The organism is Stenotrophomonas sp. SORGH_AS_0282 (genome assembly GCF_030818125.1).
Lineage (GTDB): Bacteria > Pseudomonadota > Gammaproteobacteria > Xanthomonadales > Xanthomonadaceae > Stenotrophomonas > Stenotrophomonas rhizophila_A.
On sequence record NZ_JAUTAB010000001.1, the window covers coordinates 3,999,408 to 4,055,699 of the forward strand.

A 56,292-nucleotide genomic window follows, 5' to 3' on the forward strand; every position below is an offset into this window, starting at 1 on the left:
ACCGTGCCCGCCGGTGCAAATATGATCGCGCTGCCCGAGGCAACGCCCAATGCAGGCGCCGTACGTGCCCCCGATCTGGCCACCGCGTTGCGCCAGCATCCGGGCAGCACCTCGCTGCTGCTGGTCGGCGATGGACTGTCCGCGCGCGATCGCGATACCGCGTTGCCGCTGCGGGTAACGGTGCAATCCCCTGCCGCGCCCCGCGGTTGGCTGGATCTCCAGCCGCCGTCGGTCACCGCACCCGGCGCGCTGTTCGAGGTTGCCGCACGTGCCGGCGGTGTCGACGGGGCGCGGGCCGAACTGCTCGACCCGGCTGGCATGGTGGTCGACCGCGCACCGCTGGACGCGCAGGGCAATGTGCGCCTGCACGGCAGCGCGCGCGCCGCAGGGCGCAGTGAATTCACCCTGCGCCTGCTCGACGCCAAGCAGCACGCGGTGGACAGCCTTCCGGTGCCGCAGCAGACCGTGGCCGCAGCCCCACCGCGCGTGCTGATCCTCGCCGGCGCACCCGGCCCGGAACTGAAGTACCTGCGTCGCTGGGCCAGCGATACCCGCCTGGCCGTGCAGGCCCAGGCCAACGCCGGTGGCGGGGTGATGCTGGGCGATGCGCCGGTTGCCCTGAGCACGGCACGTCTGGCCGCAACCGACGTGCTGGTGCTCGACGAACGCAGTCTGGCGGCACTGAGTGCGGCGCAACGCACGCTGGTGCAGCAGGCACTGCGCGATGGGCTGGGCGTGGTGGTGCGCAGCAGCGGCCCGCTCAACGACGCTACCCGCCAGGCGCTGCGCAATTGGGGCCTGCCGGTGAGCGCCGGCACCCGCGCAGCACCGCTGCAGCTGCCGGCCGATCCGGAAGCGGCGCTGCTACGGGCACGGCGCGGCCCGCAGCGCCCGTCCACCGACAGCACCGCGTGGATGGACGAAGCCGACGCCGCATCAGATAGCGCCACGCCGCCCGCGCTGGAGCGGTTCGACGCGGGGGTGACCGATTCAGAGGCGTTGCTGCTCGACGCCAAGGGCAACGCCGTGGGCGGCTGGCGCAGCGTCGGTCGCGGCCGCATCGCCCTGCTCCCGGTTACCGACAGCTACCGGCTGGTCCTGTCCGGCCGCGACGACCGCTACGCCGAGCTGTGGTCGGGCGTGTTGTCCAAGGTCGCGCGCGCGCTGCCGGGTGCGCCTGCCATCCGCCTGCAGACAGCAACGCCCTGGTCGGGCGAGCGCGTGACCCTGTGCGAGGTACCCAACGGCACCCGCGTCCGCGACGCCGAAGGCCATACGGTCGCCCTGCAGGTCGATCCGGCCAGCGGCAGCCAGCAGTGCGCCGGCTACTGGCCGCAGCAGCCCGGGTGGCACCAGCTCCAGCACGGCGACACCGTGCAGGCGTTCTACGTATTCGACCCGGCCACCGCGCAACCGCTGTACCGCCAGCAGCTGCGCGCCGCCACTGCGAATCGCCTGGCTGAAACGAATGCCACCTCGAGCGGAACGCCCGACAGCGTCCCCGGCCCGCGCTGGCCGTGGCTCCTCGCCTTCATCGCCGTCGCCGGCATGATGTGGTGGCTCGAGCGGCGTCGACGGCCCGCCTCAGGTTGAACGCTTCCAGTCAGAAGCAGCGGGCGCCAACGAGATGATCCGCACATCGTTACCTTCGCGCGTGTATACAAGAAGATGGCGCGTGCTTCTGCATACGTAGAGGCGTGTGCCCTTTAGAGGTCCCTGTCGCCAAGTGGCCACGCCGTCCAGGGCATCAGCCTCCTGCTCCATGTTCGCGTCCGCTTCCAACGAGGCGCGGTAGATCGCAGGATCTTCGTAGTCCATCGCGCGGGCGAATGCCGCATCAAGAAGTCGCTGGCGATCCTCCAGTGCCGAAGGTGTCCACAGGACGCTCACCTCTTCCGGTCCTTCCGCCTCATCATTTCATCCAGCTGGGCCAGGTGCCTGGCTTTGATGTCGTCCATGTGCGCCTTTGCGTCCGCGCTCGAAAGCGGCGGCCGGGTGTCAGCCAGCGCCTTTGCTGCACCTTCGCGCAGAAACTCGGCATACGCCGCGTCCTCATGGCTTTGCTTCAGCGCTGCAGTCCGATCCGGTCGCCGACGCCGTTCCTCGGGTTCGGAATAGCCACTTGCATCAACGTGGTACCGGTTGATGCCGAGCTCTCTGCGAAGCACGCGTACGGCGGCATCGAGTCCAGCGAACAGCCGGGTGGCCCCAGCCTTGGTGGCCAGTGCACGTTCTCCGATCCCAAGTTTGAACGTGACGGCATATCCGCCAGCCTGACCCACCAAGAGGGTGTCGTGAACACTGCCGGCAGCGGCAAGTTCCCTCGCGGTGGCGAGTTGTACTGTCTGCATCATGCCAGCCTCCCAATTAATCATTACTTGGGAATAATACAACCATTGCTCATGAACTGGCTGAAGCCGCTCATTTTGCCGACGCGGGGTCACACTCCGCCTCCACCTCACAGAATTTCATCGCGCGGCGCTGCTGGGCCGCGTCCAGCTGCGGCGGCGGGCGCGCGATGGCGGACTGGATCGGGTCCGGGGCGCGAGTCAGGGTATGCAGCCCCTGGGCGGTTTTTGCGATGCCGTAGTTGATGCCCATCATCAAATAGCCGCCGCGCATGCCCACCTCCTGCAGCGAAGGGGGTTCGTGCCAGGCGCGGTTGAACGCGTTGGGTGCGGGCTGCACCGGGGATTTGAAGCGGTACAGGTCGACTGGCACGTCGTCTTCGGGCTTGAGCGCACGCACCTCGCCCAGCGTGGTGACGCGGGCGTCCGCGCTGTCGGCGGGTTCGCCGCGATCCTCCTGGGCCTGGGCCGCGTTCGCCAGCAGCAGTCCGGCGATCATTGTCGTTGTTGCCATCCCTGTGCGTAGTGCCACGTGTCGTCCTGTCAGCAGCGTCCAGCGCGCAGCATACGAAGACCGCCTTCAGATTTCGTTGCCCGTGCCCGACCGCAGCGCAGGCGCTGAATCATTCACCCGGCCTGCCGGCGATGTCTCAACCGCTGAGACGCGATTGTGCTTCCATGGCGTCCTTTGCAGACCGTTGTACCCATGGCCTACGAACTCGCCAAGCGCACCGAAGATGCCGAGCGCCGCCTCGCGACCACCGACGGGCTGCCCTCGCGCAACGGCGCGCTGCTCACCGCGCGCCTGCAGCAGCGCTACGCCGACCGCATCACCGGCAGTTTCACGATCCCGGGCCGCGAAGGCCGCTATGCGCCGATCCCGGCGGATGTGCCGGCCGCGCTGACCGCCGCGCTGAAGGCGCGGGGCATCGAGCAGCTGTACAGCCACCAGGCCGAAGCATGGGAGGCCACCCAGCGGGGTGAGCACGTGGCCATCGTCACCCCCACCGCCAGCGGCAAGTCGCTGTGCTACACCCTGCCGGTGGTCAGCGCCGCCATGCAGGGCAAGGCCAAGGCGCTGTACCTGTTCCCAACCAAGGCGTTGGCCCAGGACCAGGTGGCCGAGCTGCTGGAGCTCAACCGCGCCGGCGACCTGGGGGTCAAGGCGTTCACGTTCGACGGGGACACCCCCGGTGACGCGCGCCAGGCGATCCGCCTGCACGGCGACATCGTGGTCTCCAACCCGGACATGCTGCACCAGGCCATCCTGCCGCATCACACCAAGTGGGCGCAGTTTTTCGAGAACCTGCGCTATGTGGTGATCGATGAGGTGCACACCTACCGCGGCGTATTCGGCAGCCATGTCACCAACGTGCTGCGCCGGCTCAAGCGGATCTGCGCCTTCTACGGCGTGTCGCCGCAGTTCATCCTGTGCTCGGCCACCATCGGCAACCCGCAGGCGCATGCCGAAGCGCTGATCGAGGCACCGGTCACCGCCATCACCGAATCCGGCGCGCCGACCGGGCCCAAGCACGTGCTGCTGTGGAACCCGCCGGTGGTCAATGCCGACCTGGGCCTGCGTGCCTCGGCGCGGTCGCAGAGCAACCGCATCGCCCGCATCGCGATCAAATCCGGGCTGAAGACCCTGATCTTCGCGCAGAGCCGGTTGATGGTCGAAGTGCTCACCAAGTACCTCAAGGACATCTTCGACCACGACCCGCGCAAGCCCCCACGCATCCGCGCCTATCGCGGCGGCTACCTGCCCACCGAGCGCCGCGAGACCGAACGCGCCATGCGCGCCGGCAGCATCGACGGCATCGTCAGCACCTCGGCGCTGGAGCTGGGCGTGGATATCGGCAGCCTGGACGTGGTGGTGCTCAACGGCTATCCCGGCAGCGTGGCCGCCACCTGGCAGCGCTTTGGCCGCGCCGGCCGACGCCAGCAGCCCGCCCTTGGCGTGCTGGTGGCCAGCTCCCAGCCGCTGGACCAGTACGTGGTGCGGCACCCGGACTTCTTCGCCGAGGCCTCGCCCGAACACGCGCGCACCGCCCCGGACCAGCCGCTGATCCTGTTCGACCACATCCGCTGCGCCGCCTTCGAGCTGCCGTTCCTGGCCGGCGACCCGTTCGGGCCGATCGATCCGCTGGTGTTCCTCGAAGCGCTGGCCGAAACCGAGGTGGTGCACCGCGAAGGCGACCGCTGGGAGTGGATCGCCGACAGCTACCCGGCCAACGCGGTGAGCCTGCGTTCGGTGGCCGACGGCAACTTCGTGGTGGTGGACCGCAGCGACGGCAAGCAGCAGATCATTGCCGAGGTGGATTACTCCGCCGCCGCGCTGACCCTGTACGAAGGCGCCATCCACATGGTGCAGTCCACCCCGTACCAGGTGGAACGTCTCGACTGGGAAGGCCGCAAGGCCTACGTCACCCGCACCCACGTGGACTACTACACCGACAGCATCGACTTCACCAAGCTCAAGGTGCTGGACCGCTTCGACGGCTGCATGGCCGGCCAGGGCGATTCGCACCACGGCGAAGTGCACGTGGTGCGGCGCGTGGCCGGCTACAAGAAGATCCGCTACTACACCCACGAAAACATCGGCTATGGGCCGGTCAACCTGCCCGACCAGGAACTGCACACCACCGCGGTGTGGTGGCAGCTGCCGCAGGGGCTGCTGCTGACCGCGTTCGATTCGAAACAGGAAGCACTGGATGGCTTCCTGGGTGCGGCCTACGCGCTGCACATCGTCGCCACGGTGGCGGTGATGGCCGATGCGCGCGACCTGCAGAAGGCGGTGGGCAATGGCGACGGCGCGTGGTTTGCAGTTGCCGACCAGAGCGGTCGCGGCCAGCTGCGTGGCGCCGAGTTCGATGCCAGCGCCATCGAACTGCAGCAGCAGTTCGTGCCCACCGTGTACCTGTACGACAACTTCCCCGGCGGCGTGGGCTTGAGCGAGCCGCTGTGGCTGCGCCAGGCCGAGCTGCTGCAACGCGCGCAGGAACTGGTGCAGCGCTGCGACTGCAAGGCCGGTTGCCCGGCCTGCGTGGGCCCGGTGCTGGCCGGCCAGGAAGACGATGCCACCACGCCCAAGGCGCTGGCGTTGAAGGTACTGGCGCTGTTTGACGAACAGGCGCTGCCCGACGCCGCCACACGCGAGCGCAGCGATGCCGAGGTAGTACCGTTTTGAGCCTGAGCCTGGACAAGCTGCGCCTGCTGCGGCGCCAGGCCGGCGATGCCACGCCGCGCCCGGCGGCGGCCGAGCCCGCTGCCGCGCCTGTACCCGCAGCGCCGGTGGCGGCCAACGATGCGCAGGCGCGCCGGCCCGCGCCGGATTCGGTGTTCGCCTGGGTGGAGCAGGAAATCCGCCACAAGCCGACCGGTGCCAGCGCCCCCGTGCCGGCACCGCCACCGCTGCGCAAGCCCGATGTGGGTGGCCTGCACCGGCTGCTGGGGCTGCGTGATCGCGGTGCGGCGGCGGCAAGACCGCGCGCGAATGCGCAGGACCGCCATGTGCCCGGCGAGGAAATCGCACCCGGGTTGTTCCTGATCGAATCGTTCCTGGCCCAGCCCATTCCCACCCAGCCGCTGTCGCTGGCCTTCGCCAAACGCGACGGCGAACAGGTGCAGCCGCAGGACCTGATGTTCTTCGATACCGAAACCACCGGCCTGGCCGGCGGCACCGGCACCCGTGCCTTCATGATCGGCGCGGCCGACTGGCACCGCGATGCCGCGCGCGGCGACGGCCTGCGCATCCGCCAGCTGCTGATGACCACCATGGCCGCCGAGACCGCGATGCTGGCCGAGTTCGCGCGCTGGCTGCAGCCCACCACGGTGTTTTCCAGCTACAACGGCCGCTGCTACGACGCACCGCTGCTGAAGACCCGCTACCGGCTGGCCCGCCAGCGCTGTCCGATCACCCCGCTGGACCACGTGGACCTGCTGTTCCCCACCCGCCGCCGTTACCGTGGCACCTGGGAGAACTGCCGGCTGGCCACCATCGAGCGCCAGCTGCTGCAGATCGTGCGCGAAGACGACCTGCCCGGTTCTGAAGCCCCGGCCGCATGGCTGAACTACCTGCGCGGCGGCAGCGCAGTGAACCTGCGCCGGGTGGCCGAGCACAACCACCAGGACGTGGTCACCCTGTCGCTGCTGATGCTGCGGTTGGTGGCTGAAGAACAGCGCGAGCGGGAGACGCTCGCGCTGCAGGGCTGAATCCGCTTTTACAGGTGGGTTTCACCAACCCCCGCCGCCCCTGGGATGACCTGATGGCTGTCGAGATAGACGTGATAGTCGCCCGACGGCTCCACCGACGTCACAAGCTGGTCCATGCCGCTGTCGAACAGGACCTCCGTCTCTTCGGGAATGATGGACAACTCTGCGATATAGCGCCCCAGGATGCCGCGCAGGGAGAATATCCAACCGCCATCGTATGGCGGGTTGCGTGTCGTAGAGCTCGTGAATGCAAGCTCCCGGGTGACGATGCCGTCGGCGTACAGCTCTTCGATACCCTCGAATGGGGTCACCTTTCTCCTTACCGGTTCAACGAAATCATGCGGTGCCAGCTGCGCCAGTCCGCTGGCGATCGCTTCGATGATGGGTTGCATGACGATGAAGTCCGGATGCCGCATGTCGCCCTGGCGCAGCGCGCGATTGATGGGCATGTACACCGCAGCCGTGTACGCGTGGATTGCGGCCGCCTGGCGTTCGGTGACATGCGGAACATCGTGGTGACGTGACGGGACTGCGCTCAGGTGCAACGGCAGTTCGGCGCGTGCGCGCGCCGAAAGATGCCCGGGAATCTGTACCGGTGGATCGTCGTACGCTGCCTTCAGCGATGAAAACCACGTCGCCGCCTCCGCAGCGAGGCTGTCCGGCACCATCAGGTACAACGTGCTCCATTGGGCCCTGGCTGCCAGCGCGGCAGCCGCGAAGAACTGCATGCGGAATACATCTTCGGCCGTTGCATTCCCGTCCGCTGGCCAGGCAAGGAACATGGCCGTGCCTGCGCCCAGGTGACCGGCGACCCGGTGCAGGGCAACGAACGCCTCGGGGATGGCCCGCAACGTATTGTCCAGATCGCCCACGTCCGGCTCCCAGACCAGCAGGTGGCCAAAGCGGGCGTTGGACTGCGTAAGCCGTTGGGATGCCCAGCACGGCAACGAGGGACGGAAATCCCGCAGGCGGTAGTTCTCCTCCAGCGCGGCCACGGAGATGCCAAGCGTCTCCAGCTCGGCAATGAAGGGGTTCTGTGCGGGTGTGTAGTCATGCGGTGCGCTGGAAATGGCAAGGAACTGCAGGTCGAGGTCCTGCGGCAGGGTAGCGATGCTGCCACTGCACAGCGTCAGCACTCGCGGATCGGTACCCGGGTGGTCTACGTAATGGGTGTCAATGTAGTTCATGGCGTTCCCCTGAGCGTGGTGCGCAGCTGGCGGGCGCGTTCCACCATCGCGGCGAAATACCCGGTCTGGAGCAGATGCTTCAAGTGACCTTCGCTGAAGCGATCCATCCGCAGATGCGTGATCGCGGCGCGGCGGAATGCGTCCAGGTCCATGGACTGCAGTAACGCGGCGTCCTCCAGGTCACGCGCGTGAAGCGCGTAGGCGCTCATCCAGTCGTAGGGAACGACGAACCCCTTGGCATAGACTGCTGCAAGGAATTCTTCCAGTGCCGGGCTGACGTCCTGCCCGGCTTCACGTCTTCGCAGCACGCTCGTCGCGTACTCGATGAAGCAGTCCAACTGCTCACGGGTGAGGTGCGGTTCCAATGTCATGGCGTACTCCTGCAACCCAGCGGCGCGGTGCGCCGTGGTGTATGTCAGTGGTACCCCCGCAGCCGCGATCCTAGCGCCGTCGGCCGGACGGCATTCTCACGCCGCCTTCATCCCACCTTCCCGTTGACATGCGGTGCAGCCCGACGCGTGCATGCTATGCGTCCACCCGCCTTCCTGGAGTCCGCCATGCGCCTGCCCCTGCTGTTGTTGATCGGCTGCGTACTGCCTCTCACCGCGTGCAGTACACCGCCGAAAAGCACTGAAGAATCCAAGGAAGTAGTCGATCCGGTTCCGCAGGTTGCGGATGGCGGCACCGTGAAATGCAATCCAGAAGTGCTTGAGCAGTTCAATGGAAAACGCGCTGACGAAGCGCTGGTCAAGCAGGCCGTTGCCAAGAGCGGGGCCAAGCATGTCCGCGTGGTGAAACCGGGCATGGCGGTCACGATGGATTTCCGCGAAGACCGGTTGACCATCAACGTCAACGACAAGAACGAGATCGAGCGCATCGGCTGCAATTAAGCCCGCCTCCACCGTTCAACGTGTGTTGGACGGTGTGGAGCCGCGTCTAGCCACCCAGGGGGTGGCTCTGCGTTGCGTTGATCGGCTGGTTCAGCGCAGGCGCTGAGCCGTGCCGTCGGCCAGCGCTTTGTCGAACGCCTTGCGCACGTCGCGGGCGATCTGGGCCGAGGCGATGCTCTGCTGCTGCGCCAGGCCTGACTGCTGGCGGGCCAGTTCGGCCTGCTGGCGGGCGATCTCGGCGATGCGGCGGTGGTCCACCGCTGCCGCCGCGTCCGCCTTGGCGCGCTGCGCGGCGCGTTCGGCCAGCGCTGCATCGCCCTTCGTGGTACGCGCGGCATTGTTGGCCATTTCCGCTGCATCCATCGACTCCATCGCATCGCGGCTGGCGCGCATCGCCACCTCGGCAATGCGCTCGCCCAGCTCACCCTGCTGCTCGCCCAGTGCGCCCATGCGGTCGCCCAGCGCGCCCTGCTGCTCGCCCAGCCTGGCCACCTGCTGCTGGGCCTGGGACAGCGACTGCAGCAGCGCCGGATCACGCACGAGGTAACGCTCGTTGCCGACGCGCACCCACAACGCCGGGTCGCGACCCTGCACATCACGCTGCGCCTGCTTGAGGTCGGCCATCGAGGCATCGACGAAGTTGTCGCCGCCGCCCATCAGCACGAAGGCCTGGCGCGGCTGGTGCGAGAGGTCCAGACGACCGTGGGTGATGGTGGTGGTACTGGTGCTGGTGCTGCTGCTCACACTGTCCGGGTGCGGCGGCGGTGCGGGTGCGGCCGGGGGCGCCGGTGCACGCGGTGCAGTGACCGGACGTGGCACCGCCGGGGCCGCTGGCGCGGCGACGGCCGCCGGCACAGCCGGTGCGGCCGGAACCGCAGGGGCAGCAGGTGCAGCGGGCGCGGTCAGCACCGGGGGTGCTGGCGGCGGGGGCGGAACGGCAGCCACCAGCCGCATCGGCGCCACGCCGATGACCACGAACAGCGCGGTGATTGCCAGCGACGCCACGCGCGGGAAACTGCCGGTCTGTTGAAGGGTGAGCAGGCGGCGCTTGAGGCTGCGGAAGTTGGGCGAGGCACTGGCCACGCCCACCGCCGGTCGCGGCGCCACGCCCAGCTGCACCAGCAGGCGGCCGTAGTCGTGGCGGCAATGCCCGTGCCCGGCCACCACCGCGCTGTCGCACGCCTCTTCCCGAGCCAACGCGTATTCGCGCACGGCCACGTGCAGCAGCGGGTGGAAGAACAGCAGGTGTTGCGCCAGCGCAGGCAGCAGCCCGAACCACAGGTCGCGGCGCTGCAGGTGGACCAGCTCATGGGTCAGCGCCATGTCCAGGTCATCGGCGGCCATCGCCGGCAGTTCACGCGCGGGCAGCAGCAGCACCGGGTTCCACGGGCCGATCAGCTGCGGCGAACGGATCTGCGCGGACAATTTCAGCTGCGGCGCGCGGGCAAGCCCATGCGCTTCGGCGGCCAGCTGCAGCGCCTGCTGCAGGCCGGCGTCGGTGCAGGGCACCGCATTGCGTACCAGCGCGCGGCTCTGCCGGTAGGCACGCAGGCTGTGCACCACCATCAGCAACACGCCTGCCGCCCACAGCGCGAACACCACGCTCTGCCAGGACAGCGACGCAGCGGTCGGCGTGGCGGTCACGGTATCGATTGCCATCGGCGCCAGCGTCGTCGGCGCCTGCACCATCGGCTGGGCCACCAGGGTGGCGTTGTCGATGCCCGGGGCCGGCAGTACCGCCAGTTCGAGCGGGCTGCTCCAGACCAGACCCAGCACGGCCTGCAGGGCCACCAGCCACCACAGGCGGCAGCGCGTGGCGGCGGGCAGCCGCGGCAGCAGCCGGCACACGCCCCAGACCAGCGCCACCAGCAGCGCGCTCTGCACGCTGGTCCAGGCCAGGCGGGTCAGCAGTTCCATCATCAGGGTGTCCATGGCTCAGCCCTCCCGCTTGCGTGATTGCAGCTGTGCGACCAGCGCTTCAAGTTCGGCCAGTTCGCTGTCGCTGACCTCGGCCTTGTGCGACATGAAGGCGACGAAGGGCGACACCGAGCCCTGCAGCGTCTTCTCCACGAAGCTCGCCACCGCGCCCTGCACCACGCTGTCCTGTTCGCCGGTGGCGGAGTAGCGGTACACGCCCTCGACCTGCTGGCGCTGGAGATACGCCTTGCCACGCAGGCGCTCCATCATGGTCAGCACGGTAGAGCGGGCCAGGCCACGCTCCTCGCCGAAGCCGGCCGCCACTTCGCCGACGCTGGCGTCGTCCTGTTCCGCTATGTACTGCAGCAGGGCCAGTTCCTGGTCCCCGATGGTCTTGCCGCGCATGGCACACTCCGTTGACTACACGTGTAGCGACGGTGCCAGTGACTACACGTGTCGTCAAGTGCCGGACGGTCGCAGCCGACGAACGGTAATGCGGAAGCCGCCGCGTCGCATGTCGTCCCCTTCGGCCTGGCCTTTATCCCTTCGGGCCGCCCATCACCGGCAGGATCACCCCGCTGATGTAGCTGGCGGTGATCGGCGAGGCCAGGAACACATACGCCGGCGACAGTTCCTCCGGCTGTGCCGGCCGGCCCATGTCGCTGCCCTTGCCAAATTCGGCGACGTCCGGCGCCTGCTTGTCGGCCGGGTTGAGCGGGGTCCACACCGGGCCGGGGGCGACCGCGTTGACGCGGATGCCGCGCGGCAGCAGCTGGCTGGCCAGCGCCTTGGTGAATGCATGGATGGCGCCCTTGGTGGACGAATAGTCGATCAGCGCCTTGCTGCCGAACAACCCGGTTTCCGAACCGGTGTTGATGATGCAGTCGCCCTCTTCCAGGTGCGGCAGTACCGCACGCGCCATCTGGATGTAGCCGCCGATGTTGGTCTGCAGGGTTTCCTGCAGGTGTTCGTCTTCCAGGTCTTCCAGGCGTTCGCAGTGGAGCTGGAACGCGGCATTATTGACCAGGATGTCGATGCCGCCGAACGCCTTGGCTACCTGCTTGACGGCCTTGTTGCAGAACTTGGGATCGCGCACGTCACCGGCGATCACCACGCAGCGGGTGCCTTCGGCTTCCACATGCTGGCGGGTGACCTCGGCATCCTCGGCTTCGTCCAAGTGCAGCACCGCCACGTCGGCGCCTTCGCGGGCGAACAGCACGGCCACCGCGCGGCCGATGCCGGAATCGGCGCCGGTGATGATGGCGCGCTTGCCCTTGAGCTTGCCGCTGCCGACGTAATCCGGCGCCAGGAAGCGCGGGGCCAGATCCAGTTCGTGTTCGTTGCCGGGCTTGGCGATGTGCTGCGCCGGCATGGTTTCAGGCTGCTTGCGGCTGCCGGCCTGGGTGGCCTTCTTCGGGGCTTTCTTGCTGGCCTTCTTCGCCGCGGCGCGCGCGTCCTTGGCCTTTTCCTGGTCCTGCAGGCGGCGCTGGCGGGCGGCCACGCGCGCGGCGCGCGGATCGGTGGCGGCGGCTTTGCGGGTGGCGGTCTTCACCACCGGGGTGCGCGTGCGCGTTGCCTTGGGCTCGGCGGAGGTCGCGGCGGGGGTCGTACGTTTACGGGTTTTCTTGGCCGTGGCCATGGTCAACTCCTTCGTAGCATTTGCCTCGATGCGGGTGGAGGGCGAGGCAAGGGCAGTGTGGCCGCCGGGCCGGTCGCATACGGTGAATGGCATGTCGCCATGACGTGTACGGCTTCATCCGCCGCATACGCACCCAGCGGCATCGTGGGCACCAGAATCCCCGTTGGAGCCGCCCCATGTTTCGTCCCCTGCTTGCCGTTGCCGCCGTGACCCTTCTCTCCGCCTGCAGCAGCACGCCGGTGGCGCAGGTGCAGCCGATCGACGGCGTCATCTCCGGCCAGTGCCATGTCGACAAGGTGCGTGGCGCCGTGGGCCTGGCCGCGTCGGCCGCCACCATCGAGCGCGCCCGCGTGGACAGCGACAGCCTGCAGGTGAACGTGCTGCGTGGCCAGCGCACCGAAAGTGGCCCCACCGCCAGCGGCGCGGCCAACCCCAGCCCGGGCGCGGAGAGCGGTGGCGAACGCCTGACCATCGAGACCGGCCGCACCAACAACATCACCGCCATCTACTGCGGCTGATGTCCTGGCCGGGATCGCGCCCTCAGCGCGCTGTCCCGGCCTTGGCCTTCTTCACCGTGCGCCGCGCGCTGCGCAGGAACTTCAGCGTCGCCTGCTCCCATTGCCGCTCGCCGCGCAGGCCGGCCAACCGCGCCAGCGACCCGCTGCGCCAGCCGTCGAACACGCTGGGATCGATGTAGGCCTTGCGGCACACCGAGGGGGTGTTGCCCAGCAGCGTGGCCACCTCGCACACCACTTCCTTCTGCAGCGCGGCCGGCGCGCGCTCGCTGGACGTCTCCGGCAGCGCCGTTGCAGCGAAATGGCGCAGGGCGGCCACCGTGCCACCCCAGGTGCGGAAGTCCTTGGCGCTGAAATCGGTGCCCATCGCATCGCGCAGGTAGGCGTTGACCTGGCCCGAATCGACCGGCTGCAGCGCGCCGTCATCATCCCGGTACTGGAACAGGGCCTGCCCCGGCAGCTGCTGGCAGCCCTTGATCAGGCCCACCAGCCGCGTGTCGTCGATGTCCACCTCATGCTGCTGGCCCGACTTGCCACGGAAGCGCATGCGCGCACGCCCGCCCTTGACCAGTTCGAGGTGGCGGTTGCGCAGGGTGGTCAGGCCGTAGGAGCGGTTGTCGCGGGCATACTCGGGGTTACCCACGCGGACCAGGGTTTCGGCCAGCAGCGCGACCACGATCGCCAGCACCTTGTCCTGCGGGAAGCCGGGCAGCTTGAGATCGCGGCGCAGGCGGCGGCGCAGCGCCGGAAGCGCCTCGCCGAAGGCGATGACCCGGTCGAACTTGCCGTCGCCGCGCACCCGCGCCCAGTCCGGGTGGTAGCGGTACTGCTTGCGCCGGCGGGCATCGCGCCCGGTCGCCTGCAGGTGGCCGTTGGCCAGCGCGCAGATCCACACATCGGTGTATGCGGGGGGGATCGCCAGCGAGCGGATCCGGGCCAGGGTGGCAGCGTCGCGGACCGCGTGCCCGTCGGCGTCGCGGTAGCTGAAGCCCTTGCCGGCGCGGCGGCGGGCGATGCCGGGCAGCTCGTCGGTGACATAGCGCAGGCCGGCGTCGCGGGCTGCGGTGGCTTCGGGGGTGGCAAGGCGTGCGGGCATGGAAGCAGGGCGACGGAACGGGCCTGCAGTGTGGTGGGTGGCGCGACGGCGCCGCGTCAATAACGCAACACAAACACCTCACACCCGCCTTGACGATATGCTCCACGGTTTACCGCCTGGAACTCCGGAGTCTCGATGTCGTCCTTCTCCTTCCGCCGCCCGTTTGGCCCCACGATCCTGGCTGCCACCCTGGTCCCCACCCTGCTGTTGCTGGGCGCCTGCAAGGCCCCGCCGATGGACGAACAGGAAGCAGCGGGTACCCACGCGCAGAAGGCCGCCGAAGAAGTCGCTGCGGCGCCCGCCGACACCACGGCCAAGGCCACCGAGGCACCGCCGGTCGGCAACTGCGATGCCAACCAGGTGCAGAGCCTGGTCGGCCAGCCCTACAGCGATGCCATCGGTGCGCAGGCGCAGCAGGATGCCAGCGCGCGCCAGCTGCGCGTGCTCAAGCCGGACGACATGACCACCATGGAATTCGTCGGCGAGCGGCTGAACATTGAAGTCGACGAAAAGGGCGTGGTCACCGGCCTGCGCTGCGGCTGAATTGGGGGTACCGGAAGCGGGTTTTCGAGGGGTTTGGTTGCGCGTGCAACCGTGTATTGCGGCGTTGCAGCAACTGTGATCTAGTCGAAGCATCCGGTGCCTCCAGATGCGCTCAACGGATTGAGCGGGGACGAGTGTCGCCGCTCACCCGACATTGAGGCAGAGATGGCCCCCCGCAACCGCCAAGGGCTTTACGACCCACAAGACGAACGCGATGCCTGTGGTTTCGGCATGGTGGCGCAACTGGATGACCAGCCGTCACGGCTGCTGGTCGACACCGCGATTGCGGCGCTGTCGCGCATGACCCACCGCGGCGGTGTTGCCGCAGACGGTGTCACCGGTGACGGCTGCGGCCTGTTGCTGCGCCGCCCCGAAGCGTTCCTGCAGGCACTGGCCGCCGAAGCCGGCATCGTCCTCGGGAAACTGCATGCGGCCGGCGTGGTGTTCCTGCCGCACGACGATGCCGCCGCCCAGGCCTGCCGCGACACCCTCGAACAGCAACTGCGCGACGCCGGCTGCCAGCCGCTTGGCTGGCGCGTGGTGCCGACCGATCCGAGCGTGTGCGGCCAGCTGGCCCGCGATACCCTGCCCCACATCGAACAGGTATTCGTCGATGCCGGCCATGGCCAGGACGAAGCCGCCTTCACCCTGGCGCTGTTCCTGGCCCGCCGCCGCAGCGAACAGCAGCTGCGCGAACATGCCGATTATTACGTCACCACGCTCAGCCCCAACGCGATCAGCTACAAGGGCATGGTGCTGCCGGACAAGCTGAGCCGGTTCTACCCGGACCTGCAGCGCAACGACCTGGCCTCCAGCGCCATCGTCTTCCACCAGCGTTTTTCCACCAACACGCTGCCGCGCTGGCCGCTGGCGCACCCGTTCCGCATGCTCGCCCATAACGGCGAGATCAACACCATCGAAGGCAACCGGCGCTGGGCGCAGGCGCGCAGCAAGGTGTGGAAGACCCCGCGCTTCGACATCGGCGAATTCAACCCGGTGATCTCCATGCACGGCTCGGATTCGCAGAGCCTGGACAACATGCTGGAGCTGATGGTCAGCGCCGGCATGGAACTGATCCAGGCGCTGCGCATCCTGGTGCCGCCAGCGACCCAGTCACTGGAGTTCAAGGACGCCGACCTGGCTGCGTTCTACGAGTTCTACGGCCTCAACAGCGAACCGTGGGACGGCCCGGCCGGCATTGTCGCCTGCGATGGCCGCTATGCCGCCTGCACGTTGGACCGCAACGGGCTGCGCCCCGCGCGCTGGATGCTCACCTCCGACCGCCACTTCCTGGTGGCGTCCGAAGCGGGCGTGTGGGAAGTGCCGGCCGAACGCGTGGTGCGCAAGGGCAAGCTGGGTCCGGGCGAGATGATGGCCATCGACCTCAAGCGCGGCGACCTGCTGGATTCGGATGCCATCGACCGCATCAACCGTGGCCGCGCGCCGTACAAGCAATGGCTGCAGCAGGGCGTGACCTACCTGCAGACCGAACTGATCGACCCGTCGCTGGTGGAAGAACCGTTCGACGAACGCACCCTGCGCAGTTACCACAAGCTGTTCCAGCTCAGCACCGAGGAAGTGGAGCAGATCCTGCGCCCACTGGCCGAGACCGAGCAGGAAGCCACCGGCTCGATGGGCGATGACACCCCGATGGCCGTGCTCAGCCAGCAGAGCCGGCCGCTCTACGATTACTTCCGCCAGGCCTTCGCACAGGTCACCAACCCGCCGATCGATCCGTTGCGGGAAGACTGCGTGATGTCGCTCACCACCCAGCTCGGCAAGGAGACCAACATCTTCCATGCCGGCGCGGAGACGGTGAACCACGTCATCCTCAATTCGCCGGTGCTCAGCCAGCGCAAGCTGCGCCAGCTGATCAAGATGCCGCAGTACGTGGACCGCAACCGGCTCATCGACCTCTCCTACAGCCTGGACGAAGGGCTGAAGGCCGGCATCGAGCGCATCTGCGCCGAAGCCGAAGCGGCCGCGCGCGAAGGCATCGTCATGCTGCTGCTCAGCGACCGCTACCCGGTGGCCGACCGGCCGATGGTGCATGCGCTGCTGGCCACCAGTGCGGTGCACCACCACCTGTCCAACGCCGGGCTGCGCTGCGACGTCAACCTGATCCTGGAAACCGGCACCGCGCGCGACCCGCACCACATGGCCTGCCTGCTCGGCTTCGGCGCCACGGCGGTGTACCCGTACCTGGCCTACCAGACCCTGTTCGACCTGGGCCGGCGCGGCATCCTGCAGCTGAAGAAGGGCGGCGAGCAGTCGCAGATCGGTCGCAGCTATCGCAAGGGCATCTACAAGGGCCTGTCCAAGATCATCTCCAAGATGGGCATCTGTACCGTGGCCAGTTACCGCGGCGCGCAGCTGTTCGAGATCGTCGGCCTGGACGACGAAGTGGTCGACCTGTGCTTCCCGGAAACGCCCTCGCGCGTGGCCGGCGTGGGCTTCGCGCGGCTGGACGACGAGGCGCGCGAGCTTACCGTGCGCGCCTGGAACGACCTGCTGCGCCCGGAGGTGGGCGGCGTGCTCAAGTACGTGCACGGTGGCGAATACCACATGTACAACCCCGACGTGGTCATGACCCTGCAGCGCGCCGCGCGCAGCGGGGATGCCGCCGACTGGCAGCGCTACTGCGAGGCGGTGCATGGCCGGCCGGTGTCGGCGCTGCGCGACCTGCTGCAGCTCAAGGCCGCCCCCACGCCGACCCCGCTGGACGAGGTGGCGCCGGCCGAAGACCTGTTCCGCCGCTTCGACACCGCCGCGATCAGCCTGGGTGCGTTGTCGCCCGAAGCGCATGAAGCGCTGGCCATCGCCATGAACCGGCTGGGTGGGCGCAGCAACTCCGGCGAAGGCGGCGAAGACCCGGTGCGCTATGGCACCAACAAGCGCAGCAAGATCAAGCAGGTGGCCTCGGGCCGCTTCGGCGTCACCGCCGAATACCTGGTGAATGCCGAAGTACTGCAGATCAAGGTGGCCCAGGGCGCCAAGCCCGGCGAAGGCGGGCAGCTGCCCGGGCACAAGGTCAACGAACTGATCGCGCGGCTGCGTTATGCCAAGCCGGGCATTGGCCTGATCTCGCCGCCGCCGCACCACGACATCTATTCGATCGAAGACCTGGCCCAGCTCATCTACGACCTCAAGCAGGTCAATCCCGATGCACTGGTGTCGGTGAAGCTGGTCTCGCATGCCGGCGTGGGCACCATCGCCGCCGGCGTGGTGAAGGCCGGTGCGGACCTGATCACCGTGTCCGGCCATGATGGCGGCACCGGTGCCAGCCCGGTCAGCTCGATCCGCTACGCCGGCGTGCCGTGGGAACTGGGCGTGGCCGAATCGCACCAGGCGCTGGTGGCCAATGACCTGCGCGGGCGCACCCTGCTGCAGACCGATGGCGGCCTGAAGACCGGGCTGGACGTGATCAAGGCCGCGCTGCTGGGCGCGGACAGCTTCGGCTTCGGCACCGCGCCGATGATCGTGCTGGGCTGCAAGTACCTGCGCATCTGCCACCTCAACAACTGCGCCACCGGCGTGGCCACCCAGGATGAGCGCCTGCGCGCGCAGTACTTCACCGGCCTGCCCGAGCGCGTGGAGAACTTCTTCCGGCTGCTGGCCGAGGAAGTGCGCGGCTGGCTGTCCTACCTGGGCGTGCGCTCGCTGGACGAGATCGTGGGCCGCACCGACCTGCTGCAGCAGCTGGACGTCGCCCCGCGCCCGGGCGTCAAGGTGGACCTGTCGCGCCTGCTCAACCCGGCCCAGTACGGCGGCAGCCACTGCGCCGCGCAGCGCCTGTACGAATCGCCGGACAGCCTGGCCACGCAGATGGATGGCCTGCTGGCCCCGGCCATTGCCGGCAAGCTGGGCGGCGAACACCGCTTCCTGATCCACAACACCGACCGCTCCATCGGCACCCGGCTGTCGGGCGCCATCGCGCGCGCGCATGGCAACCAGGGCATGAGCGATGCGCCGCTGACCCTGCGCTTCCGTGGCACCGCCGGGCAGAGCTTCGGCGCGTTCAACGTGGGCGGCCTGCAGCTGGAAGTGGAAGGCGAAGCCAACGATTACGTGGGCAAGGGCATGGCCGGTGGCCGCCTGGTGGTACGCCCGCCGCGCGGCGCACGCTTCGAAGCGCGCAACACCGCCATCATCGGCAACACCTGCCTGTACGGCGCCACTGGCGGTGAGCTGTTCGCCGCCGGCCGCGCGGGCGAACGCTTCGGCGTGCGCAACTCCGGCGCGCTGGCGGTCATCGAAGGCGCCGGCGACCACTGCTGCGAGTACATGACCGACGGCATCGTACTGGTGCTGGGCAAGGTGGGCCTGAACTTCGGTGCCGGCTTCACCGGCGGCCTGGCCTACGTGCTGGATATCGACCGCGACTTCGTGGACCGCTACAACCACGAACTGATCGACATCCACCGCATTTCGGCCGAAGGCTTCGAGAACCACCGCCAGCACCTGCACACGCTGATCAGCCGCCACCGCGAGCTCACCGGCAGCATCTGGGCCCAGCAGATCCTGGACGAGTTCCGCGATTACGTGGGCAAGTTCTGGCTGGTCAAACCCAAGGCCGCCAGCATTGAATCGCTGACCGAATCGCTGCGCCGCGCCGCCTGATTTCCTGGATTCCCCTATGAGCCGCAAGCACGCCTTCCAGTTTCTCGACCTGCCCCGGACCATGCCACAGCGCATTCCGGTGGAGCTGCGCACCTCCGGCGACTGGGGTGAGCTGTACGGAAAATTCGGCAAGGAAGATGCCCAGTACCAGGCCGGTCGCTGCCTGGACTGCGGCAACCCCTACTGCAGCTGGAAGTGCCCGGTGCACAACGCCATTCCGCAGTGGCTGCAGCTGGTGCAGGAAAACCGCATCCACGAAGCCGCCACGCTGTGCCATTCCACCAACCCGCTGCCGGAAGTGTGCGGCCGGGTGTGCCCGCAGGACCGCCTGTGCGAAGGCAGCTGCACGCTGGAGGAATTCGGCGCGGTCACCATCGGCGCGGTGGAGAAGTACATCGTGGATACCGCACTGGCCACCGGCTGGCGGCCGGACATGGCGGCGGTGGAAAGCACCGGCAAGCGCGTGGCGGTGATCGGCGCCGGCCCGGCCGGCCTGGCCTGTGCCGACCGCCTGGCGCATGCCGGCGTGCAGGCGGTGGTGTACGACCGCTACGAGCAGATCGGGGGACTGCTGCAGTTCGGCATTCCCAGCTTCAAGCTGGACAAGTCGGTGATCAGCCGCCGCCGCAACGTGCTGGAAGGCATGGGCGTGCAGTTCCGGCTGGGCGTGGAGATCGGCCGCGACGTGACCCTGGAAACGCTGCTGGCCGACTACGACGCGGTGTTCGTCGGCACCGGTGCCTACCGCTACACCGATGGCGGGCTGCCCGGACAGGACCTGAAGAACGTGCTGCCGGCGCTGCCGTTCCTGGTGCAGAACAGCCGCATCGTCAGCGGCAGCGATGCCCACGGCCGGCCGATTGCCGGCTGGGAAGACACGCTTGCCCTGCCCGACCTGGAGGGCAAGCGCGTGGTGGTGCTGGGTGGCGGCGATACCGGCATGGACTGCGTGCGCAGCGCGGTGCGCCTGGGCGCGGCCCGGGTCACCTGCGCGTACCGCCGCGACGAGGCCAGCATGCCGGGCTCGGCCCGCGAAGTGGCCAACGCCCGCGAAGAAGGCGTGCGCTTCCTGTTCAACCGCCAGCCGCTGTCGATCGAGGCCGGTGCCGATGACGAGGCGATCGGCGTGACCGTGGTGGAAACCCACCTGGGCGAGCCCGATGCACAGGGCCGGCGCAATGCGGTGCCGATCGAGGGCAGCGAATCGCTGCTGGAAGCGGACGTGGTGATCATCGCGTTCGGCTTCTCGCCGACCGCGCCGGCATGGCTGACCGCGCAGGGCGTGGAGGCGGGCAACAACGGCCGCATCCTGGCCGGCGGCCAGGGCCGGCTGCCGTTCCAGACCGCCCACCCGCGCCTGTTCGCCGGTGGCGACGCGGTGCGCGGTGCGGACCTGGTGGTGACCGCCGTGGCCGAAGGCCGCGATGCGGCGGCGGCAATCGTGGCGCTGATCACCGCCTGACAGCGGTCACCGGGCACGCTGGCGCCGGCCGTTGGCCGGCCCACGCGGTGCTGGATTCAAGCGGCGGCCCGTACCCCGGCGCGCTCGATTTCCAAGGCCAACAACAGCTGGATCTCATCCAGCTGGTCGCGGATGCGGGCATTGCCCGCGTCGTCGGCGTGGTCGCATTCGATATGCGCATCCAGCATGCGCGCCAGCCCGACCAGCAGGACGTCGGCATCGCCGTGGGCCGCATGGCGCAGCAGGCGACCCAGCGCGCGGATACGGGCGCCACGGTCGTGGGCCAGCGTCTGCACCGACGGCGCGTTGCGGGGAGCGGAGAGAGGCATGGGGGCTTGTCCTGATTGACCGGCTGATGGCGGCCAATGTCGGTTATGGCCCCGGTATGCGGCTATGCAACTTTTACGAATTGTCGTGAAGGGCTGGTAATGTCGCGGATGCCCCACTCTCCCGGATGATTCCCATGCGCATCGGCCTGGCCGCCAATCGGCTGCACCACCACGACAAGCACGCTGCACTGTTCCGCTGGCTGCGCGCCAGCGACACCGGGCTGCGCGAGCTGGGCGTGGAGCTGCATGCGGTCGGCCGCACCTATGACGCCATCCAGCGGCTGGGCTTCCTGCCCGATTTCGCCACCCTGCGCCGCTACCCGAACGGCCGCGAGGGCGGCCTGATGAAGCTGGTCGCCGAGGTGGTGGGCATGGGCACGCCCGAGCGCACCCTCGACGGCGCGATCTACCTGATGGACCCGGTCGACCCGTCCTCGGTGTTCCCCGAAGCCACCGCACTCAAGCGCCAGTGCGTGATCCACGGCAAGCCCTTCATCTCCACCGTGGCCACCGCGCGCGACTGGATCGAGGTGGAACGCGTGCACGCCGGCCTGGCCGCCGATCCCGGCGCCGAGGACCTGCATGCATTTGAGCAGCACACGCTGGCGCTGATCGCGCACGATGCGATGAAGCCGGCCATGCTGGCCTTCGCCGACGAGCACTTCGCGCTGCTCTCGCGCTTCCGCAGCCGCGTGGGCACCGGTACCACCGGCCAGCGCCTGAATGAACTGGCCTGGAGCCGGGGCTGGGCCAGGGACCAGGAGTGGGTGACCCGCTACCAGAGCGGCCCGATGGGCGGCGACGCGCAGATCGCCGACCAGGTGCTGGAAGGCCGCTGCCAGCGCGCGATCTTCTTCGAAGACCCGCACGTGGCGCGCCAGCACGAAGCCGATATCCAGCTGCTGGAGCGCGCGGTCACCACCGTGACCGATCAGGCGGTGTGCATCACCGCCCCGCGCGTGGCCGCACGCTGGGCGCAGGCGGCCACGCTGCGCGCACGCGCATCGCCCTGATCACGGAGTGGGTATGCATCGCTGGCCACGGCGAAATCATGCGCGCCCTGCCCCCGTCGCCACTCACTGTCGCCACTGCGGCCGCCGGCACTGAGGATGTAGCTGCCGTGCCAGTGGTCATCGCTTTCACGGCGGTCCATCCCGTGGGTGGCGATGCTGCCCTGGCGCCGTGCGCTTTCGCGGAACAGCAGGCGGAAGCGCTTGCGATGGAACACGCTGCCGTACAGCCCACCACTGACTTCCACCCGTGGCCGTTCGCGGCCGGGCAGCAACCGTAACGGTCCGTTTCCAACGCGGCACTGCACGCACTCGGCCACGCCTTCCACGCGCACCCCGTTCTGCGACAGCATCACCAGGTACACGGCCTCGGCGTGGCGTTCAGGTCCCTGGCCGTAACGGGTCAGCGTCCACACCCCGGACACATCCGGTACGCGCGCACGCAGCATCGCCGCCGTGCCCAGCACGGCGGCAGCCAGCACATTGGTGAGCACATCGAAGGCAACCGCGGCCATCGTCGACATGGGCATTCCGGGTGGCGGCAGAAGCCGCCAGATTCGCGCGCCTCACGCAGCGATCCCATGCAACAAGGTCGAAAGCAGCCACGCAGAAAGCGTATTCAAAGCAGCTGCCGCAGCATCGCCTTGAGCCGCCGCCCTTCCAGTTGGAAGTAGTCCCGTTCCTCACGCCACGCCGGGAAGCGCTGTTCCACTTCGTCCCAGAACGCAGGCGAATGATTGGCCTGGATCAGATGGCAGAGCTCATGCACCAGCACGTACTCGAACGCCGACGGCCGCCCCAGCACCAGCGCCAGGTCCAACGCCATGCTGCCGTCGGGGGCCAGCGAGCCCCATTGCGAGGACATCACCTTCAGCCGCAGGCGCGCTGGTGCGCGCGGCAGGCTGGGCAGGTAGCGCGGCAGCCACTGGCCGACATCGGCGCGGGTCTGCGCTTCGTAGAACTCGCGCAGCGCGCGCTTCACCGTGGCATCGGTACCGCGGGCCGGCAGGTGCATGCACACGCCGGTGCCGTCCAGCTCCAGGTGCGCGTAGCGCCCGGTATCCCACCGCAATGGCAGCAGTTCGCCACGCAGCGGCAGCACGCCGGGTTCGCCGATCACCAGCGGCGGGGGCAGGTTCTGCGCCTGGTAACTGCGCAGCTGCGTGGACAACCAACCGCGGTGCTGTTCGAGGAAACGTTCGCCCATCACCAGGCTGGCGCGCGGCGGCAGGGTCAGCCGCACGCCACGCTCATCCACGCTGAGCTTGATCCGGCGCGCACGCGGATCGCGCACGCGCAGCACGTCGATCTCGGCATCCTCCAGGCGCAGGCGCACGGTGTCGCGCTGCAGGGTGGGGGCAACGGCCGGGGAGATCAGGCGGCGGAGGAATCCGGGCATGGGTACAGCATAACGCCCGTGGTGCGCGGGATATGACTGCGGGGTGTAAAGGGGCGGGGCAGGACCCCGCCCGGTGCCTCAGTCGGCTTTGCTCAGCTTGAAGGCCTCTTCCAGCAGCAGGAACAGGCGGCGCACTTCGCCGCTCTGCAGGGCGAAACGGGCATCCAGCTCGGCGCGGCGGCCGTCTTCGTCGGCGTGCTCGAGCTGGTCCAGGGCGCCGTCCAGGAACTTCAGCTTGCGCACGATCAGGTCGTCGCCCAGCACGAAGGACAGGTTGTCCTCGAACACCAGGGCCAGCTTGGTCACCTGCTTGCCGGCGTCCAGGTGCTTGTCGATCTCATCGCAGCGCAGTTCCTGGTGCTGGCACTTGACCACCGCGCCGCCCTCGGCCGGGTCCTTCATCTCGCACTCTTCGCCCAGGCTCAGCCCGGTGGGGAGCGGCTCACCGGCGATCCAGCCGGTCAGGATCGAGCGCGGCGCCACTTCAGCGTTCAGCGGCATGGCCGGGAAGCTGCCGAGCAGGCCACGGATGTCGGACATCATGTTCTCGCCCTTCTTGCTGCTCGAGCAGTCCACCGCCACGTAGCCGTGGGTCAGGTCGATCAGCGCGTCAGTACGCGAGCTCTTCACGAAGGCACGCGGCATCAGCTCATGCAGCAGGTCGTCCTTCAGGCGCTTGCGCTCGCGCCCGCCGGGCTTGCGCCCCTCCTTCTCTTCGATCTCTTCCAGCTTGCGGGCCAGCAGGTCGTTGACCACCGCGCCCGGCAGGATCTTGTCCTCACCGCCCACGGTCAGCCACAGCGCGTCACCGACGCGGTGCGAGAACACGGCCTTTTCCTCACGACCGAACGGGGAAATGAAACCGCGTGAACTCATTTCAAGCGGGCCGACCGGCTTGAGCAGCACCTGCGGCAGCAGGGTATCGACTTCAGAGAAATCAGTGGCGGTCGGGAAGCGGAACAGGGTCAGGTTGCGAAAGAACATGGAAATCCGGATAGGAAGGCGTGAAAGGGAACGTCAGGGGGTGCCGTCGGTCCAGGCCGACGGCGGGCTGGGCGCGACCGCGGTGCGGCCCAGCGCCATGAAATCGAACAGGGCCGGGTCGGCCAGCTGCGACGGGTGGATGTTGCCCAGCGCACGCGCGATCTGGTCGATCCGCCCGGGGTGTTGATCCTCCCACTGCTGCAGCATCTGCGCCACCTGGCGGCGCTGCAGGTTGTCCTGGCTGCCGCACAGCGTGCACGGAATGATCGGGAAGCCGCGCGCCTGCGCATGCTGTGCGATGTCGCGCTCGCTGACATAGGCCAGCGGGCGGATCACCACGTGCTGGCCATCGTCGCTGCGCAGCTTGGGCGGCATCGCGGAGAGCTTGGCGTGGTAGAACAGGTTGAGGAAGAACGTGGCCACGCTGTCGTCGCGGTGGTGGCCGAGTGCGATCTTGCTGAAGCCATTTTCCGCCGCATGCCGGTACAGGGCGCCGCGACGCAGCCGCGAGCACAGCGAGCACATCGTGCGGCCTTCGGGAATGACCCGGCTCACCACCGAATAGGTGTCCTGTTCGATGATCTGGTAAGCCACGCCGATCGAGGCCAGGTACTCCGGCAGCACGTGTCCGGGGAAGCCCGGCTGTTTCTGGTCCAGGTTCACCGCCACCAGTTCGAAGGCCACCGGGGCCTTTTTCTGCAGCTGCAGCAGCACGTCCAGCAGGGTGTAGCTGTCCTTGCCGCCGGACAGGCAGACCATGATGCGGTCGCCGTCCTCGATCATGCCGAAGTCGGCGATCGCCTGGCCCACCTGGCGGCGAAGCCTGCGCGCCAGTTTGTCCTGCGCGGCCGCGTCCGTGCGCGGGGCGCGGGGGAGCGGATCGGGCAGGGGCAGCACGGCAGGCATCCGGTCATTCTACCGGCTCGCACTGGTTGCCATCGGTGTGGGGAAGTGACTGCGTTCACTCCCGGGCGTCATGCCGGATGTGTATGCTCGACGACTGTGGATACCCTGACGCCCGAACAGATCACCGACCTGCTTGCCAACCTCCGGCAGGAGCATCGTGACCTGGATGACAAGATCCAGCGCATGGCCGCCAATGGCGAGGATGAGCTGGAGTTCAAGCGCCTGAAGCGCCGCAAGCTCCAGCTCAAGGACCGCATTGCGAAGCTGGAAGACATGTTGATTCCGGACGAGCCGGCGTAAGGCATGCCGGCCAACGGCCGGCGCTACGAATTGCTGGCGAACGCGGTGAAATCCGGATACCTCGGGATACGCAGGATTGTCGACGCGGTCGTCAATCCTGCGTTACCGGTTCCTCTGGCTTCGCGGCTTCGGGGCTCACCCGCTCGATGGTGTGGCGCAGCTCGCGGCCCAGGATGAACTTGGCGTCCTTGGCCCACATGTCCAGGCGTTCGTCGAACAGCAGCTTGCTGTTCTCGTCCGGCCACACCAGGCGCAGCTCGCGCAGCTTCTGGATGAAGCCGCGGAACAGGGTGCGGTCGAAGAACTCCGGCGCGGCCGGGGCGTAGAGCAGGCTCAGGCGCTGCGCGGCCTGCTGGCACAGGCTTTCCAGCTCGGCTGCGCCCAGCGTGCCCGGGCCGTTCTTCACCAGCACCGAAATGGCGATGTAATACCGCTCGAACGCCTGCTGCAGCGAATGGCCGATCGCACGCAGGCGGAACACCTCGTCGGTCTGCCCGGTGTTGCGCGCCAGGATGCCGCCATCGTCGTCATTGACGTTCTGCAGCAGGCCCTCGCGCACGAACACCGCGATGGTCTGCTCGATGCGCTGGGCGAATTCGTCTTCGGTCCACGGCAGGAACAGCTCGGCCTGCAGGAACGGGTACACGGTGCGGCCCAGCTGCACCAGGCCGGTGCGGCTCATGCGGCGGTTGTTCTGGAAGCAGCACGCCACCCACGACGACGCGGTGAACAGGTGGATGACGTTGTTGCGGAAGTAGCTGAGCAGCACCGCGGTATCGCCACTGACGCTGAGCACATCGCCCAGCGGGTGCTTGATCCGGGTCAGCACGTTGATTTCCTCGGCGTGCGCGATGATCCGCTCCGGCGAATGCGGCGTGACCGTGACCCGGTCCGAATACGGCATTTCCACCAGCAGGGTCTTGCACAGCTCGATCTGCGCGATCAGGTCGGCTTCGCCCATCGCATGCTTGGGCGTGGACAGCAGCGCCAGCGCCAGCAGGTTGATCGGATTGACGTCGGCCGCGCCGTTGATGTGCACCTGGATGCGTTCGGCCAGGTGGTCCACCGTGCCCGACAGCCACGACGGCTTCTCGTCCTCGCCAACCGGCGCGCCATCCCACTCCGGTGCCTGGCGGGCCAGTACGTCGTTGAGCGCGATCGGCTCGCCGAAGTTCACCACCACCTGGCCGTAGTTCTGCTTGAGCACCTTGGGGATCGACCACAGCAGCTGCCAGATCGATTCCTTTTCCTTCGGTCGCCCGGACAGCTCGTCCAGGTAACTGCCGCCTTCCATCAGCTTTTCATAGCCGATGTACACCGGCTGGAACAGCACCGGCTTGCGCGGCTGGCGCAGGAACGCACGCAGCGTCATCGAGATCATGCCGCCCTTGGGCTGCAACAGGCGCCCGGTACGCGAACGGCCGCCTTCGACGAAGTATTCGATCGAATAGCCACCGGCCACCAGCTGCGCCACGTATTCGCTCAGCACCGCCGAATACAGCGCGTTGCCGCGGATCGAGCGGCGGATGAAGAACGCACCGCCCTTGCGCAGCAGCGTGCCCACCACCGGCAGGTTCAGGTTGATGCCCGCCACGATGTGCGGCGGCACGATGCCGCGGTCGTACAACAGGTAGGACAGCAGCAGGTAATCCATGTGGCTGCGGTGGCTGGGCACGTACACCACTTCATGGCCCGGCGCGGCGGCCTTGAACTTGTCCAGGTGGTGCACCAGCACGCCGGCGTAGATGCGGTTCCACACATGGCTGAGCATGAAGCTGGCCGAGCGCACCACCGGGCTGGAGTAGTCCGCGGCGATTTCCCAGGCGTAGGCGTGCGCCTTCTTCCAGGCGTCGGCCGGCTTGGTGTTGTCGCGCTTGGCCTGCGACGCGATCGCCTCGCGCACCGTGTCGGCCTCCAGCACCTTGTCCACCAGCAGGCGACGGGTGGACAGGTCCGGCCCGATCACCGATTCGCGGATGCGGCGGAAGTGGGTGCGCAGCACGCGCTGCAGCTTGCGCACCGTGCGCTCGGGGTCCAGCCCTTCGTCCACGGTGGCGCGCAGCGAGATCGGCGGGGCGAACCGCACGATGGTGCTGCGGCCGTTGAGCAGCACCGCCAGCAGGCGGCGGAAGCGGCCCACCAGCGCCCAGTTTTCCGAGAACAGCACCGCGAACCAACCGCTCTGCTTGTCCGGCGCGCGGCCGACGAAGATCGACACCGGCACCAGGTTCACGTCCAGCTCGCCGCGGGCACGATGGGCCTGCAGCACCTTGGCCAGCGAATCGGAATGGGTCTTGGCGCCGCGCTGTTCGGGAATCAGCGAGTTGCTGCTGCTCCGCCGCGACAGCGCCAGATAGGCCCGCCTGCGCCCGGTCGGGTCGCCGGCAATGGGCACCAGCGGCGAGGGCAGCCCGGCTTCACGGCAGGCCTTGTCCAGGATCAGCGCGTTGGACAGACCGTAGTCTTCCAGCACGTAGACCACCGGGCGGCCGTCGTCGTACTGGCCGGGGTGTTCGGGTTCGATCTTCAGCGACAGCCACGGTTCGACCAGGCGGCCCAGCAGGCGGGCCCACCACGGGCGGCGCCCGAACGAGGTGCGCGCTGCCGCGCTGACCGGGCTGGGCACGATCGCCGCCGGGTCGGTCGCGCCCGCGGTCGGGGCGTCCGCGCCGGGCACAATGTCGGGCGACGCGGACGGGGCGTCCGGCGTCTTGGGCGGCTCTTCGCCGGGGAAAGGCAGGGGATTCTGGTTCGGCATCGGCTTCATTATGGCTTAGCCGGTGCAGAAGCACCGTCCTTGACCTGCGCGGCGGCCTCTGCTTCGGCGGCCAGCTGGGCGTCATGTTCAGCTTGCGCGGCCATGGCGGCCTTCGCTTCGTCAGCCGCCTTGAGCAGTGCGTCGGTCTCTTCCAGGGTGCGCGCCAGGTACCAGTGGCCCTCGCGGCGGGTCATGCGCACCTGGGCTTCGATCTGTTCGCCGGCCAGCGGGTACTGGATCCGCAGCACGGCGGTGTCGCCCTCCTGCGACACCAGTTCGCCGCGCAGGTCGTTCATTGCCGCGTCCAGCGACAGCCCGTAACTGGCCAGCGCGGTCTTCAGCGCCTTGGCGAACGGTCCCAGCCGGCGCAGGCTGCCTTCCATGCCGGCCGCCTGCAGCTCGGCGTCGGTGGACAACCCGGCACTGCGTGCGGTGGCGGTCAACAGGGTGATGGTGGTCTTTGCGCGCTGCTTGTCGGTCAGCGGCGCGGCGGCCGCCCAGCGGCTCAGCACATCCACTACCTGGCTGTAGTGGGCGCGCTCGGCCTCGCTGTAGTCGGTCTGGTTGCGCAGGTACTGCACGCCGAACAGCCCCATCGAATGGGCCGCCTGGCGCACCCCGGTGGCCTGGCCGGCAATCTGGGTGTCGAACGAGCGCTGCAGGCGCTTGGGCGCGTCCGGCGCGGACAGCGCCGCCAGCATCGGCAGCAGCTGTCCATCCAGCGGCAGGTCGGTCAGCGGCCAGCGGCTGTGACCCTCGTCCCAGGCCGCCTGCAGGCGGGTGTACTGGGCCGGCGGCACCGAGGCGCGGGCGTAGCCCACCAGGTCGTTGTCGGCCAGCTGGCGGGCGATCTGCTGCAACGCGGCCACCGGCTCGGCGGCCGGTGCATCCGGGTCGATCGTGTCGCGCTTGCACGCCCCCACCAGCAGCAGCCCGCACAACGACAGCAACATCACCCAGGGTCGGTAGCGCCCTGTCATCAACGGCATGGACATGAATTCGGACTTCCCCGGACCGGTCCGCATCTTGCGGCCTGCGCCCCCACAGCGGCAACCCATCCTGCCCGCCGTGCCGGCAGGATGGGCGCAACCCGTTGTTTCTACTGTATATCAGTCACGCATCCAGGTGGCCTGGATGAAATCGCGCACATAGCCCTGCGATAACCGCGCGTACACCCCAGGGCGATCCGGCAGCGCGCAGCCCTCGCCCCAGCTGACCGTGCCCAGCACCGTCCAGGCGCCCTTGCGGCGCACCAGCAGCGGCCCGCCGGAGTCGCCGCTGCAGCTGTCGATGCCCTCGGCGCCGGCGCAGATCACCGCGCCGGCCTGCAGATCCGGGTAGGCCTGCTGGCACGCGTCGAAGGTCACGAACGGGGTCTGCACTGTCTGCAGGGTGGTCGGCAGATCCTGCTCCCCGGGGAAGTCGGTCACCCCCCAGCCGATCACCGTGAAGGCGCGCCCGGGCCGCAGGTAGGCACTGTCCCGGCCCAGCAACAGCTCGGCCGGCTCGGCCTTGGGCACCGGCCGCTTGAGCTGGATCAGCGCCACGTCGTTGAGCAGGTTGCCTTCGTCGTAGGCCGGGTGGACGTGGATGGCCTTGACGTTGGAGGCACGGCGGCGCGGCGTGGTCTTCAGCGTGGTCTCCCCGACCAGCACCGCCAGCTGCGCCGGCGGCAGCCCGTCAACACAGTGCGCGGCGGTGAGCACCCAGGAGGGCGAGATCAAGGTGGCACCGCAGTTGTGGCGGGCGTGGTCCGAATCGCCGCGTCCCAGCCGCTGCAGGCTGGCCATGAACGGGTACTGGCCGGGTTCGGCGTCGCCCCCGCCGATGATGTGGGGCACGGTGTCCGGCCCGGGCTGGGCCAGCGCGGGAACCGAAACAGCAGAAAGGATCAGGCCGAACATCCAGGCCGGCCGGGAACAGATACGCATGCAGCAACTCCTTTGCGGAAAAGTGGAAACGAGAGGCACAGCGCCGGGGCGTGTGCCGGGTCGATTCGACGGCAAAGAAGTCGGAACAACTGCGTGGTCGGTCGCGTTTCAGCGGCGCCAACGATTGATGGATCCATTTCTGCGAACAGGCGCTACCTGGCACCGGGATGCAGTTCCATCCCGGTGCGTGCAACCCCTACACCAGTCAGCGACGAGCGGCGCTGATCTCGTCCTGGATCGCCCGCGCAGCCGCGCGCGGATCGGCCGCCAAGCGGATCGGGCGACCGACCACGATGGCATCGGCGCCGTCGGCGAACGCCTGGGCCACGCCCACGGTGCGCTTCTGGTCATCGCCCACCGGGCCACCGGGGCGGATGCCCGGGCACACGATCGAGAACCCGGCGCCGGTGGCGGCGCGGATCGGGCCGGCTTCCTGGCCCGAGGCGATCACGCCGTCGATGCCGGCGGCCTGCGCGGCCAGCGCACGTTCCACCACCACGTCGACCGGCTCGCGGTCGATGCCCATGCCACGCAGGTCCTCACGCCCCATCGAGGTCAGCACGGTCACCGCCAGCAGGCGCATGTCGCTGCTGTTGGCCGCCGCGCAGGCCTCCATCATCGCCGGGTGCCAACCATGGATGGTGGCGTAGCTCACCGGCCACTGCGACAGCCGACGGATCACCGCCGCAGCGGTGGCCGGGATGTCGAAGAACTTCAGGTCGACGAACACGCGCTTGTCGCGCGCGGCCAGCGCATCGAGCACTTCGAAGTACTCGCCCGAGGCCAGCAGCTCCATGCCGATCTTGTAGAAGGAGACCGCATCGCCCAGCCGGTCCACCCAGGCCAGCGCATCCTCGCGGCCCGGCACATCGAGCGCGAAGATCAGGCGTTCGTCATCGCGCAGCGGCAGCGGGGCGCGGTTCACGGCGCGTAGTCCAGCGCAGCCCGCTTGGCGTCATGGCGGGCCTGGCGCGACTGGCTGTAGTCGTTGTTGAACTGGGCCGGTTCGAAGCCGCCGTAGGTCGGGTTGGGCAGCATCCACCAGCGCTCGCCGAACCAGTCGTGGTACTGCTGCAGCAGCGCGTCGCGGCCGTCGTTGGTGTTGGCGGTCACTTCCACGAAGTCGCCCAGCTGGTCGCCGAACTGCATCAGCACGCGGTAGTTCTGCCCGGCCAGGCGGCGGCGGCAGTTCTTTTCGCTGCCGGCCTGCTCGCAGTCCTTCACCACCGTGCCCAGGCCCAGGAACACGCTGTCATCGGCCACTGGCAGCCCTTCGGCACGCAGGTTGGCCAGGGTGGCCTCCTTGAGGTGCACGGCGCGGTTGGAGATGTACAGCAGGGTCACGCCCTTGGCGTTGGCCGCCTTGGCGAAATCGACCACGCCCGGAATGGCCTTGGCCTTCTTCTCGGCCACCCACTGGTCCCAGCTCAGTTCGTCGTACTCGCCGCCGTCGCGCACCAGGCGCGCCTGGTAGGGCGAGTTGTCCAGCACGGTTTCGTCCACGTCCAGCACCACGGCCGGCTTCAGGCCCTTGGCGGCGTTGCCGCGCTCTTCAGGCACCAGCGCATCCCAGTTGGCTTCCTTGAGCGCCTTGTCCAGGTGGTCGGCAGCGGCGCGGTAGGTCTGCTCGGTGATCGCCCGGTATTCCTGCGAACGCTGCATCCACAGCACGGCGTTGAGGTTGTCGTTGGCGGCCACGGCGGCATCGCCCTTCGCGGCAGGCGCGGCAGCGGCGGCAGCAGGGGCCGGGGCAGCAGCTTCGGCGGGGGTTTCGGTGCGCTTGCACGCCCCCAGCGCCATCACGGCGCAGGCAAGCACGGACAGGGAAACAGCGGTACGACGCATGGCAATCACCAGTACTGAGTGGCGCCAGTTTACCGGCTTGGCCGCCGCGGTTCATGCCGGCCGCAGGGCTCGGCTATGCTGCACGGCCCAGAAACACCCGGAGCGCGAGATGACCGACGACACCCAGACCCCTGCCCTGCCCGTGCTCAACGCGGCCCAGGCCCGTGCCCTGGGCTGCCTGATCGAGAAGGAAGCGACCACCCCGGACGCCTACCCGCTCACGGTCAACGCCACCCAGGTGGCCGCCAACCAGAAGACCGCCCGCGAGCCGGTGCTGCAGCTGTCGGCCGGCGATGTGCACCACGCCCTGCGCCAGCTGGAAACCCTGGGCCTGGCCCGCCAGCAGTTCTCCTCGCGTGCCGAGCGCTACGAGCACCGCGCCGGCAGCGCGCTGGACCTGACCCGGCAGCAGCTGGCCATCCTGGGCCTGCTGCTGCTGCGCGGCCCGCAGACGGTGAACGAGCTGCTGACCCGCAGCGAGCGCCTGTTCCAGTTCCAGGACGCCGACGAACTGCGCCACCACGTGGAGCGCATGATCCAGCGCGGCTTGGCCGTGCTGCTGCCGCGCGCGGGCGGCCAGCGCGAAGACCGTTACATGCACCTGCTGGCCGGCCCGGTGGATGTGCAGGCGTTGGCCGAGCAGTACAAATCCGCACCCTCCAGCGGCGGCGGCAATGCCGCGCTGGAAGCCCGCGTGCAGGAGCTGGAAACCACGGTGGCCGCACTGCAGGAACAGTTGGCCGAGTTGCGCGCCCAGCTGGGCGGCTAGACCGCCGGCGCGCCGGGCGTGGCGAACAGCAGCAGCACTTCTTCATCGCGCGGCGCCGGCAGGCGCACATCGCCACGGTCTTCCATGCCCAGCTTGCGCAGCAGCGCGGCCGAGCGCAGGTTCTCCGGGGCGACGATGCCGTAGAGGTCCGGGTAGCCGAGCACGTCGCGCGCGTAATGCATCACCCCGCGTGCGGCCTCGAACGCGTAGCCATGGCCTTCGTACTGCGACAGCAGCGCATAGCCCACGTCCGGCGCGGGCAGCCCATCGCGGCGCACCAGCCCGGCGTTGCCCAGCCACGCGCCATCGCTGCGGCGGATGATGGCGTACATGCCGAACCCGTTGAGCGTGTAGCTGCCGAGCACGCGTTCGGCGGTGTAATCGCGCGCCTGCGCCAGGGTGCGCACGCCACGGTCGGCGATATGCCGGATGAAGCCCGGCTCGTTGAGCAGCGCCAGCATGTCCGCCGCATCATGGTCGGGATCGATCAGGCGCAGGTGCAGGCGTTCGGTCTGGATCACGGCGGACATCGCGTCGCTCGCTGGCAGGAATTGGCCGATTGTGCAGGCTGCCGCAACACGTGGGTAGAGCCGACTGTTAGTCGGCTGCCTTCTGTCGGCTGCCTTCTGCAGGCGCCGCGCGAACGGCAGCCGACTGACAGTCGGCTCTACAACGTCAGTCGAACAAGGCCTCGATCGCCGCCAGGCCGGCGCTGGCGCGCTCCTTCTTGCGCGCCGCATCGGCCACCGGGTCGGCACCGTCGCGCTGCATTTCCTCGGCCGGGATCTCGTCGAAGAAACGGCTCGGCTTGAGCCGCACATGCTCGCCGAACTTGCGGGTCAGCTTGCTGTGGCTCATCCACAGCTGCACCTTGGCGCGGGTGATGCCCACGTACAGCAGCCGGCGCTCTTCCTGCAGGTTGCCTTCGTCCAGGCTCACCTGGTGCGGCAGCACGCCATCCTCGCAGCCGACGATGAACACATACGGGAATTCCAGGCCCTTGGACGCGTGCAGGGTCATCATGCGCACCTGGTTGCCACCATCGTCCTTGTCGTTGCGCGACAGCAACGCCAGCTGCGCGGCCAGGTCGGCGGTGGTGGCGCCACGCGGGCCGCCTTCGAACCACTGCGCCAGTTCCTCGAGGTTGGCCAGCCGGCGCTGGTACACCGATTCTTCCTTGCAGGTACTGCGCAGTTCGGAGACCAGCCCCGAATCCTTCACCAGCTTCCGCACGAGGTCGCCCGAGCTCAGCTTCGGCATCTCCGCACGCAGGTCGCGCAGGATGTCGGTGAAGCGGCTCAGGCTGTTGGCGGCGCGCGGCGGCAGCTGCGCCAGCGCGCCGATCGCCTCGGCCGCATGCGCCATTGGCAGCTCCTTGTCCGAGGCCAGCTCGGCCAGCTTGGCCAGCGTACCGGCGCCCACCTCACGCTTGGGCGACTGCACCGCGCGCATGAACGCCGTATCGTCATCGGGGTTCACCAGCAGGCGCAGCCACGACAGCGTGTCCTTCACTTCCTGGCGTTCCAGGAACGCGGTGCCGCCGGTGATGTGGTACGGCGCGCGCACCAGCTGCAGCGCCTTTTCCAGCGGCCGCGACTGGAAGTTGCCGCGGAACAGGATGCAGAAGTCGCTCCACGGAATCTGCTTGGAGGTGGCCAGGTAGGAGATCTCGGCGGCGACCTTCTCCGCCTCGTGTTCGCTGTTGCGGCACTCCCACACGCGGATGCGTTCGCCGTCGGCCTGGTCGCTCCACAGCTTCTTCAGGTGTTCGTGCGGGTTGTTTGCGATCAGCGCGTTGGCCGCGCGCAGCACGCGATTGGAGCAACGGTAATTCTGCTCAAGCTTGATGATTTCCAGCGCCGGGTAATCGCGCGCCATCTGCTGCAGGTTTTCCGGGTTGGCCCCGCGCCAGGCGTAGATGGACTGGTCATCGTCGCCCACGCAGGTGAAGTTGCCGGCAGTGCCGGCCAGCTGCTTGAGCAGCCGGTACTGCGCATCGTTGGTGTCCTGGCATTCGTCGACCAGCAGGTAGCCGATGCGTTCGCGCCAGGCCAGCGCGATCTCCGGGTTCTCCTCCAGCACCTGCACCGGCAGCCGGATCAGGTCGTCGAAATCGACTGCGTTGAACGCGGTCAGGCGCAGCTGGTAGCGCTCGTAGACGCTGGCCGCTTCCTTCTCGCGGTTGCTGCGCGCTTCGGCCATCGCCTGCTCGGGCGACAGTCCGGCGTTCTTTGCACGCGAGATGAGGTTCTTCACGTCCTCGATGTCGTCCGGCTTGGCGCCGTACATCAGGTCTTTCACCTGCGAGGTGGAATCGTCGGCGTCGAAGATCGAGAAGCCGCGCTTGAGGCCTACCGCGGCATGTTCGATCTGCAGGAACTTGAGGCCCAGCGCATGGAAGGTGCAGATGGTGACGTCTTCGGCGTCGCCGCCCTGCAGGCGCTTGGCCACGCGCTCGCGCATTTCCTTGGCGGACTTGTTGGTGAAGGTGATCGCCGCGATGCGCTTGGCCGGGTAACGGCGGGTGCTGATCAGCTGGGCGATCTTTTCCACGATCACGCGCGTCTTGCCGCTGCCCGCGCCGGCCAGTACCAGCAGGGGACCTTCGCAGTGCAGCACTGCCGCGCGTTGGGGGGGATTGAGACCGTGCATGCCTTCTCCGTGGGTGCCGCATTGTAACGGGCGGCGGGCCACCGGACCTGGCTTGACCTGCGCCGGGCGGTGGGATATCCAGAGAGCGATCGGATCGGAGCAATCACATGAATGGATTCATGCATTGGATGGCTGGCAGCGCGGTCGGCGCGGCCCTCTGGCTGGCCACCGGGGTCGCTGGCGCAAGCACCCCTGGCTGTGCGCGGCAGGTCCCCCGGACCATTCCCGCCTCGCTGATGACCGATGGCTTCCTGGATGGCCATCCGGATCTGCGCTGGCGCCGTTATGGGCTGAAGGAGTTCGACAAGGGCAACCTGCCACGCGCGTTGTCGCGGTTCCGCAAGGCCGCCGAGTACGCCGACAAGTACTCGCAGCTGCGGGTGGCGATCATGTACCGCGAGGGCAGTGGGGTGCCGGCCGATCCGGAGCTGGCGTACGCGTGGATGGACCTGGCCGCCGAGCGCGGCTATCACGACTTCGTGCGCCTGCGCGACGCCTGGTGGGCCGAGCTGGACGCGGGGCAGCGCGAGCGGGCGCTGCAGCGCAGGCAGGACGTGTTCGCCCAGTACGGCGACCAGGTCGCCAAGCCGCGGCTGGAAAGCGCCATGCGCGGAAGGTTGTCGAAGATCACCGGCAGCCGGGTCGGGCACGTGCACAGCGGCCTGCAGGTTGTACAGCACACCGGCGCCACGGCGGGCGAGGTTCAGTCCGGTGCGGACTACTACGACCCGGAGTACTGGAAGCCCGAGCTGTACTGGTGTCTGCACGACACCTACTGGATGGCCCCGCTGCGCCAGCAGCAGATCGACGTGGGGCGGCCGGAAACCGTCCACGGCGGAGAGGGCGACGGGAGGTAGCGCGCCGTCTAGAATTGGCCGATGGCCAAGCTCTATTTCTACTATTCGGCGATGAACGCCGGCAAGACCACCACGCTGCTGCAGTCGGCGCACAACTACCGCGAGCGCGGCATGCGCGTGGCCATCCTCACCCCGCGCCTGGACGACCGTGCGGGGCGTGGCGTGGTGGCTTCGCGGATCGGCCTGAAGGCCGATGGCATTGCCTTCGACCGCGATACCGACCTGGAGCAGCTGATCCGCGCCGACATCGCCAGCGACGGGCCGTTGGGCTGCGTGCTGGTGGACGAGGCACAGTTCCTCAGCCGCAGCCAGGTCTGGCAGCTCAGCGAAGTGGTCGACCAGCTGCGCATTCCGGTGCTGTGCTACGGGCTGCGCACCGATTTCCGCGGCGAGCTGTTCGAGGGCAGCCAGTACCTGCTGGCGTGGGCCGACGAGATGCAGGAGATCAAGACCATCTGCCACAGCGGCAAGAAGGCCACCATGACCGTGCGTGTGGACGAACACGGCCACGCGGTGCAGGACGGCCCGCAGGTGGAGATCGGTGGCAACGAACGCTACGTCTCGGTCAGCCGCGCGGAGTTCAAGAAGATCACGCGCGGCGAAGGCAGGATCGACCCCGCCCAGGCACGGCTACCCTTGTAGACGTGCCGGTAGGTACCGACCGTTGGTCGGTACACCTTCTCAATACAACGTACGCTCCGGCGCCCCCGCCGGCGGCGGGCTGTACTGGTACAGCCAGGTTTCCGTCAGGGTCTTGCCACCGCTGCGCAGGTACAGGCGGATGTCGATCTGGTCGGTGCTGTCATCGGGCGGCACCAGGTCGAACATGGCGCGGTAACCCTTGATCTCGCGCAGCGGGCGCGCCGAGACGATCTCGGTGCGGCCGCGGCTGGCCTGCACCACCGCTTCCACTTCGCCCTTGTCGATCAGCGCGGCCAGTTCGCCGCCCTGGAAGTCCACGGCAAAGCGCCACGAGAAATACTCGCGCTTCTTGCCGATCACCCCGCCCAGGCCGGTGCGGGTGGCCACGGCCTGCGCCAGCGGCGGCCGCGCGGGCGGCTCGGCGCCCCAGTACAGGCGGTAGCCCAGCAGCATTTCCTGGCCCGGCTGCGGCTTGGCTTCAGGGTTCCAGAACGCCACGATGTTGTCGAAGGTCTCGTCCACGGTGGGAATTTCCACCAGCTGGACCGAGCCCCTGCCCCACTGACCCTTCGGTTCCACCCACAGGCAAGGGCGCTTCTCGTAGAACACGCCATCATCCTGGTAGTGGTCGAAGCTGCGGTCGCGCTGCAGCAGGCCAAAGCCCTTCGGGTTGTTGTCCACGAACATGTTGAAGCGCAGCTGGCGCGGGTTGGACAGCGGGCGCCAGATCCACTCGCCAGCGCCGTTCCACATCGACAGGCCGTCGGTGTCGTGGATCTCCGGGCGCCAGTCCCAGGCCATCCGGCGGTCGTTCTCGCCCACCTGGTACATGCTGGTGCACGGCGCGATGCCCAGCCGTTCGATGGCCTTGCGCGGGTACAGCGCCACGTCCACGTCCATCAGCAGCACATCGCCGTTGGTGATGGCGAAGCGGTAGGCACCGGCCACGCTGGGCGAATCCAGCAGCGCGTACACCACCAGCGTGTTGGAGTCGGCGGCCGGCTGTTCCAGGAAGTAGGCAATGAAATCGGGGAATTCCTCCGGGCGGTCCATGCCGGTGTCGATCGCCAGGCCACGGGCGGACTGGCCGTACTGGCCTTCCTTGCCTACCGCCCGGAAGTAGCTGGCGCCCAGGAAGGCGGCGAAATCGCGGTCGGTGTCGGCGCGGGTATTGAGCCGGAACCCGGCAAAGCCCAGGTCGGCCGGCAGGTGGCCGTTCTTCAGGCCGCTCTTGCCGTAATCGAACGCGGCCGGGTCATAGGCCAGTTCCTGCGCCTTGCCGTCGACGATGTCGAACATGCGCACCGGCGAATGGAAATACAGGCCCAGGTGGAAGAACTTGGCCTGGAAGCGGCCGGGCTGGTCAGCCCACAACGCGTGGTCCTGGCGGTAGCGGATCGACTGGTACTGGTCCCAGTCCAGCGCCTCCAGCGGCCCCGGCAGGGTCCGGCGATGACTCTTGTAAGCCGCCTCGGACAGCGCGCGTGCCTGGCCCTTGAGGGTGGCGAAATCGAACGGCTGCGGCTGGCCCAGCCGGCGCAGGCCTACCTGGCTGCCCTGCGCGGCGCAGGCCGGCAGCGCGGGAAAACCAATGGCGGCCAGGGCCAGGGAGGCGTTGCGGATGAAGTCGCGTCGTTGCATGCAGGCAGCGATGGGCAGGAAAGGGTCGGCCATCATAGGCACGTGAACGTTAATTCGCCGCCGTGGCGCCGGGCCTGCGTTCAGGCTGGATGGTGCGCGCCTGCAGGCGCTTGCTGCCACAGGCCTGCAGCGCCTGCTCGATCTGCCGGGGAATGCGGCCGCCCTGCGGCCGCTGCGCGCGTACTTCTGCCTGCAGCCGCACCAGTGCCTCGCGCCCCCGTGCCGGCGCCCGCGTGCAGTCCAGCTGGCCCAGCGCGGTCCGTGCCAGCCAGCGCAGGTTGACGCTGCGCGGATCCATCGCCCCGCCCTCGGTCAGCGGCTGCAGCGCGCGCTGTGCTTCCACCGGTTGGTCCATGCGGAGCAGGTTGCGTCCCCACGCCAGCTGTACCGCCTGCAGCTGCAGGCGGGCCTCCGGGCCACCCCGCGCGGATTGCCGCATCAGTTTTGCCAGGCGCTCGCCGGCCTGCCAGGGGTCGACATGCTCGCCGATGATCTCGGCCATGCGGCGGTCGCCCCGCTGCACCTCCGGATCGTCGTCGCCGCGCTGCGCTGCCTGCCACTGGCGGCCCTCGTGGAAGGCGGCCAGCGCATCCTGCCAGCGGCCGACCTCGGCCAGCGCGTTGCCATAGTCGTACAAGCCCTGCGGCAGCAGCCCGATGCAGTCGGGCTGGCGCCAGATCGCCACCGCGCGGCCGAATGCCTCCACCGCCGCCGCGTTGTCGCCGCGCTCCAGCGCCGAGCGGCCGAGCGCATGCCAGGTCTGGCCAGTGTCGCGGTGCTGCTCGCCCAGCGCCTGGCGGGTCAGCCGGTGCACCTGCTGCAGGGCGGCCTCGGCCTCGGCCAGATCGCCGCGCTGCAGGGCCAGGGTCGCGCGCAGGCGGCGGATCGTCAGCGTTTCGGGATGGTCATTGCCGTACAGGCTGACCGCGTCGGTCCACGCCGCGCGCAGGCTGCGGTCGGCACCGTCCAGATCGCCCTGCGCGGCCATCATTTCGCCCAGGTGGCGGCGCAGGGTGACCAGCTGCGGGTGGCGGTCGGTGGTGCGCGCCTGCAGCAGCTGCAGGGCCTGGCGGTAGCCGGTCAGCGCAGCCTGTGCGCTGCCGTCGTCACTCTCCAGTGCGGCCAGGTCGGACAGGCTCTCGGCCATTCCGGTGGCGTCGTGGGTGATGTCGCGGCGCAGTGCCAGCGCACGCTCGAACCCTTCGCGGGCTTCATCGCGGTAGCCCAGCAGCTGCTGGCAGCGGCCCAGCTGGGCGTGGAACTCGGCCACCACCGACGGCAGCGCCTGACGCTGCTCGGCCGCCAGCGCCTGCATCGGCGTCATGTGCGCCACGCACTCGCGCGAGCGGCCCAGCATGCGCAGCGCGCGGCCGCGCTGGGTGACCGCTTCCAGCTGCAGCCCGGGCGGCACCTGCTTGACCTGGTCCAGCAGCGCGCGCTGCCGATCCAGCGTTTCCAGCGCCAGCGCGTAATCGCCCATGCCGATCCGCAGCCGGCCGATCACCCCTTCCAGGTCGGCCAGCGGCAATGGCTGGTCGGCCAGCTCCGCCTCGCCGCGCTGCTGCCCGGTGGCCAGCAGTTGGCGCACATCGAAGCTGCCGTGGCGCACGCTGGCGGCGCGGTCGAACAGGCCGATGGTGAAATCCTGCATGGCCTGCGCACGCGCGATCTCACGCCGCGCCTGCTGCATCTGCCACACCGCCAGTGCCGCGAGCACCGCCAGTGCCAGGATCGCCACCGCAGCCAGCGCCACGCCCCAGCGGTGCCGCCCCAGGTACTTGCGCAGCCGGTACAGCGAACGCTGCGGGCGCGCGTGGATCGGGCGGCCCTCCAGGAAGCGCTGCAGGTCCTGCGCCAACGCTTCCACCGAGGCATAGCGCTGCGCAGGGTCCTTCTGCAGCGCCTTGAGCAGGATCGTATCCAGGTCACCGCGCAGGCGTCGGGCCAGGCGCCGCGCCGCCGGCGTAGCCGCCGCATCGGTGATGTCGCCGCGCAACAGCATGCTGGAGGCGCGCGGCGCATCCACTTCCAGGATCGAGCGCTCCCATTCGGCATCGCTGTGCCGGCGCAGGCGGTAAGGTTTGCGCCCGGTGATCACCTCGAACAGCACCACGCCCAGCGAATACACATCGGTCAGCGTGGTCACCGGTTCGCCGCGTACCTGTTCCGGTGCGGCGTAATGCAGGGTGAAGGCGCGCGCTTCGGTGGGCGGGTGCGCGGCGTTGGTGCGCGCCTGCTCGTCGTCCAGCAGCTTGGCGATGCCGAAATCCAGCAGCTTCACTTCGCCTGCGGCGGTGACCAGGATGTTGGACGGCTTCAGGTCCCGGTGCACGATCAGGTTGGCGTGTGCGTGGCTGACCACCGCGCACACCTGCAGCATCAGCTGCAGGCGGCGTTCCAGCGGCAGCTGCAGGCGCTGGCAGTAATCGGTGATCGGCTCGCCTTCCACGTAGGCCAGCGCCAGGTAGGGCTGGCCCTGAAGGTCCACGCCGGCGTCGAGCAGCTGCGCCAGGTGCGGGTGCTGCAGGCGCGCCAGGATCTCGCGTTCGCGGCTGAAACGCTGGCGCAGGCCGGGGTCGGCGTAGCCGCTGCGCAGCAGCTTCAGCGCTACCTGGCGCTGGTACAGCCCGTCGGCCCGCTCGGCCAGCCACACTTCGCCCATGCCGCCTTCGCCCAGCTGTCGCAGCAACCGATACGGACCGATGTGGGTGCCGGCGCGGCTGTCTTCCGGTGCGGCGGTCCACAGCGGTTGGGCCAGGAATTCCTGGCTTTCCTGCTCGTGCTCCAGCAGCCGCTCCAGGTCGTCGGCCAGCGTCGCATCGGCCGCGCGCAGCTGCGCCAGGCGTGCGGCGCGCTGGTCGTGGGGTAGTTCCAGCAACTGATCCAGCAGCGTCGACAGCTGCCGCCAGCGCACTGCGTCCATCGTCCCTTCCCCGGGCGCTGTGTTGCCACCGTGCACATCCGCCCGCGCCCTCGCGCGGGAACCCGACTGCCGCCGTGCTCAGTCCTCGCGGACCGACGCCAGCAGGAACATCCGTGCCTTCTGCCAATCGCGCCGGATGCTGCGCTCCGAGCGCTGGCACAGATCGGCGATTTCCTGTTCCGACAACCCCGCGAAGTAGCGCAGTTCCACCACCTTGGCCAGGTGCCCGTCCACCGCCTGCAACCGCGCCAGCGCCACATCCAGCGCCAGCAGGTCTTCATCCAGGCGCACGCCGCTGCTGCTGTTTTCCGGAATTTCCGCCACGCGCTTGAGATCGCCACCGCGCTTGCGTGCCAGCCGGTTGCGCGCGTAATCCACGACCACGCTGCGCATGGCCGAGGCGGCATAGGCGAAGAAGTGCGCGCGGTCTTCAAAGCGCGCCGCGCCGCGCGCGCCCAGCAGCTTCAGGTAGGACTCGTGGACCAGCGAGGTGGCATCCAGGGTGCGCCCCTGCTGCCCGGCCAGCTGGCGCCGGGCCATGCTGTGCAGTTCCTGGTAGAGCAGGGTGAGCACCCGGTCCAGCGAGGCACGGTCGCCCGACCGGGCCGAATCCAGCCATACGGTGATATCCGGGCTTTCGTCCATCGCACACCCCCGCCGGTGACGTTTGGCCGACTATAGCGCCGCTTCCTGCAGATGCGTAGGACAGTTCAGCGCTGGCAGTGGCCGCACCAGACGCTGGCGCGCTGGCCAATGGTGGCGTGGCGCAGGGCGCGCCCGCACTGTCGGCAGGGTTCGCCTTCACGGCCGTAGACCAGCAGTTCCTGCTCGAAATAGCCCGGGGCACCGTCGGGGTTGATGAAATCGCGCAGGGTGGTGCCGCCACGGGTGATGGCATAGGCCAGGATCTGCTTCACCGCCGTGGCCAGGCGCTGGTAGCGCTCACGCGAGATCTTCCCCGCCTCGCGCAGCGGGTTGATCCCGGCCATGAACAGGCTTTCGGCGGCGTAGATGTTCCCCACCCCCACCACGATGGCCTGGTCCATCAGGAAGGTTTTCACCGGCGCCTTCCGGCCCCGGCTGCGCTGGAACAGGTAGTCGCCGTCGAACGCGTCATCCAGCGGTTCCGGGCCCAGCGTGGCCAGCAGCTCATGGATTTCCCCCGCCGGCTGCCAGAGCAGGCTGCCGAAGCGGCGCGGGTCGTTGAAGCGCAGCAGGCGGCCGTTGTCCAGGCTGATGTCCACGTGGTCGTGCGCGCGGACCGGGGTATCCCCCGGGAGTACACGCAGGCTGCCGGACATGCCCAGGTGCAGCACTGCGCTGCCGATGGCGGTGTCGAGCAGCAGGTACTTGGCGCGGCGGCGCACGCCTTCAATCGCCTGGCCTGGCAGCAGCGCGCTGATTTCGTCGGGAATCGGCCAACGCAGGTCCGGCCGGCGCAGGATCACGCCGTGCACGCGGCGGCCTTCCAAATGCGGGGCCAGGCCGCGGCGGGTGGTTTCTACTTCGGGAAGTTCAGGCATGGGGGAATGGCAGGCGGGTGCGCGGTGTCATCGGGGTGGGGCGGCGAGTTCTTTCGCGCTCAGGAAGCCGTCACCGTTGGCGTCCTGCTTGTGGAAGCGTTCGATGATCGTCTGCCGTTGCTGCTCGCGGGTGATCGGCCTGCCTTTGCCGCCGGGCAGTTCATCGGCGCCGAGCACGCCGTCGGCGTTGCGGTCCATGCGGTCGAAGGCGTACATCATCCATTGCACATACTCCTCGACGCTGACCTTGCCGTCGCCATCAGCATCCATGCGTTGCAGGTAACTGCCGGTGTCGGTGACCTGGGCCTGCGCGGCGGCGGCGAGCAGCAACAGGGACGCGCAGGAAAAACGCCGCACAAGGCGGCGCTTTCCGGTGGTGCGAGGGCCAGGCCGCACCGGTCAGTGCGCCGTCAGCGCGTAGCCTTTCAGGCGCGCGGCGTAGTTCTGCAGCGTGGCGATGCCACTGGCCTCGGCTTCATGGCACCAGGCCTGGAGCAGCTTCAGGCGTTCGGCGGCATCGTTGCCACGGGCTTCCAGCAGGGCGGCCAGGCGCGCGCGGTGTTCCACCAGCACGCGGATGCGCGGGCGCTGTTCGACCCAGCTGCTGAGTTCGGCGCGGCAATCGGGCTTGAGCCAGCGGCCGTCGTTGACCAGGCCCCGGCGCATGCGGCGCGGCAGCAGCTTGCGCAGCTTGGCACCGGCAAACGCGGCTTCTTCGCGCAGGGCCGGCACGAACACATTGCGCTGGTAATCGGTCATGGCCTGGAAGCGGTGCGAGAGCAGGGCCTTCAGGGTTTCGGCATCGGGCACGGCGATGTTCGGGCGCACGTCCATGCTGGGCGCCACGCGCAGCACCTTGGCCAGGCCCACGGCCTGCAGGCCACGGATCGCCGCCCAGCCGATATCGAACTCCCAGCGGCGCATCGAGAAGCGGGCCGAGCTGGGGAAGGCATGGTGGTTGTTGTGCAGCTCTTCGCCGCCGATCCAGAACGCCCACGGGGTGAGGTTGGTGGAGGTATCGGCCGACTCGAAGTTGCGGTAGCCCCACCAGTGGCCCAGGCCGTTGACCACGCCGGCGGCCCAGAACGGAATCCACGCCATCTGGATCGCCCACAGGGCCACGCCGGGCAGGCCGAACAGCAGCAGGTTCACCGCCAACAGGGCCACCGGGCCCAGGTTGGCGTGCGGGGTGTACAGGTGGCGCTCGATCCAGTCTTCCGGGGCGCCGCGGCCGTACTGTTCGATGTCCGCGCGCATGCCACGGGCTTCGCGGTACAGCTCCACGCCGCGCCAGAACACCGTGCCGATGCCCTTGGTCACCGGGCTGTGCGGGTCTTCGTCGGTTTCCACCTTGGCGTGGTGCTTGCGGTGGATGGCCACCCACTCCTTGGTGATCATGGAGGTGGTGAGCCAAGTCCAGAAGCGGAAGAAGTGCGCGATGACCGGGTGGAAATCGACGCCGCGGTGCGCCTGGCTGCGATGCAGGTAGAGCGTGACGGCAAAGATGGTGAGCTGGGTGAACACCAGCAGCACCAGGCCCATGCCCCACCAGCCAAGGCCGACGACACCGCCGGTCAGGAAGTTGATGAGGGTATCGAGCATCGCAGGACTCCGGGCCGTGATGGCCAGCAGGGAAACGGTGACAGGTGGGTCCATCATGGGGCCAGACGTTGCAAACTTCATCCGTCTGATGCGATTTTTGCGCAGTCATTCAGTTGTTTTCCCCCTTCGTGAGCATTGCCCCCGCATTCATGACCGTTGCCACCCCACCGCCGGCCATCGCCGCCGCCGCCCCCCTGATCGAACTCGACCGCGCCTGTGTGATCCGGGGGCAGGTCCGCGTGCTGCATGACCTGAGCCTGCGCATCGCCCAGGGCCAGCACACCGCGCTGCTCGGCCCCAATGGCTGCGGCAAATCCTCCTTCATCAAGCTCATCACCCGTGAGCTGTACCCGCTGGCGCACGCGGACGGCACCGTCGCCGTGCGCGTGCTCGGGCAGAACCGCTGGCAGGTGGACCGGCTGCGCTCGCAGCTGGGCATCGTCACCGGTGACCTGAGCAGCAACCTGGCCGACATGCCCGGGCTGACCGTGGAAGAAGCGGTGCTGTCGGGGTTCTTCGCCAGCTTCGTGGTGCCCGCGTTCCGCGAGGTCACCGACGACATGCGCGCGCGGGTGCGCGAGACGCTGGCACTGACCGGGGCGTTGCCATTGCTGCACCGGGGCTATGCCGAATTGTCCGCCGGTGAAACCCGGCGCGTGCTGATCGCCCGTGCGCTGGTGAACCGGCCGCAGGCGCTGCTGCTGGACGAGCCGTCCACCGGGCTGGACCTGGTGGCGCGCCAGCACCTGATCGCCACCATGCGCACGCTGGCCGCGCAGGGCATCACCCTGGTGCTGGTGACCCACCACATCGAAGAAGTGATTCCGGAAATCGAACGCGTGGTGCTGCTGCGCGGCGGCCGGATCGCGGCCGATGGCACACGGGCGGAATTGCTGCAGGATGGGCCGCTGTCGGAGGTATTCGGCGGGCCGATCCAGGTCGTCGAGCACGAGGGCCGCTTGACCGCCTTCGCGGGGTGACAGCCGGGGGCGGCGTTGCCGCCCCCGGCCTCCATCAGAACCGCACCGCTACTGCGCGGCTTTCGATCGGGGCCATCCGGCCCTGGTCCTGCAACTGCAGGTCACGCAGTTCGAAGGGGGCGCCGTAGCCACCCGGTAATGCCACCGTGTCGAACGCCAGCAGCAGTTCGCCGGCACCGGCCGCATCGAACCACGCCGCGCTATGCGCCTGCGCCACCGGGTGCAGCCTGCCGTCGGGTCCGGTGGCGTGCAGCGTGCCGCGCGCCTCGTAACGGCCCGGCGCGCCGATCTGCAGCGGCAGCCGCACCTGGCGCCGGGCGGCATCCACCTCGACCTGGCCGCTGAAGCGCGCCGTCGGCCGGGCGACGGCGAACGCCACCTTGGCGTCGCGCTGCACGCCCTGCGCGGTCACGAAGGCCTGCAGTTCCCACAGCCCCTGTGCCTGCCCCACATCCTCGGGAATGGTCACCTGCGCGCGCAGGCCGTCCTTGCCGGCCACCAGCGGCACCGGCCAGCTGCGCCCGTCCGGTGCCACCAGCAGTGCTTCGCCGCCCGCCGGCAGCGTGCGCGCTGCCGAGCGTCCCGCCGCCCGCGCCGCGTTGCCACCGTCGTGCTGCAGGCGTGCGTTCAACAGCACGCTGCCACCGGCCAGCACCTGCTGGCGGTCGGCCTGCAGGGTCAGCGCGATCGGGCTGTTGGGCTCCAGCACCTGCACCACGTAGCGGCCCTGGGCCTGCGCGGCCTGCAGGCGATAGGTGCCCACCGCCGTGCTGGCGCCGGTGCGCGCCATCGCGCTGCCCTCGCCCACGCCCATGCCTGCGGCGCGCAGCTGCTGGGCATCGACCAGCTTGTCCAGCGCCAACGCACCGGAGGGGTCGCGCACCTGCAGCTGCTCCACCTCCAGCGCGCGGGCGCCCTGCACCGGGCTGACCTGGATCACCGCATCCGGCGCGGTGAGCGGCAGCTCCAGGCCGCGCTGCAGCGTGGCCGCATCCACGGTGTCCCAGTAGCTGCGGCTCAGTGCAACGAACGGGGCCGGCGCGCTCAGCGCCCGGGTCGGGTCCAGCGCCCAGGCAAAGCGCACGGGGGCGCGTTCCACCGTGGCATCGGGCATCGGCGCGCGTTCCACGCGTGGGGCCACCTGGTCGGTGCCGCGCGCGGCCTGCAGCGGTTGGGCGGCGTGCAGCGGCAGCGCGAACAGCGCCGAGGCGACGGCCATGGCAAGCATCAATCGTGACGTCATGGCGTGCTCCTCAGAGAGTCAGGTCGTTGCGCAGGATCGCGCCCAGGCCGAAGCATTCGCGCCGGCTCTGGTTGTGGCTGAGCGGCTCGGCGCCGTTGGTGCGCGCCTTGTCGGTGAACAGCACGCTGCCGGCCGCCTTCTGGCTGCTGCATTCCAGGAAGCCATCGGAACAGCTGTCGAGCCAGTTCTGGGTGAGCTCCAGCCCCACGTTCTGCGCATAGCCACCGCAGTAGCTGTTGCTGTCCCACACCGCCGATTCCACATCCGAACCCACCACCGCGCGGAACGGCTTGGGCAGCGCCGGGCGACCGGAAGTGCCGTACAGGTTCTGCGCGTTGTAGGTGGCCATCCAGCCCACCTGCTGCATGCGCACCGCATCGTTCTGGTAACCCAGCAGCCAGCCGACCGACGCTTCGAAGGCGTTGCCGTTGAGCACCGCGTCGGCCAGCGGCGTGCCGGCCGACGAGGGCGCCAGCGCGGTGACCTTGCTGATGGTCTGGATAAGCTTCGGGTAGCGGCTGTCGTAGGTGGGGTTGGACAGGATCCAACGCACCACGTTGCCGCCGTTGGAATGGGTGATCACCACCAGCCTGGTGATGCCACGGGTGTTGATGAAGGTGGTGAGCTGCCCGGCCAGGCAACCGGCCGCTTCAGGCTTCCACATGTACTGCTCGAAATCGCAGTTGACTACGGTGTAATTGGCGCTGTTGGGCAGGCCCTGGCGTACCGTGTCGATGATGCCCGGCTGCCAGTAATCGGCGCGCGCATCGGTCTGCTTGCCGGTGCCGTGCACGAACGCCACGCCCACCACGTCGGCGGCGTGCGCGCTGGCGCAGGCCAGCATCATTCCCAGGGCCAGGGCCGCGCCCTTCCCCACTGCAGTGCTTTGCATCCTGTGACTCCCTTTCCCGGTGATCCCCCTGATTGCCGACAGAAGCTATTCCGCCTGCGAATCGGTTTCCGTGAACCAGTAGAGGATTCCTATCATTTGAAACGACTCCCAACGCGGCCCTTCACGGCGCCATGCCGGGTCTGGCGGCATGACCAGTGGCCGCTGGCAGGGGCCTGGGAAGCTGCGATCATGCGCGCTTCACGCTTTTGAGACCTGCCGATGCACGCTGCCGCTTCCGCCCCGTTCCTGCGCCCCCTGCTGGCCACCGCCCTGATTGCGGCCCTGGCCGGCTGTACCACGGTGGCCGCGCCGACCACGCCGGTGGAGGCCTCGGTGGTGACCAAGGCGGTGGGCTACCTGGCGCCCGACGCAGTGCCGGACAGCCTGGCGCTGGTGCCGGCCCCGCCGGCGGCCGGCTCGGCCGGGTTCGCGCTGGACGAGCAGGTCAGCCGGGAGGCGCGCGCCCTGCGCGAGACCCCGCGTTTCGCGCAGGCCCACCGCGATGCCGAACTGAGCTTCCCCGAGGGCGCGAACCAGTTCGCCTGCGCGATCGGGCTGGACGTGGATGCGCAGAAGACCCCCGCGCTGTACCGCCTGCTCGAGCGCAGCCGCATCGATGCCAGCGCCGCCACCCGCGCCGCCAAGCACCACTACCAGCGCGCGCGCCCGTTCATGGTCAATGGCGAACCGACCTGCACGCCGGAGGATGAAGAAGGCCTGCGCAAAAATGGCTCCTACCCGTCCGGCCACACCTCCATCGGCTGGGCGTGGGCGCTGATCCTGTCGGAAGTCGTCCCCGAGCGCGCCGACGCCATCCAGGCCCGCGGCCGCAACTACGGTGAAAGCCGCCTGGTGTGCAACGTGCACTGGCAGAGCGACATTCTCGAAGGGCGCTTCATGGGCGCGGCGGCGGTGGCGAGGCTGCACGACAACGCCGAGTTCAACCGCGACCTGCTGGCCGCCCGAAAGGAAATCGCCGCAGCCCGAAAGGCAGGCGCAACCGTCAGCCGCGATTGCGCGGCCGAGGAAACGGTACTGAAGGTGCGACCCGCCAGCGCGCTGTGACGTTGGGTCGCCCGATGGTGACGCATCCGGATCTGATCGCGTTCGCCAGCAATTCGCGACGTATCCTGATCCACGGACGTTCGCCAGCAATTCGCGACGTATCCAGATCCACGGGCGTTCGCCAGCAATTCGTAGCGCCGACTGTTAGTCGGCGACCGCGCGCAGCGCGGCGCAAGCATCCGAAGTCGAATGACTGCCATTGTGGAAGCGGCACCGACGTTTACGCCCGGCCGAAGCCACCCGTCCGGCGTTCATGACCTCGGAAGGGAGAGCTGCCGACTAACAGTCGGCACTACCGTCGGAGTTAACGTCGGAGTTAACGTCGGCGTTACCGTCCGCGTTGCCGTCGTCGTTACCGTCGGCGCCACCGTCGGCGTTACCGGTTTGTGCTCGACGGTCAAAAAAAACGGCGCGGATTGCTCCGCGCCGTTTTCGTCTACCTGCTGCGCACCCCGATCAGAACTTCGCCGTGAACTCCACGCCAAACGTACGCGGTTCGTTGAGGAAGCCGGTCAGGTTGTTGAAGTCGATCGCACCCACCACGCGGGTCTGGTTGGTCAGGTTGCGACCAAACACGGCCACGTCGTACTGGCCGTAATCCCAGTTGTAGCCCAGGCGCAGGCCGCCTTCCAGCGACGAGCGGCTGCGGAATTCCGGCGACTCGTACAGGAAGAAGTTCACCGGGCTGCGGTAGGCCCAGTCGGTGTAGACGTAAAGCTCGCTGGCATCGTTGATCGGGAAGCCGGCGCGCAGCGTCAGGTTGTGGATCCACTTCGGCGCCTGCGGCAACGGGTTGCCGTTGACCAGCGCGTAGGTGCCACCATTGATCACGGTGGTCGGGTCGGTGATGGTGCAGCCGCCGCCGCAGATCGCCACCGCCAGGTCGCGGTCCTTGATCTCGGTGTCGTTGTAGCTGCTGCCCAGGGTCAGCAGCACGTGGTCGGTCAGGTAGGCTTCGAAGTCCAGCTCCGCGCCCTGGCCGATGGTCTTGTCGGCATTGAGCAGGGTGGCGGTGTTGTTGCTGCCGCCCACCGCGATCAGCTGCTGGCCATCGACGTTGTAGCGGAAGATGTTGAAGCCCAGGCGCGCGCGGCGGTCGAACAGGTCGGCCTTGACGCCCACTTCATACGAAATCACCTTCTCCGAGTCGGCCTGCGAGACGCCACCGAAGGCCAGGCGGCCCTGGATGGACGGCGCGCGGAAGCCCTTGGCCACGCGGGCGTAGGTGTTGAGGTTGTCGGTGATCTGATAGACACCGCTCAGGTCCCAGCTGACATCGTCGACATCGGTGTTGGCGATGTACGGACCGCTCACCGGCGTGCCACCCGGCACCGCCTGCAGCACGCTGGCGGTGAAGTCCTTCTTGTCCTGCGTGTAGCGCACGCCGCCGCGCAGCTTGAACTTGTCGGTCACGTCGAAATCGCCGGACGCGAACGCTGCCCACGCCTTGTTGCGCTGGCTCTGCACGGCATGGCCGGTCTGCGGGTTGCCCGGGGTCAGCGAATCGTAGTTGAAGCTGTCGATGGTGACGTCTTCATCGAAGTAGAACACGCCCGCCTGCCAGTCGAAGCGGCCCCACTCGTTGGATTCCACGCGGAATTCCTGGGTCCACTGGCGGTGGTGCGGCAGGCCGTCGGCCGATTCGGACGGGAACGGAATGAAGCCCGGGCCGTAGTTGCCCGCGCCGAGGAAGCTGGCGCCGTAGCCGCCGTCGATGTCGCCATGATTGAGCGATTCGGCGGTTTCATACCCGGTGATCGAGTGCAGCGTCACGCTGCCCAGGTTCCACTGCAGGCGCGCGCTGCCGCCCCAGGTCTCCAGCTCGGAGAAGTTCTCGCCGTCGTTGGAGACCTTGTCGCGGTCGAAGTTTTCCACCAGCGCGTTGCTGCCCGGCTGGATGATGTTGGCGCGGAACAGGCGCGCGGTGCCGTTGAGCTTGCGCTTGTGCAGGTTGAACAGCGCTTCGAATTCGTCGCCTTCGTACAGGAACTGCACGCGGCCGGCGGCTTCGTCGTAGCCTTCAAAGCCTTCGGCCGGTGCGTTCGGGCGGGTGTTGTCCACGTAGTTGTCGCGGCGCTGGTACAGGGCCGACACGCGCGCGGACCAACGGTCGGTCAGCGGGCCACCGTAGGCAGCCTGGGTGTTCCAGGTGTCATAGGTGCCGTAGGAAACTTTGACGTAACCATCGGCGTCCTGCGACGGGCGCGCCGAATCGAACTTCACGACGCCGGCCGGCGTGTTGCGCCCGAACAGCGTGCCCTGCGGGCCGCGCAGTACTTCCACGCCGGCCAGGTCGAACAGCGGGAAGCCCTTCAGCAGCGGGCTTTCCTGCACCACATCGTCATACACCAGCGACACCGGCTGCGAGGCATTAAGATCGAAATCGGTGTTGCCCAGGCCGCGGATGTAGAAGCGCGGGAAGGCACGACCATAGGACGATTCAATGTTCAGGCTCGGCACGCGGGCCGACAGGAAGCGGATGTCGTCGCCGGCCGAACCAAGCACGTCGAGCTTTTCACCCTGGATGGCCGAGATCGAGACCGGCACGTCCTTGGCGTTTTCGACGCGGCGCTGGGCCGTGACCTGCAGGGTGTCGAGTGCCACCGGATCCTTGGTGGCGGGGGCGTCCTGGGCTGCGGCCGTCAATGGCAGCAGGGCGGCGAGCGCGACAACGAGGGGATGCACGGACGGAGTACGGCCGTGGGCAGTGCGGTTCGGGAACATGGCGATTAGGCTGTGTTGGGAAGGGTGGTGGACCGGCGCTACCAGACAATTGTTGCAGTACAACAACAGCGTCGCAAATGCGGATCACTGATTACCAAGATCCAGACCCCGAAATGTAAAACGGGACCGCCGGTTGGATGAACGCCTTCAGGAATGCCTTGGCCTGATCCCCGTAGTGAGACGCCGTGCGTGTCCCCGCGCGGCCAGGCAGCGCCATGATCCGCCCGGCGCCCCGCTAAACGACCACCTCCCTCGCCCTGACGCCTGTTCCAACGCTTCGGTATGCTGGCGACCTTCAAACCGCCCATTCAGATACTGCACGCCATGACCGCCTTCCGCCGCACCCGCCTGACGCTGTCTGTTGCCCTGCTCGGCCTGCTGGCTGGCTGCGGCGGCGAAAACGCCCGCCCCACGCCGGTCACCCCCGTGGTGGTGCCTGCCGCACCGGCCAAGCCGGTGAAGATCGGCATCGCACTCGGCGGCGGTGCGGCCAAGGGCTTCGCGCACATCGGCGTGATCAAGATGCTGGAAGCCAATGGCTTCGAACCGGTCGTGGTGTCCGGCACCAGCGCCGGCAGCGTGGTCGGCGCGCTGTATGCCAGCGGCATGGACGCGTTCCAGATGCAGTCCAAGGCCGTGGCCCTGGATGAGGCCAGCATCCGCGACGTGCGCCTGTTCTCCGGCGGCCTGGTGCAGGGCCAGAAGCTGCAGGATTACGTCAACGCGCAGGTGAACAACAAGCCGGCCGAAAAGCTGAAGAAGCCCTTCGCGGCCGTGGCTACCAACCTGGATACCGGCGATCGCGCGGTGTTCGTGCGTGGCAACGTCGGCCAAGCGGTGCGTGCCTCAAGCAGCATCCCGGGTGTGTTCGAACCGGTGAAGATCGGCAGCAACCTGTTCGTCGACGGCGGCGTGGTCAGCCCGGTGCCGGTGGATGCCGCGCGCCAACTGGGCGCGGACTTCGTCATCGCGGTGGATATCTCCAGCAAGGCCAGCGGCAAATCGCCGACCGGCATGCTGGGCATCGTCAACCAGTCCATCTCGATCATGGGCCAGCGCCTGGGCGAGCAGGAACTGGCGCGTGCCGACATCATCATCCGCCCCAAGGTGCTGGACATCGGCGCGGCCGATTTCAGCCAGCGCGGTTACGCGATCCTGGAGGGCGAGAAGGCCGCGATGGCGGCAATGCCGCAGATCCGCGCGAAGATCCAGCAGCTGCAGAAGGCGCGTGCGGCGGCAGCGGCGCCGCCCCCGCCCAAGCCGAAATGCGACGAACCCTCGCGCGTGGGCAAGCTGATGGGCCGCAAGGAAAAGTGCGAGGGGTAAACCGCGTCATCTCTGGACGCCGCCCGCGGTAGAGCCGCTGGAATGACGCGTTGCGTCATTCCAGCTGCGACAACGGCAACGCCCTGAAATCCTTCACCGTGCGCAGCACGAAACTGGAGTTCACATCGGCAACGCCCGCTGCATTGAGCAGCTTGTCCAGCAGGAAGCTGGAAAAGTGCTCCAGGTCGCGCACGTAGATGTGCAGCAGGTAATCCATGTCGCCGGTCAGCGCATGGCAGGCCACTACTTCGTCCCAGTCCACCACGCTGTCAGCGAACACGCCGATGGCGTGCTGGTCGTGCTTTTCCAGCTGCACGCGCACGAAGGCCTGCAGCCCCAGCCCGATCCGGCGCGGTTCCAGTCGCGCGCCGTAGCCGGCGATCACCCCTTCGCTTTCCAGCCGTTGCACCCGCCGCAGGCAGGCCGACGGGGACAGGTTCACCCGCGCCGCCAGTTCGGCGTTGGTGGCGCGGCCATGTTGCTGGATCTCCGCCAGAAGACGCAGATCCGTGCGGTCGAACTGGGCATCTCCGGACATTGCTGCTCCGCAACATTGATTGGACGCAACGATATTGCGGCAGGTCGGCAGATCTGCGCAACTTTGCAATCCTCTTGCGCGCGCCCTGCCCTAGCATCAAGGGGTCACTTCCCAGGAGCCCACCTCGATGGAAACCGCCACTGCCCCCCGCCGCGTCGAACACCAGCAGACCGACAAGGGCTACGTGCCGGTGTACACCACCGCCGTGGTGGAACAGCCGTGGGAAAGCTACACCGCCGACGACCACGCCACCTGGAGCACCCTGTACCAGCGCCAGCGTGAGCTGCTGGTGGGCCGGGCCAGCAAGGAGTTCCTGCAGGCGCAGGACGAGATGGGCATGAACGCGCACATGATTCCGCGCTTCGACCAGCTCAACGAAGTGCTGGGCGCCGCCACCGGCTGGACCCTGGTTGGCGTGGAAGGCCTGCTGCCGGAACTGGATTTCTTCGACCACCTGGCCAACCGCCGCTTCCCGGTCACCTGGTGGATCCGCCGCCCGGACCAGATCGACTACATCGCCGAACCGGACATGTTCCACGACCTGTTCGGGCACGTGCCGTTGCTGATGAACCCGGTGTTCGCCGATTACATGGCCGCCTACGGCCGCGGCGGCGTCAAGGCGCACGCGATCGGCCCCGAAGCACTGCAGCACCTCACCCGCCTGTACTGGTACACGGTGGAGTTCGGCCTGATCAACACGCCCGAAGGGCTGCGCATCTACGGCGCGGGCATCGTCTCGTCCAAGGGCGAATCGCTGTACTCGCTGGAATCGGCTGCGCCGAACCGGATCGGGTTCGACCTGGAGCGCATCATGCGCACCCGCTACCGCATCGATACCTTCCAGAAGACCTACTTCGTCATCGACAGCTACGAGCAGCTGATGGAAGCGACTGCGCCGGACTTCACCCCGATCTACGCCGCGCTGGAAACGCAGGAGCACCTGCCGGCCGGTGATGTGCAGGAAGGCGACCGCGTGTTCCAGAAGGGCACCGGCGAAGGCTGGGCGGAAGGCGGCGACGTGTGACGCCGTTCGCTGACGCAATTCACCGGGCCTTTTGAAGTTTAGCCACCTAACCTTCAAAAGCTTCAGAGGCTTTTGAAGGTTAGCGTCGGTAGAGCCGGGCCCTGCCCGGCTGCGCCTTCACCGCGGGTACGCCAGCAGCACCACCAGATCCTGCTCACCCCGCTGCTGCAGCGCGTGCAGGCTGCCCACCCGGGTAAGCAGCGCGTCGCCGGCCGCCACGTCGTACTGTTTGCCATCCAGTACGTAGCTGCCCTGCCCGCTGACGATGTAATAGATCTCGTCCTTGTGCTGCGGGTGCAGGCCAATGCCCGCGCCCTTGTGCAGCACGCGCTTGCGCAGCACGAACGGCAGATCCTTGTCGTCGGCGAAGAACGGGTACGCCGTGGTCGGGCCGGCGCCACCGTGCGGGCCAGGCTGGGTAACGGCGATATCGCGCTCATGGACAACCTTCGACGGCTTGGCCGGGTCAGCGCCCTGCCCTGCGGCCTGGCTGACGTCACAATCGATGTCGCGCTTCAGCACCGGCTTCAGGTCCGGCTTCAGGGCCACCCAGTCACGCAGCACCAGGCAGGCCACGGCGGTGGCACCGGCGGTGCTGAAATGGGTGCCGTCGGCCTTGTTCTGTTCGGGTACGAACATGAAGTATGGCTTGGCGCCCTGCTCGCCCAGCGCGCGGATCCAGCGGGTGGAGCTGGCGTTGAGGTCGATCAGCGCCACCTGTTCGCGCGCGGCCAGTTGTTTCATCGCCTGGGTGTACAGCCCGTGCGTGTCCAGCAGCGAACCGAAGTCGTACAGCAACCGCGCCACCGGAGTGATCAACACCGGCGTGGCGCGCTTGTCGCGGGCCAGCTGCACGTAGCGCATCAGGTACTGCGGGTAGGCGGCGTCCGGGTCGTCGTAACGGGTGGGGTCTTCGAATTTTGCGTCGTTGTGGCCGAACTGGATCAGCAGCACGTCGCCGGGCTGGATCTCGGCCGCAATCGCATCGAGGCGTTTTTCCTCGATGAAGCTGCGCGCGCTGCGGCCCGCCTTGGCGTGGTTGCGGACCTGCCAGACCGCGGGGTCCAGATAACTTGGCAGGGCCTGGCCCCAGCCCATCAGCGGCGCGCGCTCGGGGCCGTAGTCGGCAGCGGTGGAATCGCCGGCAATGAAAACACGGTGCGGCGCCGCGTGTGTGGTGACCGCCGCGAACAACAAGAGCATCGGGAGCAGGAAGCGGTGCATGTTCGGGCTCCAGGAGGGCCGGCCAACGGCCGGCGCTACCGTCAGGACGTTTGGCGGGGGTACCGACCAACGGTCGGTACCTACCGGTCTTGCGCCGCGGGTTCGCGGCCGACGATCTGATCCCGGTAGGTATCGACCGTTGGTCGATACCCATGCATCACCGAGCCAGCCAACCACCGTCAACGGGAATTACCGAACCATTGACGTAGTCTGACGCGCTCGACGCCAGGAACACGGCCGTACCTGCGAGATCTTCCGGGGTACCCCAACGCCCGGCCGGAATGCGGTCGAGGATGGACTTGTTGCGGTCCTGGTCGGCGCGCAGCGCGGCGGTGTTGTCGGTGGCCATGTAGCCCGGGGCGATCGCGTTGACGTTGATGCCCTTGTTGGCCCACTCATTGGCCAGCAGGCGGGTGATGCCGGCGATGCCGCTCTTGCTGGCGGTGTACGACGGCACCCGGATCCCGCCCTGGAAGGACAGCATCGAGGCGATGTTGATGATCTTGCCGCGGCCCTGCGCGATGAAGTGGCGACCGGCAGCCTGCGAGATGAAGAACGCGGACTTGATGTTGACGTTCATCACGTCGTCCCAGTCCTGCTCGCTGAAGTCCACCGCATCGGCGCGGCGGATCAGGCCGGCGTTGTTGACCAGGATATCCAGGCCACCCAACCCTTCGATGGTTTCGCGGATCACCCGCTCCACCGGCTCGATGCTGATCAGGTTTGCTTCCACCGCCAGGCAGCGGCGGCCGAGCGCGGTGATCTTTGCGATGGTG

At 68.2% G+C, this 56,292-nt stretch carries 49 protein-coding genes and 1 pseudogene (2 of these 50 running past the window's edge); 17 read left to right on the forward strand and 33 right to left on the reverse strand.

Annotated features, from left to right (window positions below; all coding sequences use genetic code 11):
• On the forward strand, positions 1-1,593 hold the 3' portion of the coding sequence (locus tag QE395_RS18090) for a hypothetical protein (protein WP_306990232.1). Its footprint begins 234 nt before the window's first position; only the last 1,593 of its 1,827 coding nucleotides appear in the window; its start codon lies off the left edge, out of view; it ends in the stop codon at positions 1,591-1,593.
• Here the strand turns inward: QE395_RS18090 and QE395_RS18095 are convergent.
• The 3 genes from QE395_RS18095 to QE395_RS18105 all read right to left on the reverse strand — a co-directional run bounded on the left by QE395_RS18095 (position 1,585) and on the right by QE395_RS18105 (position 2,847).
• Complete coding sequence (locus QE395_RS18095; RefSeq protein ID WP_068848189.1) at positions 1,585-1,890, reverse strand: type II toxin-antitoxin system RelE/ParE family toxin; 306 nt, start codon at positions 1,888-1,890, stop codon at positions 1,585-1,587. The two genes, QE395_RS18090 and QE395_RS18095, sit on opposite strands and share 9 nt — an antisense overlap.
• The gene (locus tag QE395_RS18100; protein WP_068848187.1) at positions 1,887-2,354 is read right to left on the reverse strand and encodes a hypothetical protein; all 468 of its coding nucleotides are present in this window, start codon (positions 2,352-2,354) and stop codon (positions 1,887-1,889) included. The genes QE395_RS18095 and QE395_RS18100 overlap by 4 nt, the downstream gene beginning before the upstream one ends.
• A 67-nt stretch (positions 2,355-2,421) precedes the next feature.
• The gene (locus QE395_RS18105; RefSeq protein WP_249833424.1) at positions 2,422-2,847 is read right to left on the reverse strand and encodes a hypothetical protein; all 426 of its coding nucleotides are present in this window, start codon (positions 2,845-2,847) and stop codon (positions 2,422-2,424) included.
• Between the two features lie 207 nt (positions 2,848-3,054).
• Between QE395_RS18105 and QE395_RS18110 the strand changes: the two genes are divergently transcribed.
• Positions 3,055-5,535 (forward strand): DEAD/DEAH box helicase, encoded by a 2,481-nt coding sequence (locus QE395_RS18110; RefSeq protein ID WP_306990236.1) that lies wholly within the window; start codon positions 3,055-3,057, stop codon positions 5,533-5,535.
• Positions 5,532-6,560, forward strand: coding sequence for a ribonuclease H-like domain-containing protein (locus QE395_RS18115; RefSeq protein ID WP_306990238.1), 1,029 nt, complete (start codon positions 5,532-5,534; stop codon positions 6,558-6,560). The genes QE395_RS18110 and QE395_RS18115 overlap by 4 nt, the downstream gene beginning before the upstream one ends.
• 8 nt (positions 6,561-6,568) lie before the next feature.
• On the opposite strand, the gene QE395_RS18120 is transcribed toward QE395_RS18115, so the two are convergent.
• Together QE395_RS18120 and QE395_RS18125 are read right to left on the reverse strand one after the other, a co-directional pair.
• Positions 6,569-7,747, reverse strand: coding sequence for an ADP-ribosyltransferase domain-containing protein (locus QE395_RS18120; protein ID WP_093535323.1), 1,179 nt, complete (start codon positions 7,745-7,747; stop codon positions 6,569-6,571).
• Positions 7,744-8,118 carry a DUF6508 domain-containing protein gene (locus QE395_RS18125; RefSeq protein WP_141236169.1) on the reverse strand — a complete coding sequence of 125 codons (375 nt, stop codon included), beginning with the start codon at positions 8,116-8,118 and terminating at the stop codon, positions 7,744-7,746. Before QE395_RS18125 ends, QE395_RS18120 begins: the two co-directional genes overlap by 4 nt.
• 186 nt (positions 8,119-8,304) lie before the next feature.
• Here QE395_RS18125 and QE395_RS18130 point away from each other — a divergent pair, with 186 nt between their 5' ends.
• On the forward strand, positions 8,305-8,637 hold the full coding sequence (locus QE395_RS18130) for an I78 family peptidase inhibitor (RefSeq protein ID WP_093535563.1): 333 nt from the start codon (positions 8,305-8,307) through the stop codon (positions 8,635-8,637).
• Positions 8,638-8,727: 90 nt separating this feature from the next.
• On the opposite strand, the gene QE395_RS18135 is transcribed toward QE395_RS18130, so the two are convergent.
• From QE395_RS18135 to QE395_RS18145, 3 genes are all read right to left on the reverse strand, one after another.
• Positions 8,728-10,569 (reverse strand): M56 family metallopeptidase, encoded by a 1,842-nt coding sequence (locus tag QE395_RS18135; RefSeq protein ID WP_306990241.1) that lies wholly within the window; start codon positions 10,567-10,569, stop codon positions 8,728-8,730.
• Between the two features lie 3 nt (positions 10,570-10,572).
• Positions 10,573-10,959 (reverse strand): BlaI/MecI/CopY family transcriptional regulator, encoded by a 387-nt coding sequence (locus tag QE395_RS18140; RefSeq protein ID WP_093535329.1) that lies wholly within the window; start codon positions 10,957-10,959, stop codon positions 10,573-10,575.
• Positions 10,960-11,092: 133 nt separating this feature from the next.
• Positions 11,093-12,193, reverse strand: a complete 1,101-nt coding sequence (locus QE395_RS18145) for an SDR family oxidoreductase (protein WP_306990243.1) — start codon at positions 12,191-12,193, stop codon at positions 11,093-11,095.
• A 176-nt stretch (positions 12,194-12,369) separates the two neighbouring features.
• Between QE395_RS18145 and QE395_RS18150 the strand changes: the two genes are divergently transcribed.
• A complete protein-coding gene (locus tag QE395_RS18150; protein ID WP_093535333.1) occupies positions 12,370-12,711 on the forward strand; it encodes a hypothetical protein in 342 nt (113 codons plus the stop codon).
• Between the two features lie 22 nt (positions 12,712-12,733).
• Here the strand turns inward: QE395_RS18150 and QE395_RS18155 are convergent.
• Positions 12,734-13,768, reverse strand: a pseudogene (locus QE395_RS18155) (DNA topoisomerase IB); the annotation flags it as partial.
• 171 nt (positions 13,769-13,939) lie between these two features.
• Here QE395_RS18155 and QE395_RS18160 point away from each other — a divergent pair.
• The 3 genes from QE395_RS18160 to QE395_RS18170 all read left to right on the forward strand — a co-directional run bounded on the left by QE395_RS18160 (position 13,940) and on the right by QE395_RS18170 (position 20,429).
• Positions 13,940-14,347: an I78 family peptidase inhibitor gene (locus QE395_RS18160; RefSeq protein WP_306990247.1), complete on the forward strand. Its 408-nt coding sequence runs from the start codon at positions 13,940-13,942 to the stop codon at positions 14,345-14,347.
• A 165-nt stretch (positions 14,348-14,512) separates the two neighbouring features.
• Positions 14,513-18,967, forward strand: coding sequence for a glutamate synthase large subunit (gene gltB / locus QE395_RS18165; RefSeq protein WP_217537848.1), 4,455 nt, complete (start codon positions 14,513-14,515; stop codon positions 18,965-18,967).
• 16 nt (positions 18,968-18,983) lie between these two features.
• Positions 18,984-20,429, forward strand: coding sequence for an FAD-dependent oxidoreductase (locus QE395_RS18170; RefSeq protein ID WP_095362440.1), 1,446 nt, complete (start codon positions 18,984-18,986; stop codon positions 20,427-20,429).
• A 56-nt stretch (positions 20,430-20,485) separates the two neighbouring features.
• Here the strand turns inward: QE395_RS18170 and QE395_RS18175 are convergent, their stop codons facing one another.
• The gene (locus tag QE395_RS18175; protein ID WP_095362439.1) at positions 20,486-20,758 is read right to left on the reverse strand and encodes a hypothetical protein; all 273 of its coding nucleotides are present in this window, start codon (positions 20,756-20,758) and stop codon (positions 20,486-20,488) included.
• 134 nt (positions 20,759-20,892) lie between these two features.
• On the opposite strand from QE395_RS18175, the gene QE395_RS18180 reads away from it, so the two are divergent.
• Positions 20,893-21,771, forward strand: a complete 879-nt coding sequence (locus QE395_RS18180) for a methylglyoxal synthase (protein WP_095362634.1) — start codon at positions 20,893-20,895, stop codon at positions 21,769-21,771.
• Here QE395_RS18180 and QE395_RS18185 read toward each other — a convergent pair.
• The 4 genes from QE395_RS18185 to ttcA form a co-directional block, all read right to left on the reverse strand.
• Positions 21,690-22,292, reverse strand: coding sequence for a hypothetical protein (locus QE395_RS18185; RefSeq protein ID WP_095362438.1), 603 nt, complete (start codon positions 22,290-22,292; stop codon positions 21,690-21,692). The genes QE395_RS18180 and QE395_RS18185 overlap by 82 nt on opposite strands.
• Positions 22,293-22,387: 95 nt before the next feature.
• Positions 22,388-23,167: a SprT family zinc-dependent metalloprotease gene (locus tag QE395_RS18190; RefSeq protein ID WP_068848160.1), complete on the reverse strand. Its 780-nt coding sequence runs from the start codon at positions 23,165-23,167 to the stop codon at positions 22,388-22,390.
• A gap of 78 nt (positions 23,168-23,245) precedes the next feature.
• The gene (locus QE395_RS18195) at positions 23,246-24,151 is read right to left on the reverse strand and encodes a recombination-associated protein RdgC (RefSeq protein ID WP_068848158.1); all 906 of its coding nucleotides are present in this window, start codon (positions 24,149-24,151) and stop codon (positions 23,246-23,248) included.
• A 33-nt stretch (positions 24,152-24,184) separates the two neighbouring features.
• Positions 24,185-25,057, reverse strand: coding sequence for a tRNA 2-thiocytidine(32) synthetase TtcA (gene ttcA / locus QE395_RS18200; RefSeq protein ID WP_095362437.1), 873 nt, complete (start codon positions 25,055-25,057; stop codon positions 24,185-24,187).
• Positions 25,058-25,153: 96 nt separating this feature from the next.
• Between ttcA and QE395_RS18205 the strand changes: the two genes are divergently transcribed.
• Positions 25,154-25,357: a DUF465 domain-containing protein gene (locus QE395_RS18205; RefSeq protein ID WP_068848155.1), complete on the forward strand. Its 204-nt coding sequence runs from the start codon at positions 25,154-25,156 to the stop codon at positions 25,355-25,357.
• Positions 25,358-25,448: 91 nt separating this feature from the next.
• Here QE395_RS18205 and plsB read toward each other — a convergent pair whose 3' ends face one another.
• The 5 genes from plsB to QE395_RS18230 all read right to left on the reverse strand — a co-directional run bounded on the left by plsB (position 25,449) and on the right by QE395_RS18230 (position 31,900).
• Positions 25,449-28,124 carry a glycerol-3-phosphate 1-O-acyltransferase PlsB gene (gene plsB / locus QE395_RS18210; protein WP_306990253.1) on the reverse strand — a complete coding sequence of 892 codons (2,676 nt, stop codon included), beginning with the start codon at positions 28,122-28,124 and terminating at the stop codon, positions 25,449-25,451.
• On the reverse strand, positions 28,124-29,110 hold the full coding sequence (locus QE395_RS18215; RefSeq protein ID WP_306990254.1) for a hypothetical protein: 987 nt from the start codon (positions 29,108-29,110) through the stop codon (positions 28,124-28,126). Before QE395_RS18215 ends, plsB begins: the two co-directional genes overlap by 1 nt.
• A gap of 114 nt (positions 29,111-29,224) precedes the next feature.
• Positions 29,225-30,046: a serine protease gene (locus tag QE395_RS18220; RefSeq protein WP_306990256.1), complete on the reverse strand. Its 822-nt coding sequence runs from the start codon at positions 30,044-30,046 to the stop codon at positions 29,225-29,227.
• A 205-nt stretch (positions 30,047-30,251) separates the two neighbouring features.
• On the reverse strand, positions 30,252-30,971 hold the full coding sequence (pyrF, locus tag QE395_RS18225; RefSeq protein WP_306990258.1) for an orotidine-5'-phosphate decarboxylase: 720 nt from the start codon (positions 30,969-30,971) through the stop codon (positions 30,252-30,254).
• Entirely contained in the window at positions 30,968-31,900 is a 933-nt protein-coding gene (locus QE395_RS18230; RefSeq protein ID WP_249833416.1) for a 5'-nucleotidase, lipoprotein e(P4) family, read from the reverse strand. Before QE395_RS18230 ends, pyrF begins: the two co-directional genes overlap by 4 nt.
• A gap of 100 nt (positions 31,901-32,000) precedes the next feature.
• On the opposite strand from QE395_RS18230, the gene QE395_RS18235 reads away from it, so the two are divergent.
• Positions 32,001-32,660 carry a DUF480 domain-containing protein gene (locus QE395_RS18235; RefSeq protein ID WP_095362432.1) on the forward strand — a complete coding sequence of 220 codons (660 nt, stop codon included), beginning with the start codon at positions 32,001-32,003 and terminating at the stop codon, positions 32,658-32,660.
• On the opposite strand, the gene QE395_RS18240 is transcribed toward QE395_RS18235, so the two are convergent.
• Both QE395_RS18240 and QE395_RS18245 read right to left on the reverse strand, forming a co-directional pair.
• Positions 32,657-33,190 (reverse strand): GNAT family N-acetyltransferase, encoded by a 534-nt coding sequence (locus QE395_RS18240; RefSeq protein ID WP_249833415.1) that lies wholly within the window; start codon positions 33,188-33,190, stop codon positions 32,657-32,659. The genes QE395_RS18235 and QE395_RS18240 overlap by 4 nt on opposite strands.
• Positions 33,191-33,335: 145 nt before the next feature.
• Positions 33,336-35,312: a UvrD-helicase domain-containing protein gene (locus QE395_RS18245; RefSeq protein ID WP_093535355.1), complete on the reverse strand. Its 1,977-nt coding sequence runs from the start codon at positions 35,310-35,312 to the stop codon at positions 33,336-33,338.
• 107 nt (positions 35,313-35,419) lie between these two features.
• Between QE395_RS18245 and QE395_RS18250 the strand changes: the two genes are divergently transcribed.
• A complete protein-coding gene (locus tag QE395_RS18250) occupies positions 35,420-36,169 on the forward strand; it encodes a hypothetical protein (protein ID WP_095362431.1) in 750 nt (249 codons plus the stop codon).
• Between the two features lie 21 nt (positions 36,170-36,190).
• Positions 36,191-36,811 carry a thymidine kinase gene (locus QE395_RS18255; RefSeq protein ID WP_068848139.1) on the forward strand — a complete coding sequence of 207 codons (621 nt, stop codon included), beginning with the start codon at positions 36,191-36,193 and terminating at the stop codon, positions 36,809-36,811.
• Between the two features lie 39 nt (positions 36,812-36,850).
• Here the strand turns inward: QE395_RS18255 and QE395_RS18260 are convergent, their stop codons facing one another.
• From QE395_RS18260 to QE395_RS18285, 6 genes are all read right to left on the reverse strand, one after another.
• Positions 36,851-38,452 (reverse strand): glucan biosynthesis protein D, encoded by a 1,602-nt coding sequence (locus QE395_RS18260; RefSeq protein ID WP_068854480.1) that lies wholly within the window; start codon positions 38,450-38,452, stop codon positions 36,851-36,853.
• Positions 38,453-38,501: 49 nt separating this feature from the next.
• Positions 38,502-41,375, reverse strand: coding sequence for a serine/threonine-protein kinase (locus tag QE395_RS18265; protein ID WP_306990263.1), 2,874 nt, complete (start codon positions 41,373-41,375; stop codon positions 38,502-38,504).
• A gap of 78 nt (positions 41,376-41,453) precedes the next feature.
• A complete protein-coding gene (locus QE395_RS18270) occupies positions 41,454-42,020 on the reverse strand; it encodes an ECF-type sigma factor (protein ID WP_068848134.1) in 567 nt (188 codons plus the stop codon).
• A 65-nt stretch (positions 42,021-42,085) separates the two neighbouring features.
• The gene (gene mutM / locus QE395_RS18275) at positions 42,086-42,898 is read right to left on the reverse strand and encodes a bifunctional DNA-formamidopyrimidine glycosylase/DNA-(apurinic or apyrimidinic site) lyase (protein WP_095362429.1); all 813 of its coding nucleotides are present in this window, start codon (positions 42,896-42,898) and stop codon (positions 42,086-42,088) included.
• A 27-nt stretch (positions 42,899-42,925) separates the two neighbouring features.
• Positions 42,926-43,231 carry a hypothetical protein gene (locus tag QE395_RS18280; protein ID WP_255220451.1) on the reverse strand — a complete coding sequence of 102 codons (306 nt, stop codon included), beginning with the start codon at positions 43,229-43,231 and terminating at the stop codon, positions 42,926-42,928.
• A gap of 66 nt (positions 43,232-43,297) precedes the next feature.
• Complete coding sequence (locus QE395_RS18285) at positions 43,298-44,500, reverse strand: fatty acid desaturase (protein ID WP_306990268.1); 1,203 nt, start codon at positions 44,498-44,500, stop codon at positions 43,298-43,300.
• 149 nt (positions 44,501-44,649) lie between these two features.
• On the opposite strand from QE395_RS18285, the gene QE395_RS18290 reads away from it, so the two are divergent.
• Entirely contained in the window at positions 44,650-45,480 is an 831-nt protein-coding gene (locus QE395_RS18290) for an ATP-binding cassette domain-containing protein (RefSeq protein ID WP_095362428.1), read from the forward strand.
• A gap of 34 nt (positions 45,481-45,514) precedes the next feature.
• On the opposite strand, the gene QE395_RS18295 is transcribed toward QE395_RS18290, so the two are convergent.
• Together QE395_RS18295 and QE395_RS18300 are read right to left on the reverse strand one after the other, a co-directional pair.
• Positions 45,515-46,723, reverse strand: coding sequence for a DUF4785 family protein (locus QE395_RS18295; RefSeq protein ID WP_249833412.1), 1,209 nt, complete (start codon positions 46,721-46,723; stop codon positions 45,515-45,517).
• A 10-nt stretch (positions 46,724-46,733) separates the two neighbouring features.
• Entirely contained in the window at positions 46,734-47,615 is an 882-nt protein-coding gene (locus tag QE395_RS18300; RefSeq protein ID WP_306990270.1) for a hypothetical protein, read from the reverse strand.
• 219 nt (positions 47,616-47,834) lie between these two features.
• On the opposite strand from QE395_RS18300, the gene QE395_RS18305 reads away from it, so the two are divergent.
• A complete protein-coding gene (locus tag QE395_RS18305) occupies positions 47,835-48,680 on the forward strand; it encodes a phosphatase PAP2 family protein (protein ID WP_306990272.1) in 846 nt (281 codons plus the stop codon).
• 456 nt (positions 48,681-49,136) lie between these two features.
• Here QE395_RS18305 and QE395_RS18310 read toward each other — a convergent pair whose 3' ends face one another.
• The gene (locus QE395_RS18310; RefSeq protein ID WP_306990274.1) at positions 49,137-51,404 is read right to left on the reverse strand and encodes a TonB-dependent receptor; all 2,268 of its coding nucleotides are present in this window, start codon (positions 51,402-51,404) and stop codon (positions 49,137-49,139) included.
• Between the two features lie 324 nt (positions 51,405-51,728).
• Between QE395_RS18310 and QE395_RS18315 the strand changes: the two genes are divergently transcribed.
• Entirely contained in the window at positions 51,729-52,730 is a 1,002-nt protein-coding gene (locus QE395_RS18315) for a patatin-like phospholipase family protein (protein ID WP_093535571.1), read from the forward strand.
• Between the two features lie 55 nt (positions 52,731-52,785).
• Here the strand turns inward: QE395_RS18315 and QE395_RS18320 are convergent, their stop codons facing one another.
• The gene (locus tag QE395_RS18320) at positions 52,786-53,268 is read right to left on the reverse strand and encodes an Lrp/AsnC family transcriptional regulator (protein WP_068848115.1); all 483 of its coding nucleotides are present in this window, start codon (positions 53,266-53,268) and stop codon (positions 52,786-52,788) included.
• Positions 53,269-53,395: 127 nt separating this feature from the next.
• Here QE395_RS18320 and phhA point away from each other — a divergent pair, with 127 nt between their 5' ends.
• On the forward strand, positions 53,396-54,292 hold the full coding sequence (phhA, locus tag QE395_RS18325; protein WP_184126323.1) for a phenylalanine 4-monooxygenase: 897 nt from the start codon (positions 53,396-53,398) through the stop codon (positions 54,290-54,292).
• 117 nt (positions 54,293-54,409) lie between these two features.
• Here the strand turns inward: phhA and QE395_RS18330 are convergent, their stop codons facing one another.
• Together QE395_RS18330 and kduD are read right to left on the reverse strand one after the other, a co-directional pair.
• Positions 54,410-55,516: a GDSL-type esterase/lipase family protein gene (locus QE395_RS18330; RefSeq protein ID WP_306990278.1), complete on the reverse strand. Its 1,107-nt coding sequence runs from the start codon at positions 55,514-55,516 to the stop codon at positions 54,410-54,412.
• A 157-nt stretch (positions 55,517-55,673) separates the two neighbouring features.
• Positions 55,674-56,292 carry the 3' portion of a 2-dehydro-3-deoxy-D-gluconate 5-dehydrogenase KduD gene (gene kduD, locus QE395_RS18335; protein ID WP_093535379.1) on the reverse strand. The gene runs 137 nt beyond the window's last position, so the window shows 619 of its 756 coding nt (coding positions 138-756); the start codon falls outside the window, past its right edge; the stop codon is at positions 55,674-55,676.

Coding starts and splice junctions, on each gene's coding strand:
- QE395_RS18100 (WP_068848187.1), bottom strand. CDS start 2,354: ATGATGCAGACAGTACAACTCGCCACCGCGAGGGAACTTGCCGCTGCC.
- QE395_RS18105 (WP_249833424.1), bottom strand. CDS start 2,847: ATGATCGCCGGACTGCTGCTGGCGAACGCGGCCCAGGCCCAGGAGGAT.
- QE395_RS18110 (WP_306990236.1), top strand. CDS start 3,055: ATGGCCTACGAACTCGCCAAGCGCACCGAAGATGCCGAGCGCCGCCTC.
- QE395_RS18120 (WP_093535323.1), bottom strand. CDS start 7,747: ATGAACTACATTGACACCCATTACGTAGACCACCCGGGTACCGATCCG.
- QE395_RS18125 (WP_141236169.1), bottom strand. CDS start 8,118: ATGACATTGGAACCGCACCTCACCCGTGAGCAGTTGGACTGCTTCATC.
- QE395_RS18130 (WP_093535563.1), top strand. CDS start 8,305: ATGCGCCTGCCCCTGCTGTTGTTGATCGGCTGCGTACTGCCTCTCACC.
- QE395_RS18135 (WP_306990241.1), bottom strand. CDS start 10,569: ATGGACACCCTGATGATGGAACTGCTGACCCGCCTGGCCTGGACCAGC.
- QE395_RS18140 (WP_093535329.1), bottom strand. CDS start 10,959: ATGCGCGGCAAGACCATCGGGGACCAGGAACTGGCCCTGCTGCAGTAC.
- QE395_RS18145 (WP_306990243.1), bottom strand. CDS start 12,193: ATGGCCACGGCCAAGAAAACCCGTAAACGTACGACCCCCGCCGCGACC.
- QE395_RS18150 (WP_093535333.1), top strand. CDS start 12,370: ATGTTTCGTCCCCTGCTTGCCGTTGCCGCCGTGACCCTTCTCTCCGCC.
- QE395_RS18160 (WP_306990247.1), top strand. CDS start 13,940: ATGTCGTCCTTCTCCTTCCGCCGCCCGTTTGGCCCCACGATCCTGGCT.
- gltB (WP_217537848.1), top strand. CDS start 14,513: ATGGCCCCCCGCAACCGCCAAGGGCTTTACGACCCACAAGACGAACGC.
- QE395_RS18170 (WP_095362440.1), top strand. CDS start 18,984: ATGAGCCGCAAGCACGCCTTCCAGTTTCTCGACCTGCCCCGGACCATG.
- QE395_RS18175 (WP_095362439.1), bottom strand. CDS start 20,758: ATGCCTCTCTCCGCTCCCCGCAACGCGCCGTCGGTGCAGACGCTGGCC.
- QE395_RS18180 (WP_095362634.1), top strand. CDS start 20,893: ATGCGCATCGGCCTGGCCGCCAATCGGCTGCACCACCACGACAAGCAC.
- QE395_RS18185 (WP_095362438.1), bottom strand. CDS start 22,292: ATGTCGACGATGGCCGCGGTTGCCTTCGATGTGCTCACCAATGTGCTG.
- QE395_RS18190 (WP_068848160.1), bottom strand. CDS start 23,167: ATGCCCGGATTCCTCCGCCGCCTGATCTCCCCGGCCGTTGCCCCCACC.
- QE395_RS18195 (WP_068848158.1), bottom strand. CDS start 24,151: ATGTTCTTTCGCAACCTGACCCTGTTCCGCTTCCCGACCGCCACTGAT.
- ttcA (WP_095362437.1), bottom strand. CDS start 25,057: ATGCCTGCCGTGCTGCCCCTGCCCGATCCGCTCCCCCGCGCCCCGCGC.
- plsB (WP_306990253.1), bottom strand. CDS start 28,124: ATGAAGCCGATGCCGAACCAGAATCCCCTGCCTTTCCCCGGCGAAGAG.
- QE395_RS18215 (WP_306990254.1), bottom strand. CDS start 29,110: ATGTCCATGCCGTTGATGACAGGGCGCTACCGACCCTGGGTGATGTTG.
- QE395_RS18220 (WP_306990256.1), bottom strand. CDS start 30,046: ATGCGTATCTGTTCCCGGCCGGCCTGGATGTTCGGCCTGATCCTTTCT.
- QE395_RS18235 (WP_095362432.1), top strand. CDS start 32,001: ATGACCGACGACACCCAGACCCCTGCCCTGCCCGTGCTCAACGCGGCC.
- QE395_RS18240 (WP_249833415.1), bottom strand. CDS start 33,190: ATGTCCGCCGTGATCCAGACCGAACGCCTGCACCTGCGCCTGATCGAT.
- QE395_RS18245 (WP_093535355.1), bottom strand. CDS start 35,312: ATGCACGGTCTCAATCCCCCCCAACGCGCGGCAGTGCTGCACTGCGAA.
- QE395_RS18250 (WP_095362431.1), top strand. CDS start 35,420: ATGAATGGATTCATGCATTGGATGGCTGGCAGCGCGGTCGGCGCGGCC.
- QE395_RS18255 (WP_068848139.1), top strand. CDS start 36,191: ATGGCCAAGCTCTATTTCTACTATTCGGCGATGAACGCCGGCAAGACC.
- QE395_RS18260 (WP_068854480.1), bottom strand. CDS start 38,452: ATGCAACGACGCGACTTCATCCGCAACGCCTCCCTGGCCCTGGCCGCC.
- QE395_RS18265 (WP_306990263.1), bottom strand. CDS start 41,375: ATGGACGCAGTGCGCTGGCGGCAGCTGTCGACGCTGCTGGATCAGTTG.
- QE395_RS18270 (WP_068848134.1), bottom strand. CDS start 42,020: ATGGACGAAAGCCCGGATATCACCGTATGGCTGGATTCGGCCCGGTCG.
- mutM (WP_095362429.1), bottom strand. CDS start 42,898: ATGCCTGAACTTCCCGAAGTAGAAACCACCCGCCGCGGCCTGGCCCCG.
- QE395_RS18285 (WP_306990268.1), bottom strand. CDS start 44,500: ATGCTCGATACCCTCATCAACTTCCTGACCGGCGGTGTCGTCGGCCTT.
- QE395_RS18290 (WP_095362428.1), top strand. CDS start 44,650: ATGACCGTTGCCACCCCACCGCCGGCCATCGCCGCCGCCGCCCCCCTG.
- QE395_RS18295 (WP_249833412.1), bottom strand. CDS start 46,723: ATGACGTCACGATTGATGCTTGCCATGGCCGTCGCCTCGGCGCTGTTC.
- QE395_RS18300 (WP_306990270.1), bottom strand. CDS start 47,615: ATGCAAAGCACTGCAGTGGGGAAGGGCGCGGCCCTGGCCCTGGGAATG.
- QE395_RS18305 (WP_306990272.1), top strand. CDS start 47,835: ATGCACGCTGCCGCTTCCGCCCCGTTCCTGCGCCCCCTGCTGGCCACC.
- QE395_RS18310 (WP_306990274.1), bottom strand. CDS start 51,404: ATGTTCCCGAACCGCACTGCCCACGGCCGTACTCCGTCCGTGCATCCC.
- QE395_RS18315 (WP_093535571.1), top strand. CDS start 51,729: ATGACCGCCTTCCGCCGCACCCGCCTGACGCTGTCTGTTGCCCTGCTC.
- QE395_RS18320 (WP_068848115.1), bottom strand. CDS start 53,268: ATGTCCGGAGATGCCCAGTTCGACCGCACGGATCTGCGTCTTCTGGCG.
- phhA (WP_184126323.1), top strand. CDS start 53,396: ATGGAAACCGCCACTGCCCCCCGCCGCGTCGAACACCAGCAGACCGAC.
- QE395_RS18330 (WP_306990278.1), bottom strand. CDS start 55,516: ATGCACCGCTTCCTGCTCCCGATGCTCTTGTTGTTCGCGGCGGTCACC.